The organism is Vibrio sp. R11-SG3-ISO9, from assembly GCF_059834255.1.
In genome coordinates, this window is sequence record NZ_JCBDGU010000026.1 from 1 (window position 1) to 43,059 (window position 43,059).

Genomic DNA, 43,059 nt, shown 5'->3' on the forward strand with positions numbered 1-43,059 from the left:
CTCTCCACGGTGATGCTCAGTGGATCGTTCACGTCCGTCACACCAACATTGACCGTCAGTGTATCTGTACCACCTTGGCCGTCAGACACGATGACTGTGAAGCTGTCGCTGCCGTTGTAGTCTGCGTTTGGTGTGTAGGTCCAGTTGCCGTTTTCATCAACAGTCACTGAGCCATTAGACGGATCGCTGCCTTTTGAGAAACTTAGTGAGTCATTGTCGCCGTCTGATGCAGAAAGAGAGCCGCTGACTGGCGTATCTTCATCAGTCGTTACAGCAACGCTGTCGCCTAGTGGGTCGCCGTTACCATCAACAAGCGTTGGAGTATCGTTAACTGGCATCACACCAACATTCACTGTCAGCGTGGCTGTACCGCCTTGGCCGTCAGAGACGATGACTGTGAAGCTGTCGCTACCGTTGTAGTCTGCATTTGGTGTGTAAGTCCAATTGCCATTTTCATCAACAGTCACTGAGCCGTTAGATGGATCGCTGCCTTTCGAAAAGCTTAGAGAATCATTGTCGTCATCAGATGCAGAAAGCGATCCGCTGATTGGCGTATCTTCATCTGTCGTTACTGCAAGGCTGTCGCCTAATGGGTCACCGTTGCTATCTACAAGCGTTGGAGTATCGTTGACTGGTGTTACACCAACATTCACTGTCAGTGTATCAGTGCCGCCTTGCCCGTCAGACACGACAACCGTGAAGCTGTCGCTGCCGTTGTAGTCTGCGTTTGGTGTGTATGTCCAGTTGCCGTTTTCATCAACAGTCACTGAGCCGTTAGACGGATCGCTGCCTTTCGAGAAGCTTAGAGAGTCGTTGTCGCCATCTGATGCAGAAAGTGAACCGCTGACCGGGGTATCTTCATCAGTCGTTACAGCAACGCTATCACCTAGTGGGTCGCCGTTACCATCAACAAGCGTTGGGGTATCGTTAACTGGTGTTACACCAACATTAACCGTTAGTGTATCGGTACCGCCTTGACCGTCAGAGACGATGACTGTGAAACTGTCGCTGCCGTTGTAGTCTGCATTTGGTGTGTAGGTCCAGTTGCCGTTTTCATCGACAGTCACTGAGCCGTTAGACGGATCGCTGCCTTTTGAGAAACTTAGAGAGTCGTTGTCGCCATCTGATGCAGAAAGAGAGCCGCTGACTGGCGTATCTTCATCAGTCGTTACAGCTACGCTGTCACCTAGAGGATCGCCATTACCATCAACAAGCGTTGGGGTATCGTTAACTGGCGTTACACCAACATTCACGGTCAGTGTATCGGTACCACCTTGGCCGTCAGACACGATGACTGTGAAGCTATCGCTGCCGTTGTAGTCTGCGTTTGGTGTGTAAGTCCAGTTGCCGTTTTCATCAACCGTCACTGAGCCATTAGATGGATCGCTGCCCTTTGAGAAACTCAGTGAGTCATTGTCGCCGTCAGATGCAGAGAGAGAGCCGCTGACTGGCGTGTCTTCATCGGTTGTTACAGCAACGCTATCGCCTAGTAGGTCACCATTACCATCTACTAATGCTGGCGCATCGTTAACGGGAGTCACACCAACATTCACCGTCAGTGTATCTGTACCGCCTTGGCCGTCAGATACGATGACTGTAAAGCTGTCGCTACCGTTGTAGTCTGCGTTTGGTGTGTAGGTCCAGTTACCGTTTGCATCAACCGTTACTGAACCATTAGATGGATCGCTGCCTTTTGAGAAACTCAGTGAGTCATTGTCGCCGTCAGATGCAGAGAGAGAGCCGCTGACTGGCGTGTCTTCATCGGTTGTTACTGCAACGCTGTCGCCTAGAGGATCGCCATTACCATCAACAATCGCCGGAGTATCGTTAACTGGAGTCACACCAACATTCACAGTTAATGTATCGGTACCGCCTTGGCCGTCAGATACGATGACTGTAAAGCTGTCGCTACCGTTGTAGTCTGCGTTTGGTGTGTAGGTCCAGTTACCGTTTGCATCAACCGTTACTGAACCATTAGATGGATCGCTGCCTTTTGAGAAGCTTAAAGAGTCGTTATCACCGTCTGAAGCAGAAAGTGAACCGCTGACTGCGGTATCTTCATCAGTTGTCACTGAGACACTATCACCCAATGGGTCACCATTACCATCAACAATCGTTGGGGTGTCGTTGACAGGGGTAACGTCAACGTTAACTGTGATTGTATCAGTTCCACCTTGTCCATCAGACACAATTACAGTGAAGCTGTCGCTGCCGTTGTAGTCTGCATTAGGTGTGTAAGTCCAACTGCCGTCTGCTGCAAGAGCCAATTGACCGTTGGAAGGAGCTTGACCTTGTGTGAAAGTGACCGCGTCACCATCAGCATCTGTTGCTTCTAGCTGACCACTCACTGACGTATCTTCGTCTGTTGAAATTGAGAGCGTATCTCCAACTAAAGAGCCAGTAGAGTCGGTAAAATTAGGCGCGCTATTTTCTGGGGTAAATGATCGGAATGCTTCTAGAAGAGTCAGGCTTTGAGTTTCTGACAGTCCGAGTGACTGGAAACCACTGGTCACAAACTCGGTTTCAGGGATCGTCTCTTCGCCGTCGCGCTCGATAGTGCCACTATTAACTAGGCTTGAGCCACTCTCACCGGCAGCAGTAGCGAATTCATCGCCGAGTTGCGTTGGGTCTGCACCCTCTTCTAAAGCGGCAAAAATATTCGCGATGTCATCGTCGAGTTCTATCTCAACTTCATCTTCAAATCGTTTTGCAGACAAGTTTGCTTCTGCCGACTCATTTTGAACTTCTAAAATGAGATCACCTGCTTGCAGTGCTTCGCCAGCCTCTAAAACTCGCACATTGCCATCAAGGCCTATAACAATACGTTGTCCAGCACCTAGTGCGCCTACTAGGCTTAAAATTGTCATATCCATATTTACCCCTAAATCCACTTTTGAAGTGGTGTGTCAAAAATGCGACACATAAAAAATGCTAATTAGATAAAATATAACACCTATGCACCATCAATTCATAGTCGAGACCCATCCATTTAACAAAAACAGATACAGACTAATGACAAAGATCACATCAAATGGTAGTCTGAATGCTCTAAATGTCGATATAAGTTATTGTGTTTTCAAATATTAAAGAAGATGACAACTGGTAAGATTTGTTAAATTTTTAGGAAATTTTTGCCTATCAATATACCTTGAAAAGCCTTCTCTTTTTTATCAATACAATCGCCAGATCGTTATTTTTTTGGCGCTAGAATTAGTCACCTATTTCAGCTTGATTTTGTTTGTAATTCGTACAGTACGGAGATGTCAGTGAATAAGATTAAAACCGCAACGTGTGGCCTTGCTGTCCTCTTAAGTTTGCCTTCATATAGTCAAACTTTAGAGCAGGCGGTTGCGTTTACTCTTGAGAACAATCCAGAGATAAAAAGTGCTTACAATGAGTACATCAGCAAACGTTATCTCAATGATGCCTCTGGAGGCGCATATAGACCAAGTATCGACCTTGATGCTGGTATTGGTTATGAGCACACCGATCTTGTAACCAACGCCAATACGACAGATCTCACCCGCAAAGAAGCGACGATAACTCTTACGCAATTGATATGGGATGGCTCTAATACGCTCAATGATATAGACCGAACGGCCGCAGACGCTGAATCTGTACGTTATCAATTGCTTGCGACGGCACAAGACACAGCGTTAGAAGTGACTAAAATTTACCTTGATGCGGTAAAAGCGTATGAAGTGCTTTCCCTTTCTGAAAGTAATCTAGCCACCCACAAAGATATCTATCGCGACATAAAGAAACGTGTAGATTCGGGAATTGGTTCAACCGCTGACATGTCTCAGGTTGAGGCGCGTATTGCCAAAGCTCACGGCAATTTACTGGCAGCTCAAAATAACCTCCTCGATACGCACACTCAATTCAAGCGCCTAACAGGTCAAAAGCCACTTGGACTGACTTTCCCACGAGCAGACTCTGCCGCAATTCCGTATACAATCGACAATGCACTTGAGCTTGCTTTTCAGACGCACCCGGTCATTCAAATTGCGCGTGCAGACGTTGATTCAGCCAAGTTTCAATACCAGCAATCAAAAAGTACTAACTACCCAACCGTATCGGTTGAAGCCGCGCAAACCTGGCGAGATGATGCCGGCGGTACAGAGGGCAGCAGTGATGAGTTTTCGGCAATGCTGAGACTTAGATACAACCTTTATAACGGTGGCGCGGACCAAGACAGAGCAGAAAGCGCTGCTTATCAATTAAACAAAGCGAAAGATCTAAGAGAAAGAAGTTTTCGAAATGTTGAAGAGAGCTTGAGGCTATCTTGGAGCGCACTTGACTTGACGGTTCAACAGAAAGAATTTCTATCTGACCACGTTGACTCAGCTTCTGACACCGTGATTTCTTATGAAAAACAGTATCGTATAGGCAAGCGTACACTCCTTGACCTGCTCAACACCGAAAATGAACTTTTTGAAGCACGAAAAGACTACCTCGATGCTAAGTACGATGAACAATATGCAAAGTACAGAGTCATGAACGCGGCTGGAAACCTACTAACCGCTCTCAGAGTACAAACGCCTGAAGAATGGCATGAAGAAGTGGAGTACTAAGTCATGAAAACATTTAGCATTTTCTCTGCTTTATTAGTATTGGCCTCTTCAACAGCGGTAGGCCAGCAGTTCGACGATGAGTACGCCTACATACCAACACCTAAGCCAGACCAAATATATGACTTGCAGGATGACGACAATGACGGTGTTATCAATGCTCGTGACCTTTGCCCTGGTACACCAGTTGGTGCCGAAATAGATAATGATGGCTGTGGATCATATTTTGAGTCGTCTGAACAGAAGCAGCTTCATATCTTATTTGCGAATAACTCGACTGAAATAAACCCTGCTTTCTTGAACCAGATCCGTCAAATGGCCTCCTTTTTGAAACGTTATGAAACCACGACTATTCAATTGCAAGGCTACGCGAGTAAAACGGGCAACGCAGAGCATAACTTGATGCTCTCAAAAGAACGCGCTTCTAATGTGCGTCGAGCTCTAATCAGCAATGGTATTGCGCCATCACGAATAAATATTGTCGGCTATGGTGATTCAGCTTCAGGGGGAATCAACCAAGACAACATTAGTCATGCACTCAATCGTAAAGTGGTGGCATCGGTGGCTGGGTTTAAAGGGCATATTAAAGAAGAGTGGCACATCTTTACTAAGATAGAAAAGTAACCTTCATACCCAAGTAACTTAAAGGTTTAATACTCTGAAATAAACCATTAAAGGCATTGGTTATCCCATTTAAGCCATGTACCTAAGGCGGCGTTAATGGTAACCTTGCCCCGTTATCAATATAGAGAACTATTTCATGAGCAAACTAACAGCTGATACTCAAGCAAACCTTGATCTATTCGTTTCTGAATCAAAAGAAACTAAACTTGTATGGGGCCTTCGTAACGAAGAAGGTTGGCTAGCATGTGACTCTACTGAATTTGAAAATAGCGAAGTTATGCCTTTCTGGTCTTCAAAAGAAGATGCTCAAACGCACAACGTAGAAGAGTGGGCTGATTTCGAAGTACTAGAAATCCCTCTTGATATCTTCGTTGAAGATTGGCTACTAACGCTGGCTGAAGATGGTGTACTAGTTGGCGTTAACTGGAACGCTTCTCTAGAAGGAAAAGAACTAGAGCCTTCTGACCTAGCTAAGCTATACATCTAAATCATAAGAAATGGTCGCTCAACAGCGGCCATTTTTTTATCTGCTTTTTAAACTCTAGCCATACTACCAACTTGGACAGAGATTTCACTCACACATTTCTATCCACTTATCACGGATAATTTGAACCAAGATCAAACTAAATTTAGAATGACGTTCTTTATCTAGTTCAGACTCTCATCTGTGATCCGCCTACTTTCTTTATTTTTAATTATCTTCATAAGCTTACCTGCCAAATCTGAAATTGATCGGAAGGATGCTGGTATTCAGATTCACCTAGGCGAAACTCCTAACTCTGACTGGAATGTTCTGTATCTTTCGACACTGAACACAGATCCAGATCGAGCCTTCAATATGCTTAAGGCACGATACGCTAGTGCTGAATCTGACGGTGAAAAACTTTATATTTCAGCCCTCCTCTACACCTACATGAAACGTCATGATCAACCTTTCTACGGAGGGAGTTCAGGCGATGAAAATTACCAAACGTTAGAGGCGAAATTTATCGAAGCGTTATCCTTAGATGGTCAGGGACAATATCAAACAGCTCAGCAAGGATTCATTCAACTACTTAAACAGATGAAAGCCCAAAGTGACGAAACAGGTAAGTTGCTACTGAAGTACCAGCTTTGTCGTTCATTCAATGAACAGTCTCGCTATCATAAGGCCAATTACTACTGTTCGATCCTTGAGGCTGACATCAACGATATTGCAGACCCTATCGTACCCAAATCTATCACTTATCGCGTCATCGCCAACAATCAGTACTTCAGAAGCGATTACCAAGCAGCCCTCAACACCTATATGACCTTAATTGAGTCATTTCCTAAAGGGCAAGACATATCTGGAATCTATAACGATTTGGGTAACCTTTTCAAAGAGATGAAACAGTTTGATCAGTCAGAACAATACTTGAAAGCAGCCCTCAACTTACGCCTCACTGCTTCTGATCTTATGAAAGCACAGGTTCGCCACAGTCTCGCTAAACTCTATATGGCTCAGTCTAGCTACGACCTAGCTATCTCACAGTTCCTTCAAGCTAAGACATTACTCTATTCTTCTGGTCACAACTACGGCACGGCCATGACGACACTAGGCTTAGGAAAAGCATATACCGCAACCCAACAATACCCTTTGGCACGAGCATACCTCACTGAGTCTTTGAGTCTCGCTACCGAACTCAATAATGACGTGATGCGGATTCAAGCCTACCTCGCCATTAGCGAAATGTTCGAAGAGCAGGAGCTATTGAGTGAAGCATTTGATTACGCCGAGCGCGCCTTGATACTTGCGAGACAAGTTGAACGAGAAAGCTATATAGCTGACGTATATCAGCAGCTATCGAAGCTTTACCGGACTCAAGAAGATTACCAACAAGCACTCTTCTACTATGAGCAATATGCGCAATCTCAAATCGCGACTCGCAATACAGATAACCGGTTAGCACTAGAGGCATTGAGCTTAGCGCACAATCAATATGAACAAGAGCTAGAGAGCTCTCAGCTACGCAATCAACATGACCTTAACCAACTTCAAATAGAGAAAATGCAACAGCAAAAGCTGATGTATAACGCCATTGTTCTATTACTTGTTGTCACAGCTAGCCTCACTTTTTACTCGAATAAGAAAATACGCCGCAAAGCTTCCATCGACTCAATGACCAAGGCCTACAGTCGTGCAGAAATCATTAAGCGAGTGAAAGAGACTAAAGCGTCTTCAAAAGCGAATAAACAACACGTATTAGTTCTATTGGATCTAGACAGGTTCAAGACGATTAATGATCAGTTTGGCCACCCTACCGGCGATCGCGCTTTGGTTCATGTTAGCCATCAGATCGTTAAGCATCTAAACAAAGGAGAGCTATTGGGGCGTCTTGGTGGGGAAGAGTTTCTCATTCTGCTAAAAGATACCAATATCGAAGATGTGCGTGAGCGCGTTGAAGAGATCCACTACGCTATTTCCACTAGTGAATTTCTGTCAGAATCAAAAAAGCCACTCACGATTACTGCAAGCTTCGCCTATTTGGCGACGCAGAAATCACTGAGTGACTTTGATATTCTCTATTCAGTGCTTGACCAAGCACTGTATCAAGCAAAAGCGAATGGAAGAAACTGCATCATTGATGCGTATAACGACCCCATCGCTGCTAATAGCTTTAGCGATTCAGCGATTGCTTACGAACCAGTTCAGCCATGATTTGCTCGCGATTCTCAAGATAGTCGTTGAGCCCTACTTTACGCAGCTCGCACGCAGGGCAATCACCACAACCGTCGCCAATTACGCCGTTGTAGCATGTCAGAGTTTTACTACGAACAAGCTCAAGCGCCGAGTACTGGTTTGCAAGCGCCCAAGTTTCCGCTTTGTTCAGCCACATAAGCGGAGTCTTGATATCCAGCTCTCTGTCCATACCTTGTACAAGCGCCGAGTTCATCGCCTTGACAAAATCATTACGGCAATCAGGATAACCAGAAAAGTCAGTTTCACAAACACCAGTGATCACCGCTTGAGCACCGATTTGGTACGCATAGATACCCGCCAACGTTAGAAACAGGATATTGCGGCCTGGTACAAATGAGTTTGGCAAGCCATTCTCTTGCAGTTCATGAGATACAGGGATGTCATCACGCGTCAGTGAGCTAATCGCAAGCTCATTCAATAACGTCACATCCATAACCTTGTGCGCTTTTACTCCAAGCTCTTTTGCTAGGCTCTGCGCAACTTCGATTTCTAATCGATGACGTTGGCCATAGTCAAAAGTGATCGCATGAACTTCATCATACTCTTTCAGAGCTTGAACCAGACACGTGGTTGAATCTTGTCCACCACTGAATACAACAACTGCTTTCTTCATTTTTATTCCTTTTCGACAATGCTGCTGAGTTACGCAATGCTCAAATATTTGTGCGTTTGAATAGATAGGCGCCAGTTTCGCTCGATACACGTGTCGATACACAACTGCGTCGCACGATCTTTTTGGCTAATCGGCTGCAGTGCAATAACCGTTTCTGAAGAGACCTTCGCACGCTCCAATAGGTGATCAAGTTGGTCGACATCTTTAGACGTACCCACTGGGTGCTTAATTTCATCTGCACGCTGCAGAGCGCTGTCTAAGATTTCTAGCTTCGCTTTCATCGCCACTTTAGGTGACACCGTCACCCAAGTGTTCGCCGTCGCTTTCACTTCTGATGTTCCACTGGTCTCAATTTGGCAGCGGCACCCCATCTTTTCAAAGGCTTCAGTTAAAGGTACAAGATCGTAAATACAAGGTTCACCACCGGTAATCACAATATGTTTAGCATTGAAGCCTTGTTTAACATATTGGTCAACTATGCCTTGAGCATCAACTGAGGACCAAGTTGGTGAGTCTTCTGTTTTCACCATAATATCGCCAAGAGATGTTTCATCTTCAGCAAGGGCTTCCCATGTCTGTTTTGTGTCGCACCAAGAGCAACCGACCGGACAGATTTGCAGGCGTACGAACACCGCTGGAACACCAGTAAAGACACCTTCACCCTGGATGGTTTCAAACATTTCATTAATCTTGTACAACTTTCCCTCAGCTCACATCATTTCGTAAAACAAATTAGGCGGAGACGATAAAGCACTTAAAGGCTTGGGTCAAACAAATGAGTATTACAAAATCCGTTGATCAAAGCCCTAGCTTGCAGTTTCCACTTGCCTTATCCTTGCCAACATTCATTTTTGTTAGCTTTTTATTTTTAGTAAGTAAGGATCCACATGTACAAACTGATTGCTCTGGATATGGATGGCACACTATTAAACAGTGATAAAGTCATCTCTGCAGAGAACAAAGATGCGATTGCCCGAGCTCGTGCAGCAGGCGTAAAAGTTGTATTAGCATCAGGACGCCCACTTGAAGGGATGCAGAGCAAACTCGACGAGTTGAACATCAATGGCGAAGACGACTTTGTCCTTTTCTATAACGGCTCGATGGTACAAAACGTATCAACCAAAGAAGTGATTCATAGCGAAATCAGCCACGGTAAAGCGGCTAAGGAGGTTGCTGAACTTGCCCATGAATTGGGTGGATACGTTCATGCATTCAGTAAGGTTCATGGTCTCATCACGCCAGAAAACAACGAATACACAGGCATTGAAGCGCGCATCAACGGCCTAGAAATTACTGAGTTCGATTTTTCTGAACTAGAAGACGATCACGAGATCATCAAAACCATGATTGTCGCAGAGCCGAGCAAACTGACAGAAATCATTGGGAAATTGCCAGAGCAACTTGAATCTCAATTCACGATTGTTCAAAGTGCTCCGTTCTTCCTTGAATTCCTAAACCCTAAATCAAACAAAGGCGTCGGTATCGAAGCCATTGCGAACCATCTTGGCATTCGCTCTGATGAGGTAATTTGTATGGGTGACGCAGAAAACGACCACCATATGCTGGAATACGCTGGCCTTGGTATTGCAATGGAAAATGCGATGGAAGAGACTAAACAGATTGCCAACTACATCACCGCAAGTAATGACGACCACGGTGTAGCTGCGGCTATTAATAAGTTTATCTTTGATAAGTAATCGCGATGCGATGAAAGGCGCTCTAGCCCTTCCTTAAAAACTGAAAAAGGCTGTCTTCACAGCCTTTTTTATTACGCGATGTCGATTCTAAACTCTTTTCCAAGGTAAGCGGAAAGCAACTACACCAACCAGAATCAACAGCGGAAAACGAAGTGTTTCGACAATCAAGGAGCCAATACCGCTAAACGAAACAAAGCTTCCTGCCCAGCTAATTACTCCATTGGTTGCCAAAAGCAGCACAATCACGCCCAGTACAATATTGAATGAGAACTGGCCCACTAAGGGATTAGCGTGAGTTAAAGTGACTAAGCAGGCTATTGTCATTAGAATGGCGCCCCAAAATGTAAAAGTGGGCAATGGCCATATGGCGGTTAGAACAATAGAAATAATCGCAAGTCCCCACCAAACCGCCTTGGAACTCAATAACTCACTAATGTTTACATCTGGCTTTGTATCTAATCGAACAATGTGCCAAGTCGCTAGGCCGCCTAAAACCGCACCCATTAAGACATCACTGAAGAACGCACTTCCTGAGTATGCTTTAAATAGTGTAATCCACAACAGACCAATACCGATCCAAGACCACGCTTTTTGGTCGTCGAGCTTTTTAAGCTTCCAAACGACCAGACTGGTAAGACTTACCCAGATAGCCGCCAACATACTTGGAAAACTATAACCACTACTTTCCACCAGCTTTAGCGTTGGAAGGTATGCGTGTGGGCGGGGTAAACCAAAGCCCTGATGAGCAATCAAGGTAAGCAGGGTAACGGAGATAAGCGTAAAGCCAAACTTGAGCGCAAAATTACGGCCAAAATGCCAAGCTATCAAAGGCAAAACAACGATAAATATCCAAGGCTGCGCAATAAGGTCTGTCGCTAGAATGGTATAGCCAATAGTACTTGGCAGTGAGTTAATCGCGTTTTGGAGCATTGCGATGACACCAAGCTCTCCTTGATGAATTTGAGGCGCTGCGGCGACTAACTCAGAAACATAAGTAACAGGCTGTTCGGAAGCGCGGCCAAACATCTCGACAATGGTGTCCCACTGCTCTGGGTAGCGATATTCTTTGGCATCAAGCGTTTCAGGGGCCAGAAGCATAGCGCGGCTTACCTCTACACCGTAATGCGGAGCAAACCAGATTGGCAATTCGAATCCACCGATTTCGTTTTTTATGTCATAGCTGATGATCTCAGAATCAGAAATACAATCAAACACCACGGCACCATCGGTATAGCCAAGCACGTCACCAACAGTAACGGCTAGGCCGGCCTCTTCCCATGTCTCCCTTTGAGCAGCGACATAAGCAGGCTCGCCAGCCACTATAGTGCCACCCGGTAAAGATAATTGACCCGTAATGATCTCATCGACCAAAACAATTTGGTCATCAGCTCTAACTAAACAGAGCGCACCCGCTAGGTTATCGGGCAGTTGTTCTTGAGCCGATACATTCGAGATGCCTAAAATAGAAACCAATATTATGAGGAAGAAACGATATAACAACGAAAGTACCTACAAACAAATAAGAAAATACGAACGAAAACAACGCAGTGTAATGGAGTCACGCACTAAGCGCAGCCTAGCTTTTCACCAAAGACTTTCTCCACCATTGAATGTGCGGTATGAACCCCATTTTTTGATAGAAGTGCTTGGCATTGTCATTAAAGTCCCATACTTCAACGAACACCTGCTTCACCCCATAATCATCAAATGTTCTCTCTAACTTACTGAAAAGCTTCTCGGCAATCACTTGATTTCGGTACTCAGGCAAAACAAACAATTCATCAATACTGCCCATTTGAACAGGTTTACTCACCGTGGACACCAATTCACAAAAATGTCCGGTGACAAAACCCACTATCAACTGTCCTTTCAAAGCCACATAAACCAAGCATTGAGGATCATCGAGGTATCGAGCGATACTCTTTTCCTGTTCAATCTCCTCAGCAGTCTTAAAGTGCTCCGGGCTAGCGAGATAGTGATAATGATGTAGATCGAACATCATCTCGTTCAGTTGCTCTAGGTCTGAGTTTCGTGCAGCTCTCAATGTTAGGCTCATGGTATAGAGTCTTCTTTTATTTCACAAAATAACACTATAGCCTAGTTTACTTACCCATAGCGACGATACAAGCACAGATACTTGTATCAGCATGTTTAAGGTGTGTAATTATTCGGATGGAACCATAAAGAAAGCCGCTTAGTCGCAATGACTAAGCGGCTTATTAGACGTCTTGGTTGTATTAACAGTACTAGCTAAACTTCTTTAGATAGACGACTTTCGATTTCTTTAAGGCTAGATGGGTCATCGATTGTTGAAGGCACAACGTACTGCTCTCCATCCGCGATTTGTCGTATCGTCTTACGCAGAATCTTGCCCGAGCGAGTTTTAGGAAGGCGCTCAACTACCAGCGCTTGTTTAAAGCAGGCAACCGCGCCAATTTCATTACGAACCTTTCCTACCAACTCCCCTTGAAGCTCAACGTCATCGACTTTGACGCCATCTTTGAGTACCACTAACCCAAGCGGAAGCTGCCCTTTCAAGTCATCGTGAATTCCCACAACCGCACATTCAGCAATAGCAGGGTGGCCACCAACGATCTCTTCCATTTCACCAGTCGACAATCTATGCCCCGCAACGTTAATCACATCGTCAATACGTCCCATAATGAATAGATAACCCTCTTCATCTAGGTATCCGCCATCGCCAGAAACGTAATAACCGGGAAACTGACTCAAGTAGCCGGATTCGAAGCGATCATGATTGCGCCAAACTGTAGGGAGACAACCCGGTGGCAGAGGGCGCTTAATCGCAACAAAGCCTTGCTGATTTGGTTGAGCCGTTTCTCCTAACTCATCGAGGATCTCAACTTGATAGCCCGGAACAGGTTTAGTTGCTGAGCCGGCTTTCACTGGCATCAGTTCTAAGCCGGTAGGATTACCCGCTATCGCCCAACCTGTCTCGGTCTGCCACCAATGATCGACAACCGGTTTAGCTGTTTTACTTTCAACCCACTCTAGGGTTGGTGGGTCCAAACGCTCACCCGCCATAAAGATGGTATCAAGTTTTGATAGATCATATTGCTTAAGACACTCACCCTCTGGGTCTTCCTTCTTGATTGCACGAAACGCTGTAGGAGCTGAGAATAAAACGTTCACAGAATACTCTTCACAAACTCGCCAAAACGCGCCCGGATCAGGAGTTCGAACTGGCTTACCTTCAAAAAGAATCGTCGTACAACCGTGGATTAAAGGCGCATAGACAATGTAAGAGTGGCCAACAACCCAACCGACATCAGAAGCAGCCCAGAAAACCCCGTCTTGTGGCATGTTGTAGATAGTACTCATCGAATACTTCATCGCAACCGCATGACCGCCATTATCACGTACAACCCCTTTCGGCTTGCCCGTAGTGCCTGAGGTATACAAGATATAAAGAGGATCCGTAGCAAGCACAGGCACACAACCGTGAGGCAGTGAGTTCTCCATCTCCTGCTGCCAATCCAAATCTCGCTCATTTTGTAACTCAGCACCACATTCAGGTCGTTGAAGCACCAGTACATTTTGTGGCTTCCAGCGACTATCCATGATAGCTCTATCAACCAAAGGCTTGTAAGGAATAACTTTGTTGATTTCGATGCCACACGACGCCGTGATCAGCATCTTAGGCTCGGCGTCCTCAATGCGTACCGCAAGCTCATGAGGGGCAAAACCTCCAAATACCACTGAGTGAATCGCACCGAGTCTCGCACAGGCAAGCATCGCCATCGCCGCTTCCGGGATCATCGGCATATAGATAACCACTCGGTCGCCCTTCTTAACACCCTGAGCCGCTAGTAAGCCGGCGACTTTCGCTACTTGATCGCGCAACTCCACATAGCTGTAGCGCTTCTTAACGCCTGTTACAGGAGAGTCATAGACCAGCGCAGTGGTATCGCCTCGCCCTTGCGCACAATGATAATCAAGTGCAAGCCAGCACGTATTCATCACGCCGTCAGCAAACCAGCGCTCTATACCATTGTCATCTTTTTCTAAAATTCGGGTAGGTTCTTCAAACCAGTCAATACACTGAGCTTGGCTTTGCCAGTATTGCTCAGGGTTACGCGTCGCAAAATCATAGGCAGCTTGGTAAGCTCCTGTTTGTGCCACACCTTGGTTTGAAGTTTCAATTGATTGCTCTTTTTGCTCTAGTGTAGAAGACATAACGCCTCCTCCTTGAATTCGTCAGAAAACGATCAGCCGCATACTCGGCTTGTTGACCTTTTGTCTTTATGTGTTATTTCCCGTATTGAATAGCTTGTTCTGGTCTTAGCACAGCCAATGCCTTAATAAACAGACCATGCCAAGACCCAAGCATTTACAATGGACAAGGCACGCGCACTAACCCTTCCATCAGGATCCGAGCACTTCTGCTCATCATGGCTTTCTCTACCGCCCACCCTTTAGGGGTTAACGAAGCACCGGCTCCCACCTTTAACGTTCCAGAAGGGTGTCCAAAAGTAGTAAAATCTCGTTCGCCACCACCTGCAGCGCGATTAACCAGTGTTCCGGATATGGCGGCGGCCGATGCTATGGCAACAGCTGCTGTTCCCATCATGGCGTGGTGCAGTTTTCCCATGGACAGCGCTCTAACCAAGACGTCAATCTCAGCCTCTTCGACCATCTTCCCACTAGATGCTTTATACGGTTTTGGTGGCGATACAAACGCTACCTTCGGCGTGTGCTGACGCAATTGAGCCTCACTAATGTCTTCAATCAAACCCATGGCAACAGCGCCGTGCGCTCGAATCGACTCAAACAGCGCTAAGGCTTTCTCGTCAGAGTTGATGTCTTCTTGCAGTTCGGTTCCTTGATATCCAAGAACGGATGCATCAACAAAAATGGTTGGTATCCCTGCGTTAACCAAACTCACCTCAATACAACCCAATTCAGGAACATCGAGTAGATCAACCGCTTGTCCGGTTGGAAGCACACTCCCCACCTCACCAGCGGGTTGCATAAAGTCGACCTGAATTTCAGCGGCTGGAAAAGTCACGCCATCTAACTCAAAATCACCGACTTCTTGAACTTGACCATTAATCATTGGTACATGGACAATAATTGTCTTCTCGATATTGGCTTGCCAAACCCGAACTTCAACGACGCCGTTCATTGGGACTCGTTCTGGATCAATTAGACCAGCATGAATTGCATAAGGCCCGATAGCAGCTGATAAGTTGCCACAGTTACCGCTCCAATCAACAAACGGTTTATCAATCGCTACCTGACCAAATAGATAATCGACATCGTGACCGGGTTGTTCACTCTTAGATGCAATCACAATCTTACTGGTACTGGATGTTGCTCCTCCCATGCCGTCTGTCTGTTTGCCGTAAGGATCTGGGCTACCGATAACGCGCATCAGTAACTTGTCTCGATACTCACCGGGCGTTTGCGCACGCTCTGGCAGGTCAACAAGATTAAAGAAAACACCTTTACTAGTGCCGCCTCGCATGTAGGTGGCCGCAATTTTCAATTGATGAATACTCATAATGCCTCCCTACTGAGCCAAAAAGTCTTTGGCAAAGCGTTGAAGTACGCCACCAGCTTGATAGACATGCACTTCGTCTTCGGTATCCAGACGACAAGTCACTGCCACATCCATTCGGCTACCATCCTGACGTGTAATAACCAACGCGAGATCAGCGCCTGGTGTGATATCCCCATGGACATCAAACAGTTCTGTGCCATCTAGCTTGAGCGTATTGCGATTTTCCCCTACTTTAAATTGCAGTGGCAGCACGCCCATGCCGACTAGGTTAGTACGGTGGATACGCTCAAAACCTTCAGCAACAATCGCTTCTACACCCGCCAAGCGAACACCTTTGGCAGCCCAATCTCGAGAAGAGCCTTGACCATAGTCGGCCCCAGCAATCACGACCAGCGGTTGCTTTCTGTCCATGTAGGTTTCGATTGCTTCCCACATGCGCGTTACCTTACCTTCAGGTTCGATACGAGCAAGTGAGCCTTGTACCACTTTGCCATTTTCTTGGACCATCTCATTAAAGAGCTTAGGGTTAGCAAAGGTGGCACGTTGCGCCGTTAAGTGATCGCCTCGGTGAGTCGCGTAAGAGTTAAAGTCCTCTTCTGGAACATCCATTTTGGCTAAGTACTCACCGGCTGCGCTGCTCGCGAGAATCGCATTAGACGGAGAAAGGTGATCCGTGGTGATGTTGTCACCCAGAATTGCCAGTGGTCGCATTCCTTTCAGCGAACGCTCCCCTGCCAAAGCGCCTTCCCAATATGGAGGACGACGGATATAGGTACTCATCGGGCGCCAATCGTAAAGAGGCTCACTGGCAGACAACCCTTCATCCAACTTAAACATTTGAATGTAGATGTCGTTAAACTGTTGCGGTTTCACGTGCTGCGCTACAACTGCATCGATCTCTTCGTCACTTGGCCATAAGTCGCTCAAATAGATCGGATTGCCCGATGCATCATTGCCGAGGCTGTGCTTCTCAATATCGAAACGCATTGTCCCTGCAAGCGCATAAGCGACAACCAGTGGAGGAGATGCAAGAAACGCTTGCTTGGCATAAGGGTGAATACGACCATCGAAGTTTCGGTTTCCAGATAGCACCGCTGTGGTGTACAGATCTCTGTCGATGATTTCTTGTTGAATCTTCGGATCAAGTGCGCCACTCATACCATTACAGGTCGTACAGGCATAGCCCACAATACCGAAGCCCAGCGTTTCAAGTTCACCCAACAAGCCTGCCGATTCAAGGTAAAGCTTGGCCACTTTCGAACCCGGAGCAAACGAGGTTTTCACCCACGGTTTACGAACAAGCCCCAACTGATTGGCTTTTTTAGCGACTAAGCCTGCTGCAACCACATTTCTTGGGTTGCTGGTATTCGTACAAGACGTGATAGCAGCAATGATCACCGCGCCATCTGGCATTTGATCGCCGTCGCTCTCAGTCAGCTCTTCATGGCTGATTCCTTGCTTCTGTAACTCAGAAGTTGGTAGTCGACGATGAGGGTTAGACGGGCCAGCAAGGTTTCGCTCGACCTGCGACAAATCAAACTCAAGCACACGCTCATATTTCGCTGAACTCATATCATCAGCCCAGAGCCCAACTTGCTTAGCATAACGCTCTACCAAGTCGACCTGCTCTGGCTCACGCCCCGTTAATTTGAGGTACTGAATGGTCTGCTCATCGATATAAAACATACCTGCAGTCGCACCATATTCCGGAGTCATGTTAGAGATCGTCGCACGGTCACCAATCGACAAGGCTCTCGCCCCTTCCCCGAAAAACTCTAGGTAGCTAGAGACAACACGCTCTTTACGCAAGAATTCAGTAATCGCGAGCACGATATCTGTTGCAGTAATACCTTCTTGACGCTGACCAGTAAGCTTAACACCCACAATATCAGGCAATCGCATCATTGATGGTCGACCCAGCATCACAGTTTCAGCCTCCAATCCGCCAACACCAATCGCGATAACGCCCAGTGCATCAACATGAGGAGTATGGCTATCGGTACCGACGCAGGTGTCTGGATATGCTAGGCCGTTTTTGTTTTGAATAACTGGTGACATCTTCTCAAGGTTGATCTGATGCATGATCCCGTTACCCGCAGGGATAACATTCACATTCTTAAAGGCCGTTTTACACCACTCGATAAAATGGAAGCGGTCTTCATTGCGACGCTCCTCAATTGCACGGTTTTTATCAAAAGCGTCATCTTCAAAGCCAGCGTGTTCAACAGCCAATGAGTGGTCAACAATCAGTTGCGTCTCAACCACAGGGTTTACTTTGGCTGGATCGCCGCCCTGATCCGCAATTGCATCTCTCAAGCCTGCGAGATCAACCAATGCAGTTTGGCCAAGGATGTCGTGACAAACAACACGAGCTGGATACCAAGGGAAATCACGCTCTCGTTTTCTTTCGATGATCTGCTCTAAGCTGGCTTGTAGTGAGTCGATATCACAACGTCTTAGAATCTGCTCGGCCAGCACTTTGGAGGTGTAAGGTAAGGTGTCGTAGCTACCGGGAGCAAGTTGCTCAACCGCGTCACGTACGTCATAAAATTCAAGGTTAGTTCCCGGCAACACTTTTCGAAACTGATTTCGATACTGCTCACGGTCTTGGGTATATTCGGTCATAATCGCCCCTCCATATTGGGCGTAACTTCACTGCTCGATAAAGGTGGATGACGTCTAAATAGAGCCAGACGACATCCATGGTCGACAGAGCAATCCACTCTGTCTATCGTGACAGTTAACGCAAATGGATAGGCAACCACTCTTGGTGCTCAGGACCCGTGTAGTCTGCACTTGGGCGAATGATACGGTTATTCGCTCTTTGCTCGAACACGTGCGCAGCCCAGCCAGTCAAACGGCTCATCACAAAGATCGGAGTGAACAGCTTAGTTGGGATATCCATGAAGTGATACGCCGAGGCATGGAAGAAGTCAGCGTTACAGAACAAGCCTTTCTCGCGCTTCATTACCGACTCAACGCGCTCTGAAACTGCATACAATTTGGTGTCACCCACTTCTTCAGAAAGCGCCTTAGACCATTGCTTAATCAAAGCGTTACGTGGATCGCTTTCACGGTAGATAGCGTGACCAAAACCCATGATTTTGTCTTTATTGGCAAGCATCTGCATGATATTGGATTCGGCTTCTTCTGGTGTCTGCCAATCTTGAATCATCTCCATTGCAGCTTCATTCGCACCACCATGCAGAGGGCCTCGTAGTGTGCCAATCGCCGCAGTCACACAAGAGTGAATATCAGACAAGGTCGAAGCACACACGCGCGCCGCAAACGTTGAAGCATTAAACTCATGCTCAGCGTAAAGAATAAGTGAACAGTGCATCACCTGCTTATGTAGCTCAGTTGGGGTTTCATCGGTTAGCATTTTCAAGAAGTAACCGCCGATACACGCTTCACTGTGATCCTCAGTATCCACTCTTACGCCATCGTGGCTAAAGCGATACCAGTAACAGATAATGGCTGGAAACAGCGCAAGCATTCGCTCCGTCGCATTAAGCTGCTGAGTAAAGTCTGTCTCTTGCTCAATATTACCTAGCATGGAACAACCCGTGCGCATCACATCCATTGGGTGGGCATCCGCAGGGATTAGCTCAAGCGCTGCTTTTAATGATTCAGGTAAGCCACGTAAGCCAACAAGCTTAGTCTTGTAATCATCAAGCTCTTTCGCATTCGGTAGGTGACCTCTAAGCAGCAGGTACGCCACTTCTTCAAACTGGGCATTGTTGGCAAGGTCTGTAATGTCGTAACCGCGGTAAGTCAGGCCTGTACCTGATTTACCTACGGTACACAAAGCGGTCTCGCCTGCACTTTGGCCTCGAAGACCCGCGCCGCCGATCGGTGCCTTAGCTGGCGCTTTCTCTTCGACACTTGCTTTGTTGCTCAATGTAGTGGTCATGATGAACTCCTTCTCTGTGTTAGCTGCCTGCACTCTTTGGTGCGTTTTTGATTCAGTCCTAAGCGCATATTTCATCCAAAATATAGAGTCACTTGGCTGTTGTAGGTCGAGCTAACCGTTTCACGTTATTGGATTAAGTATTCTTAATGTTTCTTTAAATTCGGTATTTCTGATTATGTTACTGAGCCGCTCTATTCGCTCTCGTCACTCGCAAACAGCTGATCGAGCTTATTCTCGTAATCGTGATAATTCAGGTGCTGGTAAAGCTCTTTACGTGTCTGCATTGAATCAAGCAGCGCCTCTTGATTGCCTTCGACTAACAGGTGCTTGTAGACGTTTTCTGCCGCTTTATTCATCGCTCTAAAGGCACTCAACGGGTAAAGAACCATGTCGACATGAGCTTCTGCCAACTCTTTGCAGTTGTATAATGGTGTCTGACCAAACTCAGTAATATTGGCCAAGATAGGAACATGACGGCCTGTGGCAGATTGCAGTGCTGTTGAGAACTTGACGTATTGATCAAGCTGATTCATTGCTTCAGGGAAGATCATATCTGCGCCCGCTTCCACACATGCAATCGCGCGCTCAATAGCACTATCGATGCCTTCCACGGCCAAAGCGTCTGTTCTCGCCATGATCACAAAGTCGCTGTCTACCCTTGCGTCTGCCGCAGCTTTTACTCGGTCGACCATCTCAGCTTGGCTTACAATGGCTTTATTTGGACGGTGGCCACATCGTTTCTGCGCCACTTGGTCTTCCATGTGAACCGCTGCAGCTCCTGCTTTTTCCATCGCTTTGATAGTACGAGCGATATTGAATGCCCCGCCAAAGCCAGTATCAATATCGACCAACAGAGGCAGGTCACACGCATTGGTAATGCGTTCTACATCCACTAACACGTCGTTTAATGTAGTTATGCCTAAATCTGGTAGTCCGTAAGACGCATTGGCAATACCACCTCCTGACAAATAGATAGCCTGATGCCCTAGGTTTTTCGCCATCATGGCGCAATAAGGGTTAATGGTTCCGACGATCTGCAGCGGATGGTTGTTTGCAACCGCTTCACGAAACTTAGCTCCTGGCGATAGATTCATGATTTCTCTCCCTGATGTATTCGATTTCTGTTGGTGTGACTGCGAACAGGTGCAGTCATCACGCTTTATGTGCTTTAAGTAAGAATTTCAGATTCACTCGATTTATTGAGCGTCCTGTTTAACTTGCAATCGCTGCTCAATAAGGCGGCGACTGCCTGATATATGTCTTCTCATCAACATTTCTGCTAACTCTTCATCTCGCTGACTGATTGCTTGCAGAATAAACTTGTGTTCGTTGAGTGCTTCAATAGGGCGTGATTGAGCGCGAGGAGATTGGTAGCGGTACATACGAAGCAAGTGATAAAGCTCATCGCACAAAAGCGCCTCTAATTTGCTATTACGACTCGCTTTGATGATTCGGTAATGGAAGTCAAAATCACCGTGCTGATGGAAGTAAGATGCACCATCTACTTGGTCAATGTGCTTTGAGTGGGTCAGTAACAGCCCCTCTAAACCCATCAACTCTTCGGCTGTGATGTATCGAGCCGCCAATCTCGCTGCCATACCCTCAAGCGCTTCTCGTACGGAATAGAGCTCGATAAGCTTCTCTTCGCAAAGAGTAATTACGCGAGCACCAACATGAGGAATACGTTCAATCAGCCCAAGCCCTTCCACTCTCATCATTGCTTCACGTAGCGGACCACGGCTCACTTCAAATCGCTTAGCCAACTCTGGTTCAGAGATTTTTGCGCCCGGCTCAAGTTCACCACTAACGATGGCTTCAATCAGATACTCCGTCAGACTTGCTGACTTAGTGTGCTCTTTGTCACCACCCTTTAATTTAGGGTCATCGTTAAGCAAGGTATTTACTGCTGTCGTCGCCATCTTCTTTTCACCCTAATCCTACATATTCATCTCTAATGATTGTTTTTAGAATTGCTCTAATTGTTAACAATCATTCAACATTGATAACAAGATAGCCTGCCAACCTGTCAACAATCAAGAAAATTGTCGACAATTTAGACTAAGGTATAGCCCTACACCTTTTATCCAGATCTTATCTTAGAAACACACAACTCATGCTAAGCACATGATTTAATTGTCAAATATTCGTAATCAAGCGTATTTCTAAGCTTTTCGAGGCAAACAGACACTGTCGACAATAGTGTGAGAGGCTGAGTTTTGGTCGACAATCTGATGCGTAAAAAGGGGATTTGGAAAAGAAAACCATCAGGTATAGAAAAGGCGCACACTTTGGTACGCCTGTATTTGGGTTGACTGGGGGGTGATTGGGAAATCTAAACCGCTTTTAAGAGAACGTCCTGCTCCATATATTTTTCAATATCTACGTTATCGATCTGCTCTGGTTTTAGATACTCTTGGGCATAACGAATGTGCGTACCACTGGTTAAGAACAGTCTGAATAAATCGATATCTAAATGCTCATCTAACGCCATCTTATACATGATCTCAACAGCCACACTAATAGGCTTGGCTTTCTTATAGGGTCTATCTGCGGCCGTTAACGCCTCGAAAATATCTGAGATGACCAAGATACGTTCAGGAATTGACAGGTCATCTGCCTTAAGTTTACGCGGGTACCCCGTCCCTTTTAATGTTTCATGATGGGTTGACGCATAGCGTGGTACGCGGCTGAGCTCTTTAGGGAAAGGAAGATTCTCAAGCATCTTGATAGTACTGATCATATGCTCGTTGATCTTAAAGCGGTCTTCTGCCGTCAGCGTGCCACGAGCAATACTCAGATTATAAACCTCTCCTTGGTTATATAAGTACTCAGGTACATCCATTTTAATCCCATGCTTAGGATCAAACTCAATTGGACGGTCGCGCTTAATAATGTGTTCAGGCTTATCCGATAACAGCTTCTCGGTAGCGGGTAGTTGAGTGTTGCCCTGCTTATTGAGTTCCTCAATTGGCGATAGACCCAGTCTGTCATCAAAGTGACGCGTCCATGTGATTTCAGCAATCTGCTTGATTCGCTCGACCTTATCTTGACTCATGAATTCACCACCAACGTTCGAAGTCGCAATGAATGAGAAGTCATCTTGCAGTTGAGCCTGCGCCACTTTAAGTTGACTTTCGATCTCTCCTTGGCTGAGTTGACCTTCTAGCTGTTGAGTTAGCGCTTTGATTTGAGCATCACGCCACAGAACTTCAAATCGGGTTCGAACTTCATGGATACGGTTATAGTTCGCTTCTAGCTTAGAGCCTTTGTCGACAATATGCTCTGGCGTTGTGATCTTCCCGCAATCATGTAACCAAGCTGCAATTCTAAACTCTCGTCGTTCATCATCATTGTTAAACTTAAACGACTTAAATTGACCACTCTCACACCGCTCCGCTGCCTCAGCCAACATTAGGCCTAGCTCTGGTACACGGTTACAATGTCCTGCCGTATACGCAGACTTATCATCGATGGCTTGTGCGATGAGTTTAATGAAAGCTTCTACAAACGCCTCTTGCGCTTCTTCGTGTCGTTTAATCTCTTTTGACATATCAACAATCGCAGTCGACAGTTCGTCGATTTCTGAGATACGCGTGTTAACAGGTCTCACATCGTCATACTGACGCTCTTTTATCAGATCCGTTTGCGCAATTAGGGTGGTGATTGGGTTAACAATTGGCGAGCCAAAACGCCAAGCCAGTGGTAATAAGCCCAACAGGAACACTCCGGTGATTAATACCGATTTCGCGACCTTGTCCATCACCTGGGCCAGCACGATGCTCTCTGGAACAATCACCGCAAAATACTCATCCCCTTGCTCACGGGTTGGTGTGATATAGATGTATTTGTCGATGCCCGAAACGTTACGTTTCACCAACTGCCCATGTAGAGCTTCAGTATGAGCAAATTCATACAGCTCTAGATACGGAACTCGGCGCATGTCTTCTTTGGCAATCTTCTTATTGGGGTTCAACCACTTTTCTTCTAAGTAAGTGCGTTGCTGCGCATTGATGTTCGCAATAGCCAGGTTGATGATTTCAACGACATCCTGATCGCCTTTTTGCATCAAGATGTGATAATTGGATGGGAAGTGCTCCACCAGCTCCTGAATACCTTCGCTGAGCTTCATATCAACCAAAAAGTATTGTTGGATTGCGGATTTAAGAATTGCCGAGCTATCCAAAAAGCCATCAACCTTTCCTGCTTTTAGAGCATGTACGCTGTCGTTGATGTTTGAAAACTCAACCAACTCAATCTGCGGATATTTAGAACGAAACTCCGGAATGATTGACCAACCCGACAGAATCGCTAGGCGTTTACCATTGAGTTCTTTCAGCGATTCAATCTTGCCTAAGCGCTTATTCGCTACGATTGCAAAAGGCAGTTGGTAAATGGGAGCGCTGAACGCCCCTGTGGCGTAGCCTTGGTTGTTGTTCTGCAATGAGTGCAGCACATCTAATGAACCTTCGCTGTACTGCTGCAATAACTCATTCCAAGTAAACCCGTTGATGAACTCGAATTTCAGCCCAGTTGAGCGGGAAAGCTCTTTCAGTAAGTCAATCGCATAACCTCTTGGCTCACCCGAGATAGCATAATCCATTGGTCCCCAAGCCATCTGGTTGGAGACTTTTAATGAGCGCGTGTTCTCGATAAGCTCTCGTTGTACCTGAGTAAGCTCTAAAGGTTCTGCTTGAGGCATCTCGTCTGCAAAGTCCGGGGCTAGGTTGGTAGCTGTTACTTCGCCATTTCGTCGAAATACAAATGCTTCAACCCCAGTGCTAGCGCCAGAGCTGGCTAAAATGCCTTTCATTTTATCAGACAAAGAGGAGAGCAAAACATCAACACCCAGCACTAATTGGTGCTCTGGTAGCTCCACAGAAAAGGTTTGACCTGTGATCTTTAGGTGTTGAAAAAGGTAGGGTTCAGTCTTACTTACCTGCTCTGTCGCACTTTCATACCAAGGACGTTGAGTTGGAAAGTAGTTGCTGTTTTCTGAAATTTGATGGCGAACGTTAAAGTTTTCATCCAGAAAGTGAGTTTGTTTTAGTCGCTGCTCGCCTTGGTCAAAAATGCGTATTAGAACCCAGCGGTCTTGAGGGGCTGCATTGATTTTATCTCGAACGACAGGAGAAGACTCAAGGTTGATTAATTGGAAAAAGTTATCGTCCCGCTCCCCTAAATAGACGCTGTAGATTTGCGCATTATTCGACAGCACGTCGGCGAAGATCTTCTTGAGTGTCTCTTGATCAAGCCGGTCATCGGTTGCTCTCAGAATCGATGCCAATAATCCTGTTGTGTAACTGCTCTCACCATCCGAGCTTTTAACATAGTCGCTGATATTATTGGCAATAATAGAATACTTGGTAAGTGTATTCTCTGTGGCGAGCTTGTTGTTGAAATAATACTGCAAAGAGATCGCTAATATTGCAGTGATGATTGTGGCAACGATAAACATGCCACCCACCGTAAACCGAATAGAGAACTTCTTCTCTGCTCCGTAGACCTTATCCATATAGCCAGACATCCGTGTTAATGATTATTATAAAAAACTCTGCATGAGCAGTACTTCATACGATATATTTCTATAACCTCAATTACAATCCTTTAATTGAGCTTTACCACAATAACAATTAAGTCTTTATTAGCGCCTCATATACTCCTCACCGTTCAATTCATATATTGTTCGATATCTACACTATCTATTTGTTCAGGCTTCAAATACGCCTTTGCGTACCTAAGATGCGTGCTACTCGTCAAAAATAGTCGGAACAACTCAATATCAATGTGCTCATCCAACGCCATTTTGTGCATGATGTTAACAGCGACACTGATCGGCTTCGCCTTACGATATGGGCGATCTGATGCCGTGAGAGCCTCAAAAATATCCGATATCACCAGCACGCGTTCTGGAATCGACAGATCCTCCGCCGTTAATTTACGTGGATACCCCGTTCCCTTTAATGTTTCATGATGAGTCGAAGCGTAACGTGGTACGCGACTCAGTTCTTTCGGGAAAGGTAAGTTCTCGAGCATCTTGATCGTGCTTATCATGTGTTCATTAATCTTAAAGCGATCTTCCGCCGTCAATGTACCTCTAGCGATAGATAGGTTATAAACCTCACCTAGATTGTATTGGTGCTCAGGAACTGCCATTCGAATACCTAGTTTAGGATCATATTCGGCAGTTCGCTCTCTCGGAATGATGTGTTCCGGTTTATCAGACAATAATTTCTCTTTCACCGGTAGCGTAATCGCCTCCCCTTTACGAGCTAACTCCTCTACAGGAGAGAGCCCTAAGCGGTCATCAAAATGGCGATACCAGACTTTGTTGGCGATCTGATGAATACGTGCAACTTTCTCATCACTCATGAATTCACCACCCACATTAGATGTCGCAATAAACTCGAAATCTTCAATTAACGTTTGTTGAAGTTCTGCTAGCTCTTTCTCGCTTTCTTGTTTGGTTTGCTGTTGTGACAACTGCTTCTCAAGCGCTTGAATTTCTGCATCTCGCCACAGTACCTCAAAACGCATCCTCACTTCGTGAATACGATTGTAGTTGGCTTCCAACTTAGTGCCTTTATCCACAATGTGCTCTGGCGTAGTGATCTTGCCGCAATCATGCAACCAAGCTGCGATTCTAAACTCACGCCTTTCATCATTATTGGCAAACTTGAAGTCTTTAAATAGCGGTTCATCTGACGCCTCGACCGCTTCTGCCAACATCATGCCAAGCTCTGGAACACGATTACAATGACCTGCCGTGTAAGGTGATTTATCATCGATAGCCTGTGCGATAAGCTTAATAAACGCCTCAACAAACTCCTCTTGTGTCTGTTCGTGCGTCTTGATTTCATTAGCCATGTCTTTCACAGCCACAGAGAGGTCCCAAACTTCTTTAATACGAGTTTCGATCATCTCTACGTCATCATAGCGTCGCTGTTTTATCTTAAGCGTCTCTTCTTGTAGCTTACGAATTGGGCGAACAATCGGAGCACCAAAAATCCACGCCACTGGCAGGGTAAGTGCCATCAGCAGCACAGTAATGCCAATCGAAGTCGCGACGCGTTTATGTACGGTTTGATAGATCTCTTGTTCCGGTATGACCACAGCAAAATATTCTGAGTAGTGTTCTCCTGTCTCTATCTTGCGCAAGTAAAGGTGGCGACTCTCTCCATTTAGTTGAATCTGCTTCATTGCACCTTCCAATGTTGCCGAAGGTATCAATTCATAAAGTTCGGTGTAAGGCACTGTTGTATCGCTATCAATCGCCTCGTGATGAAACCATTTAGCTTCTAACGCGGCCTTCTGCTTTGGCGTAATGCTGTCTAATGCCATATTGATGATTGGGAGTAGCGCTTGATGCTCCTCTCCTAGCACCAGATAAAAGTCACTGGCGTAGTCTTGTTGAAGATCCACCAGCTCAGCACTATTGCGCAGCCCAGAATGGAAAAAACGTTCAAGAGCAAAATCTAAGACAGGTTTAACATCTAATACGGCATCACATGCTTTGCTCTCCACACAGTCAAAAGCGGCCTTAAGGCTTGGAAATGAAATTAGCTCAACCGTGGGGTATTGCTGTTTAAGTTCCTCGGTGATTGACCAACCCGACAGAATTGCGACCTTGTTACCTGCGAGCGCTTGATAAGTGGTTATGCCAGAATCTTGCTCTCTGGTCACCACTGAGAAAGGCAATTGGTATAAAGGTTGACTGTAATGTCCTACAACACCATTTGATTCATTCTTGAGGGTCGAATGTATTGCATCTAACTCACCCTCTCGAAACTTATCGGTTAGTTCTTGCCATGAAAATCCGTTCACATATTTAAACTCTATGCCCGTCTGCTGGCTAATCAACTCCAACATATCAATCGCATAGCCATTGGGTTGCCCAGACACAGAAAAGTCCATCGGCCCCCAGTCATTCTGGTTAGAGATTTGGATTGGCCCCGTCTCACTCACCAAGGCTTGTTGGCTACTCGTAAGATAAAGTGGCTTAACTTCAAAAGCGGATGACTTAGGCTCTCGCTTTCGGTTAGTCGCGATAATGTTACCCGACGTTGAATATAAAAAAGACTCAACTTGGCTGTCCGCCTCTAGCCCAAGCGCTGTTGCTGAAAGTTTGTTGGCCAATGAAGACAACACAATATCAATGCCAATCACATGCTGGCTGTTTTGGTCATTTTTCGATTGGAATGCCAGTGAGTAGGTTTGTCCTGTGATCTGCAGATGCTGGAAAAGATAAGGCTGAGTCTTACCTACAACATCAGCCGAAGCAGAGATGTACCAAGGACGCGTTGTAGGGAAATAATTGCTCGATTCAGTTACGACATCACGAAGGTTAAATGCCTCATCATAGTAGCTTGTAGAGCGAAGTCGCCCATCAGAGCTATTTGCAATTTCAATCACAACCCAACGGTCGGTTTCTGACGCATCGATTTTTTCTCTGACAATAGGTGAAGAGTCGAGGTTAATAATTTGGAAGAAGTCGTCGTTAGAAGAGCCAATATAGATGCTATAGAAAAGTGGGTTGTCTTTGATCGCTTCAGACAGAATATTTCGAGCTTCTTGCTTCGATATCTGGCTACTAATAGAACGATTAATAGAAGACAACAGTTGCGCCGTGTTGATCGCATCAGAATCGATCGCTTCAACATAATCACTTAATTCTTGGGACACCATCGTCAGTTTCGACAAGGTATGCTCCGTTGCCATCGTCTTACTGAAATAATATTGAAGTGAAACTGCGACGGTCGCCGTCAATATAGTTGCAAGTAAAAACATTCCACCCACGGTAAACCGCAACGAAATTTTTGCATCTTTCATGTTCTTCTATCCTTGGACAATTGCCTCTTAGATCCTTAAGAGTTGTTGGGTGCTATTGGAGAATTCCCACACTGTTATTGAGCCTTGTTATCACATTATGTTAACGACCATTCCCAATATCAATACAATATTCTATATATTTAGAGCTTTTACGTGATAACTCTCAGGTTTCGTTCTCACAAGTTTTCAAAAATCAGCTCCCGTTACTCTTCAATGACAATTTTTCTTTTTTATCTGATGCTTATCTTATAAATCTATTATTAAAGCCGACTTATTTTATACATACTTTCATATCAAAAAGATGCTTCATCGTCCGATTTGCGAGCCATGAACTTTATGAACTTTATTAATTCAATGCTCTTTATCCTCAATATCACCACATTAAAGACAATTCATTAACACAACATTAACCTTTGAGCATCGACTGGTTATTTGAACTTCGCTCAATACCCAGTAGTTAATACATCAATAAGTTTCTCGCTTAACTAAGAGAACAATACATAAGGAACGTGAAACATGTTCAAGGCAATGAAACCCTCTATCGCAGCGACTGTGATCGCCGCTACCTTCTCATTCAACACTTTTGCGGCAGACGTAGAGAAAATCCACTTCTTAATCCCTGGCGGCGCAGGTGGCGGTTGGGACATGACTGCTCGTGGTACTGGCGATGTATTGGTAAAGTCTGACATCGTAGAAAATGTCTCTTTCCAAAACCTATCCGGTGGCGGCGGCGGTAAAGCGATTGCGCACCTTATTGAAACGGCTAAGCGTCAAGAAGATACGCTGATGGTCAACTCAACTCCGATTGTTGTTCGCTCTCTAACTGGTATTTTTCCTCAATCTTTCCGTGACCTAACTCCTGTTGCTGCAACCATTGCGGACTATGGCGCGATCGTAACGTCAGCAGACTCTAAGTACGATACTTGGGAAGATGTGGTTAAAGAGTTCGAATCTAACCCTCGTAAAGTCAAAATCGCTGGTGGCTCAGCACGTGGCAGTATGGACCACCTAGTCGTAGCAGCAGCATTTAAAGGCGAAGGTTTTGACGCCAAGAAAGTTCGTTACATTGCCTACGATGCGGGCGGTAAAGCGATGGCAGCTCTACTATCTGGTGAGACTCAACTCCTTTCAACAGGCCTTGGTGAAGTGTTGGAGATGTCAAAATCTGGCCAAGTAAAAGTACTAGCTGTAACAGCGCCTAAACGTCTAGATGCAGCACCAGACATTCCAACGCTAACTGAGTACGGCAATGAAACTGTGTTTGCTAACTGGCGTGGTTTCTTTGCTGCACCTGGCACAAGCCAAGCGAAAATTGATGAGTGGAACCAAGCGCTTAACAAAATGTACACCACTGATGAGTGGCAAGTAGTTCGCGACCGTAATGGTTGGATCGACAACTACAAAGCCGACAAAGAGTTCTACTCCTTCCTAGAAGACCAAGAGAAGCAAATGGGCGACCTAATGCGCGAGCTTGGCTTCCTCAAGTAACAAAACTATTCAGGGGGAACCGACAGCTCCCCCTTCCTTATTCTCTGTTTTGCCATGCATGAGTTCACTCAATCTCCTTTGTAATTTGTAGGCAGTTGAGCACTACTCTCTTCCTACATTCCGTTAGTGATCCTAGACATTCTTCATTAACCCGCTCATGCATGGCTTTTTTATTTTTATGGAGTTGGATATGTCGGAACAATCGAACACGTTCTTATCCAAAGAGAACCTACTCACTCGCGATCGCATCGGTGCCCTAGTTTTCCTATTGGTTTGCCTATGCTATGGCTACCAGACAACCCTTATCCCACTGTTCCCCGGTGATGAATACGAACCTTTTACAGCACGAACACTACCAACCCTACTCACCTTCGCGGGTATTGGGCTGGCGCTGATCTTACTCGTAACCGGAAAACAAGAACCGAAGAAATCCTGCGATACAACACCGCTGAATTGGAAGCTGTTGATCGGTTTCTTAGTTCTAATGGCACTGTATGGTGTTGGACTTACCTATCTAGGCTTTGTACTGGCAACCGGCTTCTTCTTATTGGCAGGCTTTTACCTACTGGGTGAGCGCAGAAAACCAATCCTGATTGGAGCTTCATTCCCGTTTGTCATCGTTTTTTATCTTCTATTAACTCAGGGATTAGATATCTATCTAGAACCTGGGCTTATCTACACACTTTGGTAGGAACCGCTTTATGTTAGATGGAATTTTACAAGGACTCTCCACCGCGGTAATGCCGATGAACATCATGATGGTGATCGTGGGCTGTTTCGTTGGTACCTTTATCGGGATGCTACCGGGCTTAGGGCCTATCTCTGCGATCGCGCTAATGATCCCAATCACTTACGGTTTAGAGCCTTCTTCAGGTTTAATCCTAATGGCTGGTGTTTATTATGGTGCGGTATTTGGCGGCTCCACTTCGTCGATTCTCATCAATGCGCCGGGATGTTCATCAACCGTAGTAACTGCATTTGATGGCTACCCAATGGCGCAAAAAGGCCAAGCAGGTAAAGCACTTGCACTGGCGGCTTACTCTTCATTTACTGGTGGTACGCTATCAGCAATCATGCTTCTTATCGCGGCACCAGCGCTTGCAAGCGTATCGCTAAGTTTCCAATCGTCAGACTACTTTGCTCTGATGTTACTTGGCTTGTCGGCAGTAGCAGCCTTTGCTGGACCGGGACAAGTTATCAAAGCATGGATGATGACCATTCTAGGCCTAATGCTTTCAACGGTAGGTATCGATAAAGGTGTCGGTGTTGAACGATTCACTTTCGGCTTAACCGATTTAATGGACGGCTTTAGCTTCTTACTACTCGCTATGGCTACATTCGCGCTTGGTGAAACTCTGATGGGTGTGCTGAAACCTCAAAAAGACACCAGCGAAGAAGAAAGCCGCAAAATGTCCGACATCGGCAGCATGAAAGTGACTAAAGAAGAAGTTAAAGACGTAGCCCCGGTATCGATTCGTTCTTCTATTCTTGGTTTCTTTACAGGCGTACTACCAGGTGCTGGTGCCACTATCGCAGCTTTCCTAAGCTATGGTATGGAACGTAGTCTAGCACCAAAAGAGAAGCAGAAAGAGTTTGGTAAAGGCAGCATCCGTGGTCTTGTTGCGCCAGAATCGGCAAACAACGCAGCTTCTAGTGGTTCATTTGTTCCTCTACTAACACTTGGTATCCCAGGTTCAGGTACGACGGCGATTATGCTTGGTGCTTTGATTGCTTACGGTATTCAGCCAGGTCCGCGTCTGTTCGTTGAGCACCCAGATGTATTTTGGTCGGTTATCATCTCTATGTACTTCGGTAACATTGTACTGGTGATTTTAAACCTTCCGCTGATCCCATATATCTCTAAACTGCTAGCTGTACCAAGAACTGTTTTACTACCTATGATTCTGTTCTTCTCAATTACTGGCGTTTACTTGGTGTCGTTTAACACTATGGATGTCTTTATCATGTTGCTTGTGGCAATGGCTGCGATAGGATTGAGATTGGCGGACTTCCCATTAGCGCCTCTGTTACTAGGCTTCATCCTAGGCGGATTAATGGAAGAGAACCTGAGACGAGCACTGATGATCAGTGACGGTGAGCTAAGTTTCCTTTGGGAGCGCCCTATTACTATGAGCTTTACCATCCTTGCAGTGTTGGTTCTATTCAGCCCTCTATTCATGAAACTGTTTAAGAGCCTTAAAGCTAAACCTGTAGAAGCGTAATCACACCGCACTTTACCTAGGGAGCCTTCGGCTCCCTTTTTTATTGATAGCTTAAGCATCCATTGCAACAAATCACAAACTTGTTCATAACATTCTGATAAGACTGGTTTTAGATTCAAAATGCAGTAAGTTAGTTATTCGTCTCTCAATTAGGAACTGTGCCATGGAATGGCTGATACTCTTTCTCGCTGGTGTGCTTGGTGGCATATTGAACTCCATTGCAGGAGGAGGCAGTTTTGTTACGTTTCCCGCTCTACTATTCGTAGGCGTTCCTCCGGTCGCCGCCAATGCAACTAATACCTTTGCCTCTTGTGCAGGCTACGTCAGTGGCGCTTACGCATTAAGGCAAGAGATCCTATCAGGCACAAAGCAGCTCAAGTTGACTTTGATTCTGAGTGTACTAGGTGGTGCTATCGGTGCATTCTTACTGCTCCACACTCCGGAAGCTCTCTTTACCCAATCTGTTCCTTGGCTACTGCTATTCGCTGCACTGCTTTTTACCTTTGGTGGCCACATCAACAGCTTGATTAAAAAAGCGGCCTCAAAGCACAAACACGCAGGGAAAGCAGGTGCCTTCTTCTCTGCTCTATTACTGCTTTTGGTATGCGTTTACGGTGGTTACTTCAATGCTGGCCTCGGTATTGTCACGCTAAGCTATCTTGCCTTAGCTGGTTATACCAACATCAATGTCATGAACGGTATTAAGTTATTGGTATCAGCAAGCGCTTCAATGGCAGCCATTGTTTTGTTTATTGTTGATGGTTCAATTGATTGGAGTTCAGGACTTGCGGTATTGCTCGGCACACTAGTCGGTGGCTACTATTCGGCTCAGATATCACGCAACATCCCACAAAACTATGTTCGCAATAGCGTTATCATTGCAAGCTTCTTAATCACCGCGTACTTTTTCTACGCCAATTAATCGGTTATTAAAAATCGCCAGATATGTCCTTTAGCGATAGAAGTGCGTTCGACTTTGCAGTGTTACTTCCGAACATTAAAATAGCGTTCGCTAAATTTGTGAAGAGAGCCTGATAATCATCTTGTTTGATATTAATTTAGATTAATTTTTATCCAATGATGAGATACTTACTGCGTAAAAGAGGCAAGCATATTAGGGGGCATTATGAACATCAAACTCGGTCATGTTATGTCATCAAGCAGACTGATCTGCTTCATTGCGTTCTTAGCAGCAACCTTTGCGTGGATACTAAAAATGCCCGCTCTGTTTTCGGTTTCTGCTCTGTTCCTCGTCTTCAGCGCTGCAATCTACGTAGGTGATTTCATCAAGAATCAAAAGAAAAATCGCGAAGCCTAATCACTCGCAGAGCAATACAGCTTTGATGGGTTTACCCTACTTCAAAAGTAGATAGCAAAAGAAAAGGAGCATGATGCTCCTTTTTTGTATCTTGTTCAGTTCACCACAGAGATTAGCGGCGGAAATTGCGCCCTTTACCACCCGAGCGGCGCGCTTTAAAAGAAGACGCAGCCTTTGCTTGAGACGCAAGGATAGATTCTACCGTCAGCTCCATCGGCTCTTTAGGCTCAAGCCCATGACGGAAAGTACGTGAACGTGGTGGCATTTGATATTCAAGGTCAGATGCTTTTGGCATACGCTTGAAGCGGTACAAGTAAAAGTTCTCTACTTTCTCGCGCGCCCACTGTGTTTTCTTCAAGTACTTCACCGCACTCGCAACAGACGGCTTAGTGTTGAAACAGTTCATACGCATCGCTGCATCAAGGATTTCCCAACCGTAATGATCCACCAGCTCAGTGATCATGGTTTCTAACTTTAAGCCATGCAGTGGGTTGTTTTTCTGCAGCTCAATTCTTTCTTCATCTGTCATCGTCATACCTTAAACAGAGCAAGCACTCTGCGTTAGTTCACCATCATCAATAACGGTTGTTTACTTAGGTCTGCTTCCTGCACGCCTGTCAATGAGGGTAATGATGGCACAAAGCCTGCCACTCTCCTAATTATCATCGACGCATATTTCCAATTTTGGCTTGATCGCGTGAGAACTAACCATCACATCACTCAATAAGCTCGTTTTATATACCAAATATTTAACAATTATGGCTTCAGTTCGCGGCTAGAACACATTCATTTTCATTATTAGACACGCCAACTTATTAATAATCATCATGTTTATTGACCAGACTTTCTGGAACCGACATCGCTGTAAATACCCCAAATGGATTAGAAATCTGGATCGATATAACAAAAAGCCAACCCAGTTAACAAAATGGATGACTCTTAAATGTAATAACCACATTTTTAGTGATGTGATTAGAATTTATAGGATGACAAGATTACAATTCGTTAACAGGACTGGTATGTTCGTATTCTTAAATATGAGAAATCAATAAGTCAAAGAAAAACAATTACATAATTATAAATAAAGGTCAGCCCCGCTCATGTTTGACTACTCACAACTCAGTAAAATCGCAGCTAAAGATCAAGATATTACCTCGACGTTAGACGACCTGTTTCAACTTGTGCGTTCGTTCTACCCAACGCTTTCGCGCCTCTCCATAGCCTTAACTAACGAAAACAAAGCCACTAATTACTTTGTTTCCGATGCCTTGTGCCAAGAGGCAAGCCATAACTACATCGAATACAACATCAGACCAGAATCTTCGCTAAGAAAGATGTCTGAACTGCCTTCTGTGCGCGTTATCAATGACTTATCGACGATGAACCCAACGCGCCAAATTTGTCGCTTAATCGATATAGGGCATCAAAGTAGTTACACCTCCCCTATCTACTATCGTGACAAGAACCTTGGCTTCATCTTCATTAATGCCACTGCAATTGGCTTCTTTAACCAGAAGAGCATACAAGCTGACATAGCTTATCTGTCCCAGCTTATCGCGAGCCTGTTTACCCGACTGCACGAGAATCAAAAACACTTTCAAACTTCTCTCGCGATTGCCTTAAATATGGGCCATGCAAGAGATCCTGAAACCAAAGAACACTTGATTCGCATGGGACGTTACAGCGAGATATTGGCGCGAGCGATGTCTGAGCAAAAGCCGGAGATCACCTATCAGTTCATTCATCGAATTCGTGTTTATGCACCTTTTCACGATATCGGTAAGTATCGAATCCCCGACCATGTACTTTTCAGCACCAAACGATTTACCGATGAAGACCGCGCCATCATGAATCAGCACACCATTTACGGTGAGGCCATGATTGAGGATGTTGTGTCGATTTCAGATAACCACTCTATCTCACACGATGAAGTGCAGTTTCTAAAGAACATTATCCGACATCATCACGAGCGCTATGACGGAACTGGTTTACCTGACAAACTGTGTGGTACTCAAATTCCACTAGAAGCACGTATCGTTACCTTAGCAGACGTGTTTGATGCCCTACTGAGTAAGAGAGCTTATAAATCAGAATGGGAACTTGATGATGTGTTGGAGTACATCGAAGAAAACGTTGGCATTATGTTCGACCCAAGTTGTGTCGAAGCGCTTAAGCAGAACTTAGATACCTGTATGGCAGTAAGGGAGCAGTTTTCTGACAAAGAAGAAGTCACTAGCTTCCAAGCTTAATGTTGGTTTTGTATGCAAACAGAAGTCACAAGTTCAGATGACAGAAACAAAAAAGGATGCCAGTTAGCATCCTTTTTCACTTTTAAACCAACGAGTTACGATTATACGTCGTAAGTTGTTGAAGCAGTGTCGCCGCCTGTACCAGTCCAGTTAGTGTGGAAGAATTCACCACGTGGACGGTCTGTACGCTCGTAAGTGTGAGCACCGAAGTAGTCACGTTGAGCTTGAAGCAGGTTAGCTGGTAGACGAGCAGTTGTGTAACCGTCTAGGAAAGATAGCGCAGAAATCGTACATGGCATTGGGATACCAGACTCTAGAGATTTCGCTGCTACTTTACGCCATGCTGTTAGGCTGCCTTGTAGGATGTTTTTGAAGTACTCATCAGAACCTAGGAACGCGATGTCTGGGTTTGCTTCGTACGCATCACGGATGTTGCCTAGGAATGCAGAACGGATGATACAACCGCCACGCCACATTAGTGCTACGTTACCGTAGTTTAGGTCCCAACCGTTCTCGTTAGATGCTTCGCGCATTAGCATGAAGCCTTGAGCGTAAGAAATGATCTTAGAAGCTAGTAGCGCTTGACGTAGTGCATCAACCCACTCTTGCTTGTCGCCTTCAACTGGAGTGATTGTCTTACCGAATAGAGATTCAGCTTCAACACGTTGATCTTTAAGCGCAGATAGACAACGAGAGAATACAGACTCAGAGATAAGCGTTAGAGGAATACCTAGGTCTAGTGCGTTGATACCAGTCCATTTACCAGTACCTTTTTGGCCTGCTGTGTCTAGGATCTTCTCAACTAGAGGCTCACCGTCTTCATCTTTGTAGCCAAGGATGTCAGCAGTGATTTCAACAAGGTAGCTGTCTAGCTCAGTCTTGTTCCAATCAGCGAATACGGCTTGCATTTCATCTGCAGACATACCAAGACCGTCTTTCATGAACTGGTAAGCTTCAGTGATAAGCTGCATGTCGCCGTATTCGATGCCGTTGTGTACCATCTTAACGAAGTGACCAGCACCGTCGTTACCAACCCAGTCACAACAAGGTTCGCCAGCGTCAGTTTTTGCAGAGATACCTTGGAAGATTGGCTTAACCGCTTCCCAAGCTTCAGCTGCGCCGCCTGGCATGATTGAAGGACCGAAACGTGCACCTTCTTCACCACCTGATACACCAGTACCGATGAAGTGAATGCCTTTTTCACGACAGTGAGCAACACGACGGTTTGTGTCTGGGTAGTTAGTGTTACCACCGTCAATGATGATGTCGCCTTCGTCTAGAAGTGGAATTAGGTTGTCGATGAAGGTATCAACAACTGCACCAGCACGAACCATTAGCATCACTTTACGTGGTGCTTCTAGCTTCTCAACAAGCTCTTCTAGAGAGTAAGCACCAACGATGTTTGTACCTTTCGCTGGACCTTCTAGGAACTCGTCTACTTTCGCAGCAGTACGGTTGTGAGCAACAACTTTAAAGCCGTTGTCATTCATGTTTAGGATAAGGTTTTGACCCATTACCGCTAGGCCAATTACACCGATATCACCTTTCATTATTTATATCTCCTTGCGGCTATTCGCGATTATGCAATAGCACTTGCTGCATTTGAATCTAGGAACCACTCTGTTTCGCCAGTTTTAGACTGGATTTTCGCTGCCGGGTAAGGCAGTTCTGAAGCAGGAGTCGTATGAATTTCTTTAACGATATCAACTTTGCCAGCACCCAGTACTAGGTAGCTGATTCGTTTTGACGCTTCTAAAACCTTAGCTGTTTTAGAAACACGGATTTGACCAGACTCAGGGTGAGAAGCCAGTACAGACAGGTTCTCATCTTGGTAGTTAGTTGCACCCGGGAAAAGAGAAGCTGTGTGGCCATCTGCGCCTACACCTAGCAGGATCCAATCGAAAACAGGTGTACCATTTTCTGTTGGAATGACTTCTGCCATCTCTTTTGCAAAACGCTCTGCTTCTGCTTTCGGCTCATCTTCACCACGGATGCGGTGGATGTTCTCAGCAGGAAGATTTACTTGAGAGAATAGAAGTGCGTTTGCTTCACCGTAGTTGCTTTCCGCATCATCTGGTGCCACGCAACGCTCGTCGCCCCACCAGAAATGAAGGTTTTTCCATTGGATACCTTCTGCGTATGGCGCCTGTGCCAACAGTTTGAATAGCATTTTTGGCGTGCTGCCACCTGAAAGTGAAATGTGAACAGGTGTGCCCTGCTCGCTGTACGCTTTCATTTCGTTTGCTAGGTTTTCAACAACTAGCTCTGGCGTTTCAAAGATCTTATGGTTGATCATAATTCGCAATAATCCGTATCTGTTAGGTTTTTACAAGGGAAACGCCACGCGCGGCCGTCTCTTTCAAGAAGCTCGTCGGCTTCTTGTGGACCCCAAGTACCACAAGCATAACCAAATAGAGCTTGAGGATCTTGTTTGAAATCTAAGATAGGTTGAACGTACTTCCAACACGCTTCTACCGCATCAGTACGTGCAAACAGAGTCGCGTCGCCATTCAGTGCATCAAGAAGTAGACGCTCGTATGCTGTTAGCATTTGAGTCTCAGGCAGATCAGAGTAAGAGAAGTTCATTTTCACTTCTTTTGCTTTAAAGCCTGCGCCCGGCTCTTTCAAACCAAAGCTCATTTGGATGCCTTCGTCCGGTTGAATACGGATGATCAACTTGTTCTCTGGTGCATCTTGGCCAAATACTGGGTGTGGCGTGTTCTTAAAGTGAATCACGATTTCCGTTACGCGCGTTGGTAGTCGTTTACCTGTACGTACGTAGAAAGGAACCCCATTCCAACGCCAGTTATTGATGTGAGCTTTAAGACCAATGTATGTCTCAGTACGAGAATCATCTGCTACACCCGGCTCTTCGCGGTAACCTAGTAGGTGCTGACCACGCACATCAGACGCCGTGTATTGACCAAGAACCAAGTCTTTACGTAGGTCTTCTTCTTCAAGAGGCTTCAGACATTGAAGTACTTTAACCACTTCGTCACGAATTGAATCTGCATTGATTTGTGCAGGCGGCTCCATACCAACCATTGCTAATACTTGTAGCAGGTGGTTTTGGAACATATCGCGCACAGCACCAGAACCATCGTAGTATCCGCCACGCTCTTCAACACCAAGGAACTCAGCACCTGTGATTTCAACGTAATCAATGAAGTTACGGTTCCACAGTGGTTCAAACATTGCGTTAGAGAAACGAAGCACTAGAAGGTTTTGTACCGTCTCTTTGCCTAGGTAGTGGTCGATACGATAGATCTGGTGTTCTTGGAAGTGATGATGGATTTCTTCATCTAGCGCTTGAGCAGAAGCTAAATCATAACCAAATGGTTTTTCGATGATTAGACGACGCCAGCCGTTCGACTCATCGTTCAGGCCATGTGCCGCTAAGTTCGCTGGGATCACACCATATAGGCTTGGCGGCGTTGCCAAGTAGAATAGAGTGTTGTGATTTTCGAATTGATAATCTTGCTCTAGCTTGTCTAGGCGCTGTGCTAAACGAGCATAATCTTCTGTGTCAGAGGTATTAATCGCTTGGTAGTGCAAGTGATTAATGAACGCGTTTAGCGTCTCTGGCTCAGTTTCTTCCATTTCCTGAAGAGATTTCTTCAGTTTTTCACGGTAAGACTCATCGCTGTACTCAGTACGGCTCACTCCAAGAATCGCAAAGGATTCCGGCAGTTGATTGCTAGCATACAAGTGGTATAAAGCGGGGATCAGCTTACGATACGTGAGATCGCCCGACGCACCAAAAATAACGATGCTGCTGTTTTCAGGTATTACCATCATCTTTCCTATAAAAACAAGGTTTTCAGTATTCGCCAACGGTATCAGCGACATACAAAAATAGATAATAGGTCTTGGCTATTAGTTCAATAGCGAGCGCCTATCACACTAGAGAATGCGTTTGGTAAACGAGGGTGATATAGATCACCTCAATTCGGGTCAGTATTGTCTATGACTATTTGATTTACATCAACCACTGTGAGGGCAATCGATTAAATATTGACTCATTTAATCCAAATAATTTGCCATTACTTAGAACAAAAATGATTAAACGAAGACGGAACTGCATTCCAAATCATTGTAGTGAAAAATAAATGGGATCTGGTCGGCGGAGTAGCACGAAAAACCAGTTTAATAACTATTTAGCAGTTAATTATTAAACTGGTTTTATAATTTGGACTGTTTTGATTAGTGCTTGGGTTTATGTGCAAATGCCAAGCTAGGGTGGGAAGTGATTAGATGAATGAGTCGATTCTAGTACGATTCTCAAAAGGTTACCGCGTCGCTTTGTTATAACAACGTTCTGGTCGGCCAACTGAACCATAGTTCAGATCAGCATTCAGTTCACCAGTGGTGATCAAGTATTCAAGGTATCGGCGAGCTGTGGTGCGGCTTGCACCAATGCGTTCCCCTGCCTCATCTGCTGTCAGATCTTTCGTTTCGGCACTTTCAAATAGCGCTCGGATTTTATCAAGCGTCACGCCATCAATACCTTTTGGCAGTGTTGCTGCTGGTTTCGAATCGGCTTGATTGGCCGCTTGCAACATCTTATCAACTAAGCCTTGGTTGAGATCAGAAACGCTCTCCAACTCTTCTTGTTGCGAGCGATACTTTTTAAGTGACGCTTCTAAACGTGGAAACATCACAGGCTTAAGCAAATAATCAACAACGCCACCACGCATTGCCTGCTGGAGCGTATCTACATCACGTGCCGCTGTGATTAAGATGACATCACAGCCTTGGTTGTTGCCTCTAACATGATTCAAAATATCTAAACCACAGCCGTCAGGTAAGTAGACATCAAGCAGCACAAGGTCAGGCTTTAATATATCCAACTGCATGATCGCCTCAGATTGAGACGTAGCAATCCCAACCACTTCGAACCCGCCCATCTGCTCTAAGTAACGATGGTGCAACTCCGCAATCGCAATATCATCTTCAATGACCATGACTTTAGTGACTGCATTCATTTAACGCTCTTCCTTAAACGATATTTGTTCTTCTTTTGGTAGGTAAACGGTCATCCGTGTACCAAAATCTCTGTTTTCAATCATATCAAGCTGACCTTGGTAACGATCCGCAATCTGCTTAACCAAATACAAGCCCACGCCTCGGTTTTGCTTAGCCTTGCTTGAAACCCCTTTGCGCGTGAGATCTTCAATGGCTAGACCTTCTGGTAAACCGCATCCTTTATCGTCAACTTCAAGAATCACTTCATTACCATAATCGCTGACCGAAACTTCGATAATACGTCTCGCAGGCGGGAATGATTCCGTTTGGCTGATTGCCATTCGAGTCGCATCAAACGCATTATCAATCAGATTCCCCAAGATGGTCACAACGTCATCAGCATTCAACCACCTTGGCAGTGTTTCTAATCGAGAGCCCTCTTCTACCACCAGCTCTAAACCAATTTCACGAGCCCGCTCTGTTTTGCCAAGCAGCATACCTGCCACAAGAGGCTCTTTGACGGTTTCTCTCAAGAACTCGATAAGGCTCTGATAGTGAGCAGTTTCTTGACCAATTAAGTGTTGCACCGCTTCTAACTCACCCATTTGCAACATACCGCTAATAGTGTTGAGCTTATTGCGATGTTCGTGAGTTTGTGAGCGCAGCAGGTCAGCATACTCTTTGGTTTGTGAGAGCTGCTCGGTGAGATCGTTGATCTCATCTCTTAATCTAAAACTCGACACCGCACCAACCACTTCCCCCGCCACAACGATTGGGCTGCGGTTTGCGATAATGCGCTTATTGTTTAGATAAAGCTCAATATCGTGATCCGATTGACCACTCGACAACAGTTGCTCAAGGTCGCTATTCGGCACTACCTGAGAAAACGGTTTATTAAGTGAAGACTCTCTATCAATAGAAAGAATATCGCAGGCACTCTTGTTGATTGAACGAAGAACGCCGTGGTTATCGATACTCAGAATACCCTCTTTCACCGTGCTCATGGTGACATCAAGCTCGACATACAAACGACCGATCTCTTCAGGTTCAAAACCAAGGATTGCTCTCTGGAAACGTCTCGAAACATAGCTAGAAATCAAGGCATTCACTGCCACAACCAACAATGCCATGATAATCAAGAACGCCAAATAGGGTTCGATTCTATCTTGTAAAGAGTCAAGCAAATAGCCAACTGACACCACCCCAATGATTTCGCCATTCGAGTCTTTAACTGCCGATTTACCACGAACAGAAAGCCCCAACGAACCCTTGGCTGTCGACACATAGGACTCACCGAAAACCAGTGCTTTTTGATTGTCTCCCCCTCTCATCGGCTTACCCAATCTTTCATCGACAGGGTGAACAAGGCGAATTCCCTGTTCATCGCCAATCACAATGAATGCTGCGCCAATAAGATGGGTTAAGTTGCGAAAACGTTGTTGATGTTCAGAATCTAACTGAGACAAAAGATCAGGGTCACTTGAATGGCGTTGGATCAGTTCGATAACACGTGGAGATTCGGAAAGGAACTCGGCGACCCCCAAGGCTTTGAGCCCCATCTCTTCTTCTTGGGAGTGTTTGATGTAGGCAAAACCAGCCGCGCTAAGAATCAACAACTCGACTAACCCTGTCACTGTCATAATAATCAGCAATCTTTTCCTAAAGCTGATACTGCTCCACTTCATCGACACCTACTCCCTATGCGATCTAACAATGTTAACACCAAGTTAATTATGAGAGATTTCAAAGGTTCAGATTTGTGACTAAAGCGCATGTTATTAACAGAGTTTTTAGTCTAAAGCCGACTGACTTCAGATTTAGATCAAACCTCAAAATCGTTTTTTAGAAATTCTTAGCTCTTACACTCAGTTACCTGATTAATTGTTGACCTAGATCACTCCGATTTTAGCTGTTTTTTAGGTTGGTTATAAAAAATACAATTATACTAGTTGCACATAACAAATTAAGCATAAAGCTATCAATTAAGAGACACCGTTTCTCTTGATAGTAGACACAACGAAACAAGTAACACATTGGTAACAATTAGCGATTATCGTATGTGTCACACGAGCACGTAGGAAATGAGCCCTCCTACGTTAATGTGGATGAATTTCCCTATTGATATGGGTCGACTTTCCACCAAAATCACAACGACAAAAGAGGTAGTCTTTAGTTCTCAGACACTCCAATAATAAATGCTGATTGGCAAAAGTGACGCAGTCGATTTCAAAAACGGATTAAAAACATAACGTAATAACATTGTTGAAAAGGAAACCAGGCAATGAAACGCGATTCTTTTGGAATTTGCCTTACTAAGGCTATGCTGT

General features: G+C 45.3%; 30 protein-coding genes. 11 read left to right on the plus strand and 19 right to left on the minus strand.

The features are described 5' to 3' along the window. A partial coding sequence (locus AC6R05_RS08080; RefSeq protein ID WP_500647097.1) for an Ig-like domain-containing protein occupies nucleotides 1–2,873 on the minus strand: 2,873 nt, incomplete at its 3' end. 387 nt (nucleotides 2,874–3,260) lie between these two features. Between AC6R05_RS08080 and AC6R05_RS08085 the strand changes: the two genes are divergently transcribed. The 4 genes from AC6R05_RS08085 (at nucleotide 3,261) to AC6R05_RS08100 (ending at nucleotide 7,875) form a co-directional block, all read left to right on the plus strand. Continuing rightward, nucleotides 3,261–4,574 (plus strand): TolC family outer membrane protein, encoded by a 1,314-nt coding sequence (locus tag AC6R05_RS08085; protein ID WP_408692058.1) that lies wholly within the window; start codon nucleotides 3,261–3,263, stop codon nucleotides 4,572–4,574. Nucleotides 4,575–4,577: 3 nt separating this feature from the next. Then, the gene (locus AC6R05_RS08090; RefSeq protein ID WP_152468637.1) at nucleotides 4,578–5,195 is read left to right on the plus strand and encodes an OmpA family protein; all 618 of its coding nucleotides are present in this window, start codon (nucleotides 4,578–4,580) and stop codon (nucleotides 5,193–5,195) included. 136 nt (nucleotides 5,196–5,331) lie between these two features. Continuing rightward, on the plus strand, nucleotides 5,332–5,682 hold the full coding sequence (locus tag AC6R05_RS08095; RefSeq protein ID WP_032549144.1) for a DUF2750 domain-containing protein: 351 nt from the start codon (nucleotides 5,332–5,334) through the stop codon (nucleotides 5,680–5,682). 351 nt (nucleotides 5,683–6,033) lie between these two features. Then, nucleotides 6,034–7,875 carry a tetratricopeptide repeat-containing diguanylate cyclase gene (locus AC6R05_RS08100; RefSeq protein ID WP_500647098.1) on the plus strand — a complete coding sequence of 614 codons (1,842 nt, stop codon included), beginning with the start codon at nucleotides 6,034–6,036 and terminating at the stop codon, nucleotides 7,873–7,875. On the opposite strand, the gene queC is transcribed toward AC6R05_RS08100, so the two are convergent. Beyond that, entirely contained in the window at nucleotides 7,835–8,530 is a 696-nt protein-coding gene (queC, locus tag AC6R05_RS08105) for a 7-cyano-7-deazaguanine synthase QueC (RefSeq protein WP_500647099.1), read from the minus strand. The genes AC6R05_RS08100 and queC overlap by 41 nt on opposite strands. Nucleotides 8,531–8,559: 29 nt before the next feature. Beyond that, nucleotides 8,560–9,228, minus strand: a complete 669-nt coding sequence (gene queE, locus AC6R05_RS08110; protein WP_152468634.1) for a 7-carboxy-7-deazaguanine synthase QueE — start codon at nucleotides 9,226–9,228, stop codon at nucleotides 8,560–8,562. 189 nt (nucleotides 9,229–9,417) lie between these two features. Here queE and AC6R05_RS08115 point away from each other — a divergent pair, with 189 nt between their 5' ends. Next, nucleotides 9,418–10,227: a Cof-type HAD-IIB family hydrolase gene (locus AC6R05_RS08115; protein WP_500647100.1), complete on the plus strand. Its 810-nt coding sequence runs from the start codon at nucleotides 9,418–9,420 to the stop codon at nucleotides 10,225–10,227. An 87-nt stretch (nucleotides 10,228–10,314) separates the two neighbouring features. On the opposite strand, the gene AC6R05_RS08120 is transcribed toward AC6R05_RS08115, so the two are convergent. The 10 genes from AC6R05_RS08120 to AC6R05_RS08165 form a co-directional block, all read right to left on the minus strand. After that, the gene (locus AC6R05_RS08120) at nucleotides 10,315–11,706 is read right to left on the minus strand and encodes an NUDIX domain-containing protein (RefSeq protein WP_500647110.1); all 1,392 of its coding nucleotides are present in this window, start codon (nucleotides 11,704–11,706) and stop codon (nucleotides 10,315–10,317) included. A gap of 97 nt (nucleotides 11,707–11,803) precedes the next feature. Then, nucleotides 11,804–12,283: a GNAT family N-acetyltransferase gene (locus AC6R05_RS08125; RefSeq protein WP_500647101.1), complete on the minus strand. Its 480-nt coding sequence runs from the start codon at nucleotides 12,281–12,283 to the stop codon at nucleotides 11,804–11,806. A gap of 194 nt (nucleotides 12,284–12,477) precedes the next feature. After that, nucleotides 12,478–14,424 carry a propionyl-CoA synthetase gene (locus AC6R05_RS08130; protein ID WP_500647102.1) on the minus strand — a complete coding sequence of 649 codons (1,947 nt, stop codon included), beginning with the start codon at nucleotides 14,422–14,424 and terminating at the stop codon, nucleotides 12,478–12,480. Between the two features lie 154 nt (nucleotides 14,425–14,578). Beyond that, nucleotides 14,579–15,751 carry a 2-methylaconitate cis-trans isomerase PrpF gene (gene prpF / locus AC6R05_RS08135; RefSeq protein ID WP_500647103.1) on the minus strand — a complete coding sequence of 391 codons (1,173 nt, stop codon included), beginning with the start codon at nucleotides 15,749–15,751 and terminating at the stop codon, nucleotides 14,579–14,581. Nucleotides 15,752–15,760: 9 nt separating this feature from the next. Then, nucleotides 15,761–18,376, minus strand: coding sequence for a Fe/S-dependent 2-methylisocitrate dehydratase AcnD (gene acnD, locus AC6R05_RS08140; RefSeq protein WP_500647104.1), 2,616 nt, complete (start codon nucleotides 18,374–18,376; stop codon nucleotides 15,761–15,763). Nucleotides 18,377–18,491: 115 nt separating this feature from the next. Next, nucleotides 18,492–19,664, minus strand: a complete 1,173-nt coding sequence (prpC, locus tag AC6R05_RS08145; RefSeq protein ID WP_032549153.1) for a bifunctional 2-methylcitrate synthase/citrate synthase — start codon at nucleotides 19,662–19,664, stop codon at nucleotides 18,492–18,494. Nucleotides 19,665–19,855: 191 nt separating this feature from the next. Then, complete coding sequence (prpB, locus tag AC6R05_RS08150; RefSeq protein WP_032549155.1) at nucleotides 19,856–20,758, minus strand: methylisocitrate lyase; 903 nt, start codon at nucleotides 20,756–20,758, stop codon at nucleotides 19,856–19,858. 102 nt (nucleotides 20,759–20,860) lie between these two features. Continuing rightward, entirely contained in the window at nucleotides 20,861–21,583 is a 723-nt protein-coding gene (locus AC6R05_RS08155; protein ID WP_150872291.1) for a GntR family transcriptional regulator, read from the minus strand. A gap of 413 nt (nucleotides 21,584–21,996) precedes the next feature. Further along, entirely contained in the window at nucleotides 21,997–25,176 is a 3,180-nt protein-coding gene (locus AC6R05_RS08160; RefSeq protein ID WP_500647105.1) for an HD domain-containing phosphohydrolase, read from the minus strand. Between the two features lie 155 nt (nucleotides 25,177–25,331). Further along, on the minus strand, nucleotides 25,332–28,490 hold the full coding sequence (locus tag AC6R05_RS08165; RefSeq protein ID WP_500647106.1) for an HD domain-containing phosphohydrolase: 3,159 nt from the start codon (nucleotides 28,488–28,490) through the stop codon (nucleotides 25,332–25,334). A 516-nt stretch (nucleotides 28,491–29,006) separates the two neighbouring features. Between AC6R05_RS08165 and AC6R05_RS08170 the strand changes: the two genes are divergently transcribed. The 5 genes from AC6R05_RS08170 to AC6R05_RS08190 all read left to right on the plus strand — a co-directional run bounded on the left by AC6R05_RS08170 (nucleotide 29,007) and on the right by AC6R05_RS08190 (nucleotide 33,518). Next, the gene (locus AC6R05_RS08170) at nucleotides 29,007–29,978 is read left to right on the plus strand and encodes a tripartite tricarboxylate transporter substrate binding protein (RefSeq protein WP_150872282.1); all 972 of its coding nucleotides are present in this window, start codon (nucleotides 29,007–29,009) and stop codon (nucleotides 29,976–29,978) included. Nucleotides 29,979–30,168: 190 nt separating this feature from the next. Further along, nucleotides 30,169–30,669, plus strand: coding sequence for a tripartite tricarboxylate transporter TctB family protein (locus AC6R05_RS08175; RefSeq protein WP_285403009.1), 501 nt, complete (start codon nucleotides 30,169–30,171; stop codon nucleotides 30,667–30,669). A 10-nt stretch (nucleotides 30,670–30,679) separates the two neighbouring features. Further along, nucleotides 30,680–32,200, plus strand: coding sequence for a tripartite tricarboxylate transporter permease (locus tag AC6R05_RS08180; RefSeq protein WP_032549164.1), 1,521 nt, complete (start codon nucleotides 30,680–30,682; stop codon nucleotides 32,198–32,200). 163 nt (nucleotides 32,201–32,363) lie between these two features. Next, a complete protein-coding gene (locus AC6R05_RS08185; RefSeq protein WP_500647107.1) occupies nucleotides 32,364–33,122 on the plus strand; it encodes a sulfite exporter TauE/SafE family protein in 759 nt (252 codons plus the stop codon). 204 nt (nucleotides 33,123–33,326) lie between these two features. Further along, entirely contained in the window at nucleotides 33,327–33,518 is a 192-nt protein-coding gene (locus AC6R05_RS08190; protein ID WP_032549167.1) for a hypothetical protein, read from the plus strand. A 112-nt stretch (nucleotides 33,519–33,630) separates the two neighbouring features. Here AC6R05_RS08190 and AC6R05_RS08195 read toward each other — a convergent pair whose 3' ends face one another. Further along, on the minus strand, nucleotides 33,631–34,047 hold the full coding sequence (locus tag AC6R05_RS08195; protein WP_032549168.1) for a VF530 family protein: 417 nt from the start codon (nucleotides 34,045–34,047) through the stop codon (nucleotides 33,631–33,633). A 571-nt stretch (nucleotides 34,048–34,618) separates the two neighbouring features. Between AC6R05_RS08195 and AC6R05_RS08200 the strand changes: the two genes are divergently transcribed. Further along, a complete protein-coding gene (locus tag AC6R05_RS08200; RefSeq protein ID WP_500647108.1) occupies nucleotides 34,619–35,767 on the plus strand; it encodes an HD-GYP domain-containing protein in 1,149 nt (382 codons plus the stop codon). 101 nt (nucleotides 35,768–35,868) lie between these two features. Here the strand turns inward: AC6R05_RS08200 and gnd are convergent, their stop codons facing one another. The 5 genes from gnd to AC6R05_RS08225 all read right to left on the minus strand — a co-directional run bounded on the left by gnd (nucleotide 35,869) and on the right by AC6R05_RS08225 (nucleotide 42,417). After that, complete coding sequence (gene gnd, locus AC6R05_RS08205; RefSeq protein ID WP_285466940.1) at nucleotides 35,869–37,317, minus strand: decarboxylating NADP(+)-dependent phosphogluconate dehydrogenase; 1,449 nt, start codon at nucleotides 37,315–37,317, stop codon at nucleotides 35,869–35,871. Nucleotides 37,318–37,346: 29 nt separating this feature from the next. Further along, entirely contained in the window at nucleotides 37,347–38,063 is a 717-nt protein-coding gene (gene pgl, locus AC6R05_RS08210; RefSeq protein WP_032549172.1) for a 6-phosphogluconolactonase, read from the minus strand. Next, the gene (gene zwf, locus AC6R05_RS08215; RefSeq protein ID WP_172974265.1) at nucleotides 38,060–39,562 is read right to left on the minus strand and encodes a glucose-6-phosphate dehydrogenase; all 1,503 of its coding nucleotides are present in this window, start codon (nucleotides 39,560–39,562) and stop codon (nucleotides 38,060–38,062) included. The genes pgl and zwf overlap by 4 nt, the downstream gene beginning before the upstream one ends. A gap of 494 nt (nucleotides 39,563–40,056) precedes the next feature. Continuing rightward, nucleotides 40,057–40,752: a response regulator gene (locus AC6R05_RS08220; RefSeq protein WP_500647109.1), complete on the minus strand. Its 696-nt coding sequence runs from the start codon at nucleotides 40,750–40,752 to the stop codon at nucleotides 40,057–40,059. Continuing rightward, complete coding sequence (locus AC6R05_RS08225; protein ID WP_032549175.1) at nucleotides 40,753–42,417, minus strand: ATP-binding protein; 1,665 nt, start codon at nucleotides 42,415–42,417, stop codon at nucleotides 40,753–40,755. It abuts the gene before it with no gap. Nucleotides 42,418–43,059: the final 642 nt, after the last annotated feature.

Excerpts from the sequence above, each read along its gene's own strand:
- AC6R05_RS08085 (WP_408692058.1), top strand. The coding sequence starts at position 3,261 with ATGTCAGTGAATAAGATTAAAACCGCAACGTGTGGCCTTGCTGTCCTC.
- AC6R05_RS08090 (WP_152468637.1), top strand. The coding sequence starts at position 4,578 with ATGAAAACATTTAGCATTTTCTCTGCTTTATTAGTATTGGCCTCTTCA.
- AC6R05_RS08095 (WP_032549144.1), top strand. The coding sequence starts at position 5,332 with ATGAGCAAACTAACAGCTGATACTCAAGCAAACCTTGATCTATTCGTT.
- AC6R05_RS08100 (WP_500647098.1), top strand. The coding sequence starts at position 6,034 with ATGCTTAAGGCACGATACGCTAGTGCTGAATCTGACGGTGAAAAACTT.
- queC (WP_500647099.1), bottom strand. The coding sequence starts at position 8,530 with ATGAAGAAAGCAGTTGTTGTATTCAGTGGTGGACAAGATTCAACCACG.
- AC6R05_RS08115 (WP_500647100.1), top strand. The coding sequence starts at position 9,418 with ATGTACAAACTGATTGCTCTGGATATGGATGGCACACTATTAAACAGT.
- AC6R05_RS08125 (WP_500647101.1), bottom strand. The coding sequence starts at position 12,283 with ATGAGCCTAACATTGAGAGCTGCACGAAACTCAGACCTAGAGCAACTG.
- AC6R05_RS08130 (WP_500647102.1), bottom strand. The coding sequence starts at position 14,424 with ATGTCTTCTACACTAGAGCAAAAAGAGCAATCAATTGAAACTTCAAAC.
- prpF (WP_500647103.1), bottom strand. The coding sequence starts at position 15,751 with ATGAGTATTCATCAATTGAAAATTGCGGCCACCTACATGCGAGGCGGC.
- acnD (WP_500647104.1), bottom strand. The coding sequence starts at position 18,376 with ATGACCGAATATACCCAAGACCGTGAGCAGTATCGAAATCAGTTTCGA.
- prpC (WP_032549153.1), bottom strand. The coding sequence starts at position 19,664 with ATGACCACTACATTGAGCAACAAAGCAAGTGTCGAAGAGAAAGCGCCA.
- prpB (WP_032549155.1), bottom strand. The coding sequence starts at position 20,758 with ATGAATCTATCGCCAGGAGCTAAGTTTCGTGAAGCGGTTGCAAACAAC.
- AC6R05_RS08155 (WP_150872291.1), bottom strand. The coding sequence starts at position 21,583 with ATGGCGACGACAGCAGTAAATACCTTGCTTAACGATGACCCTAAATTA.
- AC6R05_RS08160 (WP_500647105.1), bottom strand. The coding sequence starts at position 25,176 with ATGGATAAGGTCTACGGAGCAGAGAAGAAGTTCTCTATTCGGTTTACG.
- AC6R05_RS08165 (WP_500647106.1), bottom strand. The coding sequence starts at position 28,490 with ATGAAAGATGCAAAAATTTCGTTGCGGTTTACCGTGGGTGGAATGTTT.
- AC6R05_RS08170 (WP_150872282.1), top strand. The coding sequence starts at position 29,007 with ATGTTCAAGGCAATGAAACCCTCTATCGCAGCGACTGTGATCGCCGCT.
- AC6R05_RS08175 (WP_285403009.1), top strand. The coding sequence starts at position 30,169 with ATGTCGGAACAATCGAACACGTTCTTATCCAAAGAGAACCTACTCACT.
- AC6R05_RS08180 (WP_032549164.1), top strand. The coding sequence starts at position 30,680 with ATGTTAGATGGAATTTTACAAGGACTCTCCACCGCGGTAATGCCGATG.
- AC6R05_RS08185 (WP_500647107.1), top strand. The coding sequence starts at position 32,364 with ATGGAATGGCTGATACTCTTTCTCGCTGGTGTGCTTGGTGGCATATTG.
- AC6R05_RS08190 (WP_032549167.1), top strand. The coding sequence starts at position 33,327 with ATGAACATCAAACTCGGTCATGTTATGTCATCAAGCAGACTGATCTGC.
- AC6R05_RS08195 (WP_032549168.1), bottom strand. The coding sequence starts at position 34,047 with ATGACAGATGAAGAAAGAATTGAGCTGCAGAAAAACAACCCACTGCAT.
- AC6R05_RS08200 (WP_500647108.1), top strand. The coding sequence starts at position 34,619 with ATGTTTGACTACTCACAACTCAGTAAAATCGCAGCTAAAGATCAAGAT.
- gnd (WP_285466940.1), bottom strand. The coding sequence starts at position 37,317 with ATGAAAGGTGATATCGGTGTAATTGGCCTAGCGGTAATGGGTCAAAAC.
- pgl (WP_032549172.1), bottom strand. The coding sequence starts at position 38,063 with ATGATCAACCATAAGATCTTTGAAACGCCAGAGCTAGTTGTTGAAAAC.
- zwf (WP_172974265.1), bottom strand. The coding sequence starts at position 39,562 with ATGGTAATACCTGAAAACAGCAGCATCGTTATTTTTGGTGCGTCGGGC.
- AC6R05_RS08220 (WP_500647109.1), bottom strand. The coding sequence starts at position 40,752 with ATGAATGCAGTCACTAAAGTCATGGTCATTGAAGATGATATTGCGATT.
- AC6R05_RS08225 (WP_032549175.1), bottom strand. The coding sequence starts at position 42,417 with ATGAAGTGGAGCAGTATCAGCTTTAGGAAAAGATTGCTGATTATTATG.